A 57,671-nucleotide genomic window follows, 5' to 3' on the forward strand; every position below is an offset into this window, starting at 1 on the left:
CCCGACGCCCATTCCGTCGATGACGTCCAGGTCCTGATGCATGAACACCACCCCGCCCAGCGGGGCGCGGAAGAACTCCCAGTTACGCAGCACCGCTTCCTGACGGCCCGCGGCGTCGTCGCGGGCGATGCCCATCGAGCCGTAGACCTGCGCGCCCAGCTCCCGCCGCAGATGGGCGAAGGCCGGTGGCAGTTGCGGAACCCGCGGTGGTTCGGAACGGGCCTTGGCCAGCAAGGCCGCTACCAGCCTGTCCGTGGCGGCCCCGCTGGTGAAGATGACCTGCCACGGTTGCACATTCGAGTTGGACGGGGCATGCATGGCCAGCTCCAGCGACTCCTCGACCAACTGCCGCGGCACGGGCTCGGGCAAGAACATGCGGCTGGATCGGCGTTGGCGAATCGTCTCCTCGAGGTCGTACACGTTTTCATCCTGACAGGTACGGTCAGTCGCGCACGACCAGGACGGTCTTTCCGGCTCGCCGGCCTGGGCGCGAGCCGCTTTCGAATGCTGCCCGGCCCTGTGCAAGCGGGAAGGTTCGGGCGATCTCGACGCGCAATGCACCGTCATCCACCAAAGTGGCGAGTTCGGTGAGCTGGTCCCGGTTGGCGGTCACGATGAAGAACGTTGCGGTGACGCCGAATTCGTCGGCCTTGCCGGGCGGGGGCGGCGCACTGAGGGTGATCAGGCGGCCGCCGGGGCGCAGCACACCGTAGGAGCGGTCCAGGGTCCGCCCGCCGACGGTGTCGATCACGACGTCATAAGCCGCGTCCGTGTCATCGAAAGACGCTGTGCGGGTGTCGATCACGTGCCGGGCACCGAAACCGCGCACCAGTTCCGCGGTGTCGCTGCGTACTGTCGCGGTGACCTCGGCACCCAAGTGCGCCGCGAGCTGCACCGTCAGGGCACCCACTCCCCCGGCACCGCCGTGCACCAGCACCGCCTCGCCCGGGCGCACCTCCGCATGGTCGACCAGGGCCTGCAGGGCGGTCAGCCCGGCCAGCGGCAATGCCGCGGCCTCCGGGTGGGACAGGCCCGTCGGTTTGGCGGCCAGGTCGGTCGAGGGCATCGCGACGAATTCAGCTGCGGCGCCGTCTCGGTCGAACGCCACCAGTCCGTACACCTCGTCGCCGGGCTGGACGTCGCAAACGTTCGGCGCCGCTTGATCCACCACTCCGGATACCTCGTGCGACACGATCGTCGGTGTCCGGTCCACGCCGTCGCGCGTCCAGGTCTCTTCCCAGGTCAATTCGTCGAAGGTGATAGCCGCCGCATGCACGGCGACCAGCACTTCGCCGTGCCCTGGGACGGGTACCGGAGCCGATTCGACGGTCAGCACTTCCGGCCCGCCGCGCCGCTGCGCCCGCAACGCCGTCATCTCACTCACCTGCGGCGATGGGGTCATGACGACGTCAGGCATAGCCAGATCCTCCTCGGCCGGAAGGCGCCTCGGTAACCGCCGTTACACCGGCGGCCACGTACCCCACCATGAGCGAGGCGCACAATTCGTGAGTTTTTGGGGTCTTCCCGATTGCTAGGGTTTGAATCAAAAGTCGGCTTTGGTCGGGAGGACGAATGCGCAACAGCAAGGAACTGTCACTGTTGACACCGTGAAACCGTCACGCCCCTGCACTTCGCAGATGCCCAACAGGTCGATCAATGTGATGCTGCCGACTTGGTCCGGTTGTACGGTCGTCGTCACGGCAGCCGCCAATCGATCGGGTCGGCCCCCAACCCGGTGAGCAGTTCATTGGCACGACTGAACGGCCGCGACCCGAAGAACCCGCGCGACGCCGACAACGGCGACGGATGTGGCGATTCGATCGCGACACAGTTACCTTCGGCCAGCATCGGCTTGAGAGTCGACGCGTCGCGCCCCCACAGGATCGCGACCAGCGGCTGATCGCGACCAACCAAAGCGCGAATTGCGCACTCCGTCACCGCTTCCCAACCCTTCCCGCGGTGCGATGCAGGGGTGGAAGGCCGCACGGTGAGCACCCGGTTCAGCAGCATCACCCCGCGCTGGCACCATAGCGTCAGGTCGCCGTTGGACGGCTGCGGGAAACCGAGGTCGGCGCTGTACTCGTCGAAAATGTTGGACAGGCTGCGGGGCAGCGGACGCACGTCCGGGGCCACCGAGAAGCTCAGGCCCACCGCATGGCCCGGTGTGGGGTAAGGATCTTGCCCGACGATCAACACCCGGACACCGTCGAAGGGAAAGCTGAAGGCGCGCAACACGTTCGGACCCGCGGGCAAGTACCGCCGGCCGGCCGCGATCTCCTCGCGCAGGAACTGACCCATCTTGCCCACCTGATCGGCCACCGGCGCCAGCGCCGTCGCCCAGCCTGGTTCGACGAGTTCACTCAGCGGGCGCGCGGTCATGACAGTCCCTTCACCAAGAGCACCACGGTGTCGGCGCCGGCCTGGCGGTCCTTCGAAATCTCCTGGTATTCCGGCGATTGCGCCCACGCATGGAAAGCCGCCTCGTCCGGGAACGACATGAGCACCACTTTCTCGCGGTCCCAGTCTCCTTCGACTACCCGAGGTGCCTCGTCGGCGGCAAGCACGGTGCCGGAGTAACGGCGGAAGACATCCATGAAGCCTGCCTGGTAACGGTCGTAGGCAGCCCGGTCGGTGAACTTCAGCTGGGCGATCGCGTAGACGGTCATCCGCGCCAGCCTAACTTGACTGGAACGACTCCCACCCCGCGTACCCGTCCCACACCTTGCCGTCGACCAGCACCCGCGCCGGCCCGTCGATCACCCGCCCGATCACCCGCCAGCCGGGCGGCACGGCGTCGGCGAAACACGCCGCCAGCGCGTGATCTTCACCCCCGCCCAGCACCCAGGCCCACGGGTCGGCACCAACGGCGGCCGCCGCCTGCGACACCGCGTCGCGGTCGGGTTCCAGCGCTTCGGCGGACAGGTCGATTCCCACCCCGGACGCGGTAGCGATGTGACCCAGATCGGCGATCAGACCGTCGGAGACGTCGATCATCGCCATGGCGCCACCAGCCGCCGCCATCGCGCCCTCCCCATAGGGCGGCAGCGGCACCAGATGCCGGTGCCGCAGGCCGTGGAAATCGTCGATACCGTTGCACCACAGGGCATATCCGGCCGCCGAGCGTCCCAGCTCACCGGCGATGGCGAGTACCGCACCGACCCGCGCACCGGACCGCAACACCGGTGCCCGGCCCTCGAGGTCACCGAGCACAGTCACCGAGATCACCCACTGCGGACAGCTGACCAGGTCTCCACCGGCGATGCCGGCACCCACCCTTTCCGCCTCGTCCCACATCCCGTCGGCCAGCGAGACCGCCTGGGCGGCCGGGGTTGTGCCGGGTGCTCCGAAGCCCACCACGAACGCGGTGGGTCGCGCACCCATCGCCTCGATGTCGGCGGCATTCTGGGCGATCGCCTTGCGTCCGACGTCATACGGTGTCGACCAGTCGAGCCGAAAGTGCCGGTCCTGGACCAGCATGTCGATCGATACCACGGTGCGTTCATCGCTGCCCGACACCACTGCCCCATCGTCGCCGGGTCCCAGCGTGACGGCGGCGGGCTGACGGCGATCCCGCACCAACCGCTCGATCACTGCGAACTCACCGACCTGCTGCAGTGTCGGGGACTCCCCGTCGTCGCGCACGTCACCTCATCTCTGCGTATTCCGGCCGTGTGATGCCCCTCGGACGGCCGTCCGACCTGCGGTAAGTTGGGTCCCTGCCCGTTCGGCTGGACGGCGTCAGTGTAGTAGCGACGGAGCACCGGACCGCAGAGGAGATGATCAGGTGACAGGCGGGGCCGACGCCGGCGGGCCGCCGCGCGCCGTCATGATCGCCGCATTGGTGCTGGCCGTGGCGACCATCGGGGCGATCCTGGTGCTCGCTGCCACCCGGCGCACGTCGCAAGAACCCATCGCGCTTCCCACCGTGGCCGCTCCCCAGGCCGCCAGCCCGCCCTGCCAGGCGCTACTGGCGGCACTACCCCAGCAGCTCGGCGACTTTCAGCGGGCCGAACTCGCTCAGCCGGCGCCGCAGGCAGCCGGCGCCTGGCGGACCCGGACCGCGACCGACCCGGTCGTCATGCGCTGCGGCCTCGAACGACCAGCCGACTTCGTGGTGGGGTCGCCGATCCAGGTCGTCGACAAGGTGCAGTGGTTTCAGGTGAACGAGGAAGGGTCGGCGGAGGAGGGCAGATCCACCTGGTACACGGTCGACCGGCCGGTGTACGTGGCGCTGACGTTGCCCGCTAACTCGGGACCTGTTCCGATTCAAGATATTTCGCGCATCATCGACCGCACCATCGCCGCGGTGCCGATCGACCCGGCACCGGCTCGTTAACGCAGGCCTACGCCGCGGGCAAGTGCCGTCTCCACCATGGTGGCCAACAGGGTCGGATAGTCCACCCCACTGGCCGCCCACATCCGTGGGTACATCGAGATCGTGGTGAAACCGGGCATGGTGTTGATCTCGTTGATCACCGGTCCCGCTTCGGTGAGAAAGAAGTCGACCCGGGCCAGGCCCTGGCAACCGATCGCCTCGAAGGCGCGAATCGCCAACTGGCGCAGCGCTTGTGCAACCTCGTCGTCCACCTTGGCCGGCACGTCCAATTCCGCGGCGTCGTCCAGGTATTTGGTCTCGAAGTCGTAGAAGCCGTCTTCGCGGCCGCGCACCCCGGCCACCCGGATCTCGCCCAGCGTGCTGGCTTCGATGGTGCCGTCCGGCATTTCGAGGACACCGCATTCCAGCTCGCGGCCGTTGATCGCCGCCTCGACGATGACTTTCGGGTCATGGCTGCGGGCGGCGGCGATTGCGGCCGGCAGATCGTCCCAGCTGGCCACCCGGCTGACGCCGATCGATGAGCCGCCCCGTGCCGGCTTGACGAACACTGGCAGGCCCAGCCGCTCGCGTTCCTCGGGGTGCAGCGTCTCCTGTGACGGCCGCAGGACCGTGTACGCGCCGACCGGCAGTCCCTCGGCGACGAGCAGCTTCTTGGTGAACTCCTTGTCCATGCCGGCAGCGCTGGCCAGCACACCGGCACCCACGTACGGGACACCGGCGAGTTCGAGCAGTCCCTGGATCGTGCCGTCCTCGCCGTAGGGTCCGTGCAGCACCGGAAACACGACGTCGACGGTCCCGAAAACCTCCGATCGGGGACTGGCCGGCAACGCCAGCTCGGTGCCCGAATCGGCGCTCACCCCCGGTAGCTGCCGGTTGTTGATGGCCAGCGCGGCGGGGTCGCCGTCGGTGAGCACCCACCCGCCCTGCGGTGTGATCCCGATGGCGACGACGTCGAACCGTTGCGGGTCCAGGTTGCGCAGGATGCTGCCCGCCGACACGCACGAGATGGCGTGCTCGTTGCTCCGCCCGCCGAAGACCACGGCGACGCGTACGCGCTTGCTGGCAGTCACAACCTGGAGAGGCTACCGGGTCGGGGCTGTCGGGGCCGGTTCGGCGACGTCAGGGCGTTGTTTCACTAGGCGTTGGGGCCGTCCTGGCCGTCGGCGCCGTTATTGGCGGGTGAATCGCCGGTGCCCCCTGGACCGCCGGTGCCGCCGGGGCCGCCGACGGCGGCCAGGCCGGGGCTTCCGTCAGCGCCCGAATAACCCGCATTGCCGGTACCCCCGACACCTGGCGAGCCGGCCACCGCACCGGCACCGCCGTTGCCTCCGTCGCCGGCCTTCTCCGATGCAGAGTCGCCACCGCTACCGCCGTTACCGCCGGTCCCACCCTTGCCCGCGTTGCCTCCGTTACCACCGGCCGCGCTCGCGGGCAGCGAACCACCGAGACCGCCGGCCCTGCCGGAGCCGCCCGTGCCCGCGTCTCCGCCACCACCGCCGGCACCGCCGGTACCGACGCCCAGAGCCTCACCGCCGGCACCGCCGCCACCGCCGTTGCCGCCAAAGCCGCCGGCGCCGCCGGCTCCGCCCGACCTGACAATGCCGCCTTGGAAGTCACTGGCGCCGTTGCCGCCGCCCCCGCCGTCACCGCCATTGCCGCCGCCGCCGCCGAGCCCACCGGCACCCCCGTCGCCGGATATCGACCCACCGGCGCCGCCGGCGCCGCCGGCGCCACCATTCCCGCCGTTGGCCCCGCCGTAGCCGGCATAGCCGTATGCGTCGGGGCCGGGTGTGCCGGTAGCACCGGCTGAGCCGAATCCACCGGCCCCGCCGTTTCCGCCGTTTCCGTATGATCCGCCGTCACCGCCGGCTCCGCCACCACCGCCATCGGCTCCGCCGGTGCCGCCGGCCCCGCCTGCACCGCCGTCACCGCCGGCACCGGATGGGCCTGCCGATGCCGCACCGTTGCCGCCGTCGCCGCCGGCACCGCCGTCACCCCCGATGCCGGCCTTACCTGGGGCACCCGTATTCCCGCCATCCCTGCCGCTACCGCCGTGACCGTACGTGCCGCCCAATCCGCCACCGCCACCGTTCCCGCCGCCACCGGCAGCGCCGACGGCGGAGTCCCCGCCGCGGCCGCCGCTGCCGCCGCTGCCGGCGTTGCCGGCGTTGCCGCCGACGCCGCCGTCACCGCCGAGGGAGACGGTGCCCGCGCTGAAGTTCTGGCCGCCGCTACCGCCGTTACCACCGGCGCCGCCGTTCGATGCCGAGCCGCCGGCACCGCCGGCGCCGCCGTGGGTGATGCCAAAGCCACCGGCTCCACCCGAGCCGCCGCCACCGCCGATGCCGCCATTGCCGGCATTGCCGCCGAAACCGGCAACTCGTTCCGTCGCGTTGTTGTTGCCGCCGTTGCCCCCATCGCCGCCGGCACCGCCCGCCGAACCCGAGCCACCGACACCGCCCGCACCGCCAATGACGCCGCTGCCGCCGGCACCGCCGGAGCCCCCGGCGCCGCCGCCACCGCCGTTGGCGCCGTCGCCACCTTTACTCCCGATTACGGATTGGCCGCCGGCACCGCCCAGGCCCCCCGCACCGCCGACGCCGCCGGCCGCGCCGGCGCCGCCGCTGCCGCCAGTCCCTGAGTCCGAGTTGCCGCCGGCCCCGCCGGCACCGCCGGCGCTCGCGGTGCCGCCGTGACCGCCGTTACCGCCGGCCCCGGCATCGCCTCCGGAACCACCGTCGTAGTACCCGCCGCGTCCGCCATTACCGCCGATACCACCATCGCCGCCGGCACCACCGGCACCGCCTGCGGCCCCGGAACCATCGGTGGCGCTGCCGCCGGCACCGCCGACGCCGCTGCTGCCGCCGTTACCGCCGTAGCCGCCCATCCCGCCACCGACGGCCGGCGGCCCATATCCGTCGCCGGCGGCGCCGCCCACACCGCCGTTTCCGCCGGAACCCGCGGCACCGGCGGCACCGCCGGCACCACCATTGCCTGATCCGTCGGCCGCGCCACCCGAGCCGCCGGAACCGCCGGCACCGCCGTTGGCCCCATTTCCGGCGGGTCCGCCGTGGCCGTTGTCCACGGTGAGGAACCCTGTGCCGTTGCCGCCGACACCGCCGTCACCGCCGTTGCCACCCTGCCCGGCGATGCCGCCGGCCCCGCCGGCGCCACCGTTTCCTGTCCCGTGCCCTGCACCGCCTGCGCCGCCGGTCCCGCCGTTGCCGCCCACCGCGCCGGTGGCGCCGGGACCGCCGTCGGTGCCAGAGCTGAGGAAGCCGGCCGGTTCGCCGGGGCCGCCGGCCCCGCCGTCGCCGCCGTTGCCGCCGTCGCCGCCCCTGCCGCCGTCGCCGCCGTTTCCGGAGACCAAACCGCCCTCTCCGCCCGCACCGCCGTCGCCGCCGTGACCGCCGGCAGTGCCGGCCTGGCCCGGATTGCTGTACGGGGCTCCCGCCGCGCCGTTCGCACCGGCGATGCCGGCACCGCCGTCGCCGCCCTTGCCCCCGTTGCCATACAACCCTGCGCTGCCACCGGCACCGCCGTCACCGCCGCTGGCGCCCGCGACGCCGAAGCCGTTGCCGCCCCTACCGCCGTTGCCGCCGTTACCCGACTGCGGGCCACCGATGCCACCCGCGCCGCCGGTGCCGCCGGTGCCGCCGCCGCCGCCGATGCCGCCGTCGCCGCCGTTGCCGGAGATCGCACCGGCATTGCCCCCGGCGCCACCGTCGGCACCGGCAGAACCGTTGGTGCCGTATCCACCGTCTCCGCCGTTGCCGCCGCTGCCGACGGACCCGCCGTCCCCGCCTGCCCCGCCCTTGCCGCCGCCGGTGCTTCCAAAGCCGCCGTCGCCGCCTTTGCCACCGTTACCGGACGGCCCCGCCGCCGGGTTCCCGTCGCCCCCATCGCCACCGGCGCCACCGGCACCGCCGGCACCACCCTGACCAGTCTCCCCCGGGGCTCCGCCGTCCGCGCCACCGGCGCCGCCGGCGCCGGCCAGCCCTGTCACGCCGCCGCTGCTGCCTTTGCCGCCGTCACCGGCGAGACCTGTGGCGGAGTCACCGCCCCGGCCGCCACCGCCGCCGGCTCCGGCGTCGCCCGCGGCGCCGCCGGCACCGCCGTTGCCGCCGGTGCTGCCACCGCCTTCGTTCCCGCCGGCTCCGCCGGCACCGGCGTTGCCGCCCGAGCCGCCGAAGCCGCCGTCACCGCCGAGGCCGCCCGTGCCGGATCCGTTGGCCGCGCCGCCGGCGCCACCCAAACCACCGGCACCGCCCTTACCCGCGTCGCCACCGGTACCGCCGTTGCCGCCGAATGCGCCCGCGGCGAATTCGCCCGCGACACCGCCGTCACCGCCGGATCCGCCGCCGCCACCCAGGCCCCCGGCGCCGCCCTTGCCGCCGGCACCGCCGTTGCCAGGGCCCAGCGCCTGCCCGCCTGCACCGCCTTCGCCGCCCGCTCCGGCGTCGCCTCCCGCACCGCCCGCGCCACCGGGATCACCGGAACTGAACACGCCTCCGTCGCCACCGGTACCGCCACCGCCGCCCCCACCGCCCGCTCCGCCGGCCCCGCCGACACCGCCCGCGCCGCCGTTACCCGACACCGAGCCGCCGCTGCCGCCGGCTCCGCCTTTGCCGCCAGTCGCACCGCCGGAGCCGGAGGTTCCAGCACCGCCCGTCCCGCCGCTCTGCCCGTAGTTGCCGTCGAGGCCTTTGCCGCCGTCGCCGCCCTTGCCGCCGTTGCCGACGGACCCGCCGTTGCCGCCCGCGCCGCCGTCACCGCCCTGCCCGGCCAGGCCCGCGGCGTAGCCGCCTTGACCGCCATCACCGCCGTTGCCACCGCTGGTGACCGCGGCACCCGCGATGCCGTCGACGCCTTTGCCACCCCCGGAACCGCCCTTGCCCACATCGCCGCCGGCGCCACCTGCACCTACGTTTCCGGGATTGCCGCCGTCGCCACCGCGGCCGCCGTCCGCATGACCGAACCCGCCGACCTGGCCATTACCTCCGTCACCCGGCTTTCCGGCAGCACCGCCGGTGCCGCCGGTGCCACCGGTGCCGTTGATGCCCGCGGTACCTGACCCGCCCGCGGCGACGCCGCCGGCGTTTCCGCCCGCCCCGCCCGCCCCGCCGGTTCCTCCGTTGCCGCCGCTGCCGCCGGCCTGGCCGGCTTCGCCGAGTGCGGCTCCAGAATTGCCGTCGACGCCGTCCCCGCCGCCACCACCGGTGCCGCCGTGACCGCCGAACCCGCCGGTGCCTCCGTTACCCCGGATCGACCCGCCCAGGCCGCCCGCACCACCGACTCCACCGGCGCCACCGGTCTCGCCGGCGCTCCCGGAGTCCCCCGGGTTGACGCCGTCGCCGCCGCGGACGCCGTCCGCACCCGTGCCTCCGGTACCGCCGTGTCCGCCGTTGCCAAGGTTGCCGCCGTCTCCACCGGCTCCGCCGGCACCGCCGGCCCCCGGGGGTTGGCCGGTGGGCGCCGCGGTGGCATTGCCGCCGGCACCGCCCTTCCCGCCATTGCCGGCCGTCCCGTCTGGAAGCCCGCCGGCCAGGCCCTTGGCGCCGGTGGCGCCGCCGCCGCTGTCGCCGCCCTGGCCGCCGAGACCGACCGCGCCGGTATCTCCGCCGTGCCCGCCGGCGCCGCCGTTGCCGGCCTTGGCCCCATCGCCGCCGGCGCCACCGACCCCGCCGTCGCCGCCGACGCCGGCGGTACCGCCGTTGCCACCGTCACCGCCGACGCCGTGAGTACCGTCGCTGAATCCGGCACCGTGGTGCACGCCTCCGGCCCCGCCGGCACCGCCCACGCCGCCGGTTCCACCCGCACCGCCGGTGCCACCGGCACCGCCGACACCGCCGTCACCAGCGGTGGAGGGACCCACCTGGTCCTGCCCGGGGAAGTCAGTGGAGTTCGCGTCGCCGCCGGCTCCCCCGGCGCCACCAGTAAGGCCGGCGGCCCCGGCGCCGCCGGTACCACCCTTGCCGCCGGCGCCGCCGGTGCCGCCGTTGCCGCGGATCGAACCGCCTTCACCGCCGACCCCGCCGGCTCCCCCGGCGCCGCCGGTCTGGCCGCCTACTCCGTCCCCGCCGCGGCCACCGGCGCCGCCGGTGACCCCGGTGGCCTGCCCAAGCACGAGCGAACCGCCGAACCCGCCATCGCCGCCGTTGCCCCCGGGTGCGCCGAGACCGCCGTCGCCACCCTTGCCGGCTGACGCCCCGACGCCGTCGCCGACGGTGCTCACATAGCCCCCGCCGTTGCCGCCCTTGCCGCCGGCCTGACCGGCCACCGCGCCGTTCGCGCCATCGGTGCCCGATGTCGCCGAGTTGAACGAGCCGGGGTAGCCGGTGCCGTTGTCGCCATTGGCCGCCGGGGCGACCGGTGTCGGGTTGACTCCTGCGGCGCCGGCCGCGCCGTTGCCGCCGGCGCCACCGGCGCCACCGTTGCCGTAGTTTCCGCCCGCACCGCCGGCGCCACCGGCGCCACCGTCTACGCCTGGGGTGGTGGCGTTCGCGCCTGCCCCACCGGCCCCGCCGTTGCCCATGACCCCGTCCGGTGTCGTGCCGTCCACGCCGTCAGATCCCGTGCTGGAGCCGGTGCCGCCGACACCCGCCTTGCCGCCGAGCCCGGTGTCACCACCGGCACCGCCAGCGCCACCTGCGAGATGGGTGGCGTCGCCGGCCGCCCCGGCGCCGCCGTCGCCCGGCGTTGCGCCGTTGCCGCCGCTGCCGGCGTTGCCGCCGGCACCCGTGGTGCCGGCGATCCCGTTTGCCGCGCTGCCGCCCGCTCCGCCTTTTCCGCCATCGCCGCCGGCGCCGCCATCGCCGCCCGAACCGCCGGCCTGCCCGTCGGCACCGGGCGTGGTCGCCGCTGCGCCACTGACCCCGGCACCGCCGTCGCCGCCATCGGCGCCCTGTCCGCCGGCGCCACCGGCTCCACCGTTGCCGCGAACTGAGCCGCCGGCACCACCGGCACCCCCGGCACCCCCGGCGCCACCGGCAATGCCGTCGCCGCCGGATTCACCGGCCGTCGTCCCGGCCGCGCCATTGCCACCGTCGGCGCCGTTACCGCCAGCCCCGCCGGCCCCGCCACTCCCGAAGTTTCCGCCCGCACCCCCGGCGCCGCCGGCGCCGCCATCGTCACCTGGGGTCGTGGCAGTGAAACCCGCCCCGCCCTTGCCGCCGTTGCCCAAGATCCCGGCGGGCGTGGAGCCGGCGGTGCCGTCGCTCCCCGTGGTGCGCCCGCCGCCGCCGGTGCCGCCCGCACCGCCTATGCCGGTGTTGCCACCGTGCCCGCCGGCCCCGCCGTCAGCATGGGTCGCATCGCCGGCCGCACCCGCCCCGCCGTCACCCGGGGTTGCGCCGTTACCGCCGCTGCCTGCGTTCCCCCCGGTGCCAGTCGTGCCCGAAACGCCTTGTGCCGCAGTGCCTCCGACCCCGCCGTTGCCGCCGTCGCCGCCGGCGCCGCCCTTGCCGCCGGAACCCCCGGCCTGCCCAGCATCGCCGGGTGCCGTCGCGGCCGCGCCGTTGACCCCGGCACCGCCGTTACCGCCCTGCGCGCCGTGTCCACCGGCGCCCCCGGCCCCGCCGTCTCCCCGGACCGAGCCACCCGCACCACCGGCGCCACCGGCGCCACCGGACCCGCCGTCGACGCCATCGCCACCGGACTCGCCCGCCGCGACGCCGGCCGTACCGTTGCCCCCGGCCACCCCGTTGCCGCCGGCCCCACCGGCACCCCCGTTACCGAAATTCCCACCGGCGCCGCCGGCCCCGCCGGCGCCGCCGTCGGCACCGGCTGCGATGGGATTGAAGCCTGCCCCACCGGCACCGCCGTTGCCCCCGGCGATCACGGTGCCCGCGGCCCCGTTGGGCCCGGCAACCGCTCCCGGGCCGCCGGCCGCTCCGCCGGTTCCGCCGGCCCCGACGCCACCGGTGTCGCCACCCCTGCCACCGGCACCACCACCGAGGGTCACCGCGCTGCCGGCTCCGCCGGACCCGCCATCGCCAGCAACGCCGGAATCGCCGCCGGCACCCCCGGCACCACCCGAGCCGTAGGCGCCCGCGTGACCGAACACGCTCCGGCTCGCGCCACTCGCGCCGCCGGCCCCGCCGGCACCGCCCGACCCACCGGTGCCACTGTCGCCGCCATCGCCGCCGGTAACGCCCGCGGTGGTGGCCGACCAGCCCGCACCACCGGTTCCGCCGGCACCGCCGACGCCCCCGGAACCGCCAACACCCCCGGCGCCGCCGTCACCCACGATCAGGCCGCCGCGGCCACCAGCCCCGCCGACGCCCCCCGTCCCGCCGCCGCCCCCGTCTCCGCCGGTTCCACCGGCCGCCAAGGCACTGCCCGCGCTGCCGGCGCTGCCGGCCACACCGCTGATTCCCGCTCCGCCCTGACCGCCGGCGCCGCCGGAACCGAACAGCAACGCATTGCCCCCGGCGCCGCCGGCACCGGCGCTGAGCGCATTCACCCCGACTCCGCCGGCACCCCCGGCACCGCCATTGCCCCACAGCCAACCCCCGGTGCCGCCGGTTCCGCCGCCGGCACCGGCTCCGCCGGCCCCGCCGGCGCCACCGGTTCCCAGCAACCCGGCAGCACCACCGGCCCCACCCGCGATTCCCGCCGCGCCGGATCCACCGTTACCGCCGCGGCCCCAGAGAATCCCGCCGGCCCCGCCGGCAGCCCCGGTGCCTGCCGCCCCGTCGGTACCGGGACCGATCAACGGCCTACCCAGCAGCAGATTCGTAGGCGCGTTGATCGCGCCCAGGACCTGCCCCTCCAGGGACCCCAGGACGTCGACACTGGCGGCTTCCACGGCCGCGTACGAGCCGGCGGCTCCGGCCAGCGTCCGCACAAATTGTGCGTGGAACTCCGCTGCCTGCGCACTGACAGCTTGATACTCGTGGCCGACGGTGCCGAACAAGGCCGCGATGGCCGCCGACACTTCATCGGCGGCCGCGGGCATGATCGCCGCTGTCGGCGCCGCGACCGCGGTCGCTTGCCTGACCATCTCCCCGATCTGACTTAAGTCCGCTGCTGCGGTGGCCATTGCCTGCGGTGCGGCGATCAGGAAAGAAGACATGAGGGAACTCCCAGGGTCAGGTACACAACGTCGGCGGATGCGAGCTCCCGGGGCACGCCGTCTTCGCGCGGTGCGCTAACCGTAGAGCGCTGGACAGCACCTGTTCGCCGAATGCGGCTATCGGCTCGAAGACGCTGCTTGCCGACGCTGGTCAGCAGTCCCTGTCGCGCACCTGCGCGCCGTTCAGCCCGGTGCCGACTACTGAGATGTCGGCGGCACCGCCCCGCGACGACTGCGATTCACTCCGGTTTGGTGCTGCGACCCAAAAGAAGAGCAATGGCCTCGTTGACCGACAAACCCTTGTGGCAGACCCGGTGCACCGCGTCCGTCAGCGGCATCTCGACGTCATAGCTCGACGCCAGCGCCAGCACCGACTCGCAGGAGGTGACGCCCTCGACGACGTGACCGTCCTTCCCGTGCAGTGCGGTATGCATGGTGTCGCCGCGGCCCAACCGCTCGCCCAACGAGCGGTTTCGCGAATAGGGAGAGGTGCAGGTGGCCACCAGGTCACCGACCCCCGCCAGCCCCGCCAGGGTCGCGCCCTTGGCACCCAGCGCCAGCCCGAGCCGCATGATCTCCGCCAACCCGCGGGTGATGATGGCCGCCGCGGTGTTCTCGCCCAGCCCGACGCCGACCGCCATTCCGCACGCCAGCGCGATGACGTTCTTGCACGCCCCGCCAATCTCGGTTCCCACCACATCGGAATTGGTATAAGGACGGAAGTAGCCGCTGTTCAAGAACCGCTGCAGCGCCACGGCGCGTCCGGAGTCGCTGCACGCGACGACGGTGGCCGCAGGCTGGTTCTCGGCGATCTCGCTGGCCAGGTTGGGTCCTGAGATCACCGCAACCTGCGAGGAGTCCACGCCGGTGACCGACACGATCACCTGGCTCATCCGCATCAGCGTGCCGAGCTCGATGCCTTTGGCCAGGCTCACCAGAGTCGCGCCGTCGGCCCACATACCGTTCCACTGTTCGAGGTTGGCGCGCATGGTCTGAGCCGGCACGCCGAGCAGCACCGTCGTGGCACCGGACAGCGCTTCCTCGGCGTCGTTGGTGGCGCGAATCCCGGCAGGCAGCACCGTGCCGGGAAGGTAGTCGGGGTTGTACCGGGTCTTGTTGATCTTGTTGGCGACATCGGCGCGCCGCGCCCACAACGTGACCTCACCCCCGGCGTCGGCAAGCACCTTGGCAAGCACCGTGCCCCATGCGCCCGCGCCCATCACCGCGACGGTTCCCGTGCCGGCCATCCACCACCCCTAATGTGTGCCCTGTGTGCCATCGTCACCGCGACGGCAGCCGCTAAACAGTAGTCCCAGCGACCGGCCGCCGTCACCTCCGCCGACGTAACGCTGGCAGGATGAGCACATGGGCGGCACACACGGGGATGTCGGATTGATCATCGCCGTCAAGCGTTTGGCCGCCGCCAAGACCCGGCTGGCTCCGGTGTTCTCGGCGCCGACGCGCGAGGGCGTGGTGCTGGCCATGCTCGTCGACACCTTGACCGCGGCGTCCCGGGTCGGTTCCCTGGGCTCGATCACCGTCATCACCCCCGACCAAGCGGCGGCGGCCGCGGCCACCGATCTCGGCGCCCGGGTGCTGGACGACCCGACGCCGCCCGACGACCCCGACCCGCTCAACAGCGCCATCAGCGCCGCGGCGCGCGCCGTCGATTCCCCCAATACCGTTGTGCTCCAAGGTGATCTACCGGCCCTGCAGACCCAAGAACTCGCCGAGGCGATCTCGGCGGCGCGCCACCACCAGCGCAGCTTCGTCGCCGACCGGCTCGGTACCGGCACCGCGGTGCTGTGCGCGTTCGGCACCGGGCTGGATCCGCACTTCGGATCGGATTCCGCAGCGCGCCATCGTCGTTCGGGCGCGATCGAGCTCACCGGCGCCTGGCCGGGCCTGCGCTGCGACGTCGACACACCGGCTGACCTTGCGGCCGCCCGCCAACTCGGGGTGGGCTCGGCCACCGCACGCGCTATCGCGCACCGCTCCGCGCGGTGAGGCGCACCGCCGGGTGAATGGCAACCAAACGGCGCATGGATCTCTGCTGACTGCTGGCAGCATCGCCGGGTGATAGGCAATGATCGCAGGGTGACCGAAATCGAAGCCACCCCAGAGGCAGAGGCACGTCCCGACGACCACGCTTGGCACCCTGGCGACTCGGCTCCTGCGGCTCCTCCGGCCGCGACCCCGGCGGCGATCATCGACGCGCTGCCGGAAGAGCGCTACCTGAACCGGGAACTGAGCTGGCTCGATTTCAACGCTCGTGTCCTTGCCCTGGCCGACGACAATTCCATGCCGCTACTCGAACGCGCCAAGTTCCTGGCGATCTTCGCCTCCAATCTCGACGAGTTCTACATGGTTCGGGTCGCCGGCCTCAAACGCCGCGACGAGATGGGGCTGTCGGTCCGGTCTGCGGACGGGTTGACGCCGCGCGAACAACTGCGCCGCATCGGCGAGCAGACTCAACAGATCTCCATCCGTCACTCGCGCGTATTCCTCGACTCGGTGCTGCCCGCGCTCGAGGAGGAGGGCATCTACATCGTCACGTGGGCCGATCTGGACGATGCTGAACGAGAGCACTTGTCGACGTATTTCCACGAGCAGGTCTTCCCCGTTCTCACCCCGCTGGCGGTCGACCCCGCCCACCCCTTCCCGTTCGTGAGCGGGCTGAGCCTGAATCTGGCCATCACCGTCAAGCAACCCGAAGACGGCACTCAGCATTTCGCGCGGGTGAAGGTCCCCGACAACGTCGACCGGTTCGTCGAACTTGAAGCCAAGGGTGACGAGGGGGACGATCAGGTGGTCGTCCGGTTCCTGCCGATGGAAGAGTTGATCGCCGCCTTCCTCCCGGTGCTCTTTCCCGGCATGGAAATCGTGGAGCACCATGCGTTTCGGATCACCCGCAACGCCGACTTCGAGGTGGAAGAGGACCGCGACGAGGACCTGTTGCAGGCGCTCGAGCGCGAATTGGCGCGGCGCCGATTCGGTTCCCCGGTGCGACTCGAAGCCTCTGACGACATGACCGAGGGCATGCTGGAGCTGCTGCTGCGCGAGCTCGACGTGCATCCCGGCGATGTCATCGAAGTGCCTGGGCTGCTGGATTTGTCGTCGTTGTGGCAGATCTACGGCCTCGACCGGCCCGCGCTGAAGGACCGGGCCTTCGTTCCGGCGACTCACCCCGCCTTCGCGGAGCGGGAGACACCCAAGAGCATCTTCGCGACGCTGCGCGAAGGCGACGTCTTGGTGCACCACCCGTACGACTCGTTCTCGACAAGCGTGCAGCGGTTCGTCGAACAGGCCGCGGCCGACCCCAATGTGCTCGCGATCAAGCAGACGCTGTACCGCACCTCCGGCGATTCGCCGATAGTGCGGGCGTTGATCGACGCCGCCGAGGCCGGAAAGCAAGTCGTGGCAATGGTTGAGATCAAGGCGCGCTTCGATGAGCAGGCCAACATTCGTTGGGCGCGAACCCTTGAGCAGGCGGGCGTGCATGTCGTGTACGGGTTTGTCGGCCTCAAGACACACTGCAAAACCTGCCTGGTGGTGCGTCGCGAAGGCCCGACAATCCGGCGGTACTGCCACGTGGGGACAGGAAACTACAACGGTAAGACGGCGCGGCTTTACGAGGATGTGGGGTTGCTGACGGCGGACCCCGCCATCGGTGCCGACCTGACCGACCTGTTCAACACGCTGACCGGTTACTCACGAAAGCTGACCTACCGCAACCTCTTAGTCGCCCCGCACGGCATCCGCACCGGCATCATCGAGCGCGTCGAACGTGAGGTCGAAGCGCACCGTCGGGGCAATGACGCGCGGATACGACTGAAGATGAATGCTCTGGTCGACGAGCAGGTGATCGACGCGCTCTACCGGGCATCGCAGGCCGGCGTGCGGGTGGAGGTGGTGGTGCGCGGCATCTGCGCGTTGCGCCCGGGCGCCGAGGGTCTCTCCGAGAACATCACCGTGCGCTCCATTCTCGGTCGTTTCCTGGAACATTCGCGGATTCTGCATTTCAACGCCATCGACGAATTCTGGATAGGCAGCGCCGACATGATGCACCGCAACCTGGACCGGCGCGTCGAGGTGATGGCTCAGGTCAAGGACCCGCGCTTGACCGCACAGCTTGACGATCTGTTCGAGTCCGCGCTGGACCCGGCCACCCGATGCTGGGAACTCGGTTCCGACGGCCAATGGACGGCCTCGCCGCAGGAGGGTGAAAGCGTGCGCGATCATCAGGCTTCCCTCATGGAGCGACACCGCAGCCCGTAATACCGTGGCGTCCCGAGGGACCACGTCCAGCAGCAGCACGAGCGACCTGGCCGAATTGACCTGCAGGAGTGAAGGTGTCGATCCAGAACTCGTCGGACCGTCGACGCCCCGGTAACCGGGTCGTGTACGCGGCCGGCGCGGTGTTGTGGCGACCTGTCAAGAGCAACCCGGCAAAGTCGGTCGAGATCGCCGTCATTCACCGACCGCGATACGACGACTGGTCATTGCCCAAAGGAAAAGTCGATCCGGGCGAAACCGCGGCGGTCGCCGCGGTGCGCGAGGTGCTCGAAGAGACCGGCCACCACAGTCATCTCGGCAGATGTCTGACGACCATCACCTACCCGATCGACCAGGGCGTCAAGCGGGTGCACTACTGGGCGGCACGCAGCACCGGCGGCAGGTTCGCTCCCGGACACGAGGTCGACGAGCTCATCTGGCTGCCGGTGGCCGACGCCATGAAGAAGCTCGACTACGCACCGGATCGAAAGGTCCTGCGGCGGTTCGTCAAACAGCCACCGGACACCAAGACCGTCCTAGTGGTGCGGCACGGCACCGCCGGCAGCAAGTCACGGTATCGCGGTGACGACACCAAGCGGCCGCTGGACAAGAAGGGCCGCGCCCAGGCCGAAGCGCTGGTCGGTCAGCTGATGGCGTTCGGCGCCGACCGGGTCTACGCGGCTGATCGCGTGCGGTGCCATCAGACCGTGGAGCCGCTGGCCGCCGAGTTGGGCGTCGAGATCCACAACGAGCCACACCTGACCGAGGAGGCGTACGCCAGGAACGCCAAACGCGGTCGGCAGCGGGTTCTGCAGATCGCCCAACGCGCCGGAACACCCGTGATCTGTACGCAGGGCAAGGTGATTCCGGACCTGATCGCATGGTGGTGCGAACGCGACGGAGTGCGCCCCGACAAGTCACGCAACCTCAAAGGCAGTACCTGGGTGCTCTCGTTGTCGGACGGCCGGCTCATCGCCGCCGACCACATCGGCGGCGCGCTGGCCGCGAACGTGCGCGCCTGACAAGCGAATACCCTCCGAAGGCATCGCTGCCCGCCGGAGGGTATTCGTGTGAGCTGACTACTTGCGGCCGCGCCGTGTGCTCGTGGCCTTCTTGGCCGGAGCCTTCTTGGCCGGAGCCTTGGTGGCAGCCTTCTTGGCCGGAGCCTTGGTCACAGCCTTCTTAGCCGGAGCCTTGGTCACAGCCTTCTTAGCCGGAGCCTTGGTCACAGCCTTCTTAGCCGGAGCCTTGGTCGCGGCCTTCTTGGCGGCGGGAGCCTTGGTGGCGGCCTTCTTGGCGGCGGGAGCCTTCGTGGCGGCCTTCTTGGCCGGAGCCTTGGTGGCGGCCTTCTTGGCCGGAGCCTTGGTGGCAGCCTTCTTGGCCGGAGCCTTCTTGGCAGCCGTCTTCTTGGCCGCGCTGGCGACCACGCCACGCTTCACTGCGGGGCCCTCGGCCGGGAGCTTTTGTGCGCCAGCCACAACCGCTTTGAATTGAGCTCCTGGACGGAACGCCGGAACAGACGTCGGCTTGACCTTCACCGTCTCACCGGTGCGCGGGTTGCGGGCGACGCGTGCCGCGCGGCGACGCTGTTCGAAGACACCGAAACCGGTAATCGTGACGCTGTCGCCCTTGTGGACGGCGCGCACAATCGTGTCGACGACATTCTCGACAGCGGCGGTCGCCTGCCGACGGTCTGAGCCCAATTTCTGTGTGAGCACATCTATGAGCTCTGCTTTATTCATCCAACCCTCCGAGGCCAGTGGTCCTCTTTTGGAACCGACTAGTGCACTACGGTAATCCCTCAACTGGCAAATTGCCAAGAGCCACGCGCAATTTCAGCCCGCTATTGCGGTCGGGAACCGACCATTTCGGCAATCCGATTGCCGCCCTTGGCCGCTGGCGCCACTGAGAAATGCCCCCGGATTAGCGCCCGAATTCGGCGCTGTCCGGCCCTTCAGGAGGCCGGCAAAGTACGCGGTTTCCACCCTGGACGGGCCGCCTCGAAGGCTTCGATTTCGTCGAGTTTCTGCAGCGTAAGGGCTATATCGTCCAGTCCGTGGAGCAATCTGAAGGCGGTGTGATCGTCAATCCTGAACGGCAGCACCGCTGTTCCCGCGGTGACATTTCGATCTTGAAGATTGACAGTGATTTCCAGCCCCGGGCTCTGCTCGATCAGCTTCCAGAGAAGTTCGACGCCATCTTGGTCCACTTCGGCCGCCAACAGCCCCGCCTTGCCGGCGTTGCCGCGAAAGATGTCACCGAACCGGGACGAGATAACGACCCGGAATCCGTAGTCCATGAGCGCCCAGACGGCGTGCTCGCGAGAAGACCCCGTGCCGAAATCCGGCCCGGCGACCAAGACCGAGCCACGGTCAAAGGGGCTGAGGTTGAGCACGAATGACGGATCCGACCGCCAGCTCGCGAACAAGCCGTCCTCGAAACCGGTTCGGGTGACGCGCTTCAGGTAGACCGCGGGAATGATCTGATCGGTGTCGACATTGGACCGGCGCAGCGGCACACCGATGCCGGTGTGGGTGTCAAAGGCTTCCATGCTCTTCCCCTAAATCTCAATGTGAATTCAAGTCGGCTAGTTCAAATCCGCCGGCGCAGAAAGCTTGCCGCGGACGGCGGTGGCTGCGGCGACGGCCGGCGAAACCAGGTGCGTGCGACCGCCCTTGCCCTGCCGCCCTTCGAAATTGCGGTTGGAGGTCGCGGCGCAGCGCTCCCCCGGCGCAAGCTGATCCGGGTTCATGCCCAGGCACATCGAGCAGCCCGCCTGCCGCCATTCGGCGCCCGCGGCGGTGAAGATCTCGCCGAGACCCTCGGCTTCCGCCTGCGCGCGAACCCGCATCGAGCCTGGAACCACGAGCATCCGAACACCCTCAGCGACCTTGTGACCACGCAAGATATCGGCCACAACCCGCAGGTCCTCGATCCGGCCGTTGGTGCATGACCCGACGAACACGGTGTCGACCGCGATATCGCGCATCGCCGTCCCCGGCTGAAGGTCCATGTACGCCAACGCTTTCTCAGCGGCCTGACGCTGGGCGTCATCGGTCATCAGCTCGGGATCGGGCACGCTGCCACCCAACGGCACCCCCTGGCCGGGGTTGGTTCCCCAGGTGACGAACGGGGTGAGCGAAGCGGCGTCGAGGTACACCTCGGTGTCGAAAACCGCTCCCGGATCGGTACGCAGCTGCTGCCAGTAGGCCAGCGCCGCATCCCAGTCGGCACCGGTGGGCGCATGCGGACGGCCCCGCAAAAATTCAAAAGTGGTGTCGTCCGGGGCCACCATCCCGGCCCGGGCACCGGCTTCGATACTCATGTTGCAGATCGTCATCCGGCCTTCCATCGACAGCGATTCGATGGCGCTGCCGCGGTATTCGATGACGTGCCCCTGACCGCCACCGGTCCCGATCTTGGCGATCAGCGCGAGGATGACGTCCTTGGCCGTGACCCCTGGGGGCAGCTGACCGTCGACATTGACCGCCATTGTCTTGAACGGTCGCAGCGCCAGCGTCTGGGTGGCGAGCACATGTTCGACTTCGGAAGTGCCGATACCCATTGCGATTGCACCGAATGCACCGTGGGTGGATGTGTGACTATCGCCACAGACAATTGTCATCCCGGGTTGGGTGAGACCCAATTGCGGTCCGACGACGTGCACGATGCCCTGTTCGATATCGCCCATCGGGTGCAGCCGCACACCGAATTCGGCGCAATTGCGCCGCAATGTCTCGACCTGTGTGCGGGACACCGGGTCGGCAATCGGCTTGTCGATATCGATGGTCGGCACATTGTGGTCTTCGGTGGCGATCGTCAGGTCGGTCCGTCGCACCGGCCGGCCGGCCAGCCGCAGGCCGTCGAATGCCTGCGGACTCGTGACCTCGTGCACCAGATGAAGGTCGATGTAGATCAGGTCCGGCGCATCGTCGCCGCCGGACACCACAACGTGGTCTTCCCATACCTTCTCGGCCAACGTGCGGGGCCGGCCGGCGTCAGGTGGGTTGTGCGTCTGCGCTGCCTGCGGTGCCATCTTCAACTCGATTCGTCCATTCGCGGCTCGCGGATCCCTCCGGGCTGGTGATCTCACTATGCGAGACGCTAGTATCTTCTTGTGAGACAGCATAGCGGCATCGGCGTCCTCGACAAAGCCGTCGGCATCCTGCATGCGATCGCGGAATCGCCCTGCGGGCTAGCCGAACTGTGCGAGCGCACCGGCCTGCCCAGGGCCACCGCTTACCGGCTGGCCGCAGCGCTGGAAGTGCATCGGCTGGTGGGTCGCGACGAGGAGGGCCGGTGGCGGCTCGGTCCTGCGGTCACCGAACTCTCGGCGTATGTCAGCGACCCGTTGTTGGCCGCGAGCGCCGCGGTACTTCCCCAATTGCGGGAGACCACCGGTGAAAGCGTCCAGTTGTACCGTCGCGAAGGCACCTCCCGTGTCTGCATCGCCGCTCTGGAACCGCCTGCGGGCCTTCGCGATACGGTGCCGGTCGGCGCCCGGCTGCCGATGACGGCAGGATCCGGGGCGAAGGTGCTGCTGGCCCACAGCGACCCTGCGACCCAGAAAGCGGTACTGCCCAAGGCGATGTTCACCGACCGGGTACTCGCCGAAGTCCGCAAACGTGGCTGGGCGCAAAGTGTCGCCGAGCGCGAACCGGGCGTGGCGAGCGTATCGGCGCCGGTGCGCGACGGGCGGGGCGTGGTGGTCGCCGCGATCTCGGTTTCGGGACCGGTCGACCGCATGGGCCGGCGTCCCGGCGCGCGTTGGGCCGCCGACCTTCTGGCCGCCGCCGAGGCGTTGACGCGGCGGTTGTAGTACCGCGGCCGGGTGCACCGAGATTGCATCCGGGGGTCACTTGAGAGGCTTGAGCCGACGTTGAGCGCAAGCTCGGCACCACCAGTGCAGAGGCGACGCACGGGCGCCTGACACACTGACGCCATGGGAACGAATCAACGCGCGAGCATCGTCATGTCCGAGGCCGAGATCACCGACTTCATCAACAACAGTCGGACCGGCACGCTGGCCACCATCGGACCCGACGGGCAGCCGCATCTGGTGGCGATGTGGTACGCGGTGGTCGACGGCGAGATCTGGCTGGAGACCAAAGCCAAGTCGCAGAAGGCGGTCAACCTCCGGCGCGACCCTCGGGTCAGCTTCCTTCTCGAGGACGGCGACACCTACGACACCCTGCGCGGTGTGTCATTCGAAGGCGTCGCCGAGATCGTCGACGATCCCGACGCGCTGCACCGGGTCGGAGTCAGCGTGTGGGAGCGCTACACGGGCCCCTACAGCGACGACATGAAGCCGTTCGTGGACCAGATGATGAACAAGCGGGTCGGCGTGCGCATCGTAAGCCGGCGGACTCGTTCGTGGGATCACCGCAAGCTGGGTCTGCCCAGCATGCCGGTGGGTGGTACGACCGCGGCGGCCGCCAGAGGCGGCGGCGATCAATAACCGCAGAAATCGTTTTTGTAGCCCCGATGGGATTCGAACCCACGCTACCGCCGTGAGAGGGCGGCGTCCTAGGCCGCTAGACGACGGGGCCAGAAACGATCCGAGCAGTCAGCATAGCTCAACCCGGATACCCCACCTAATCGCTCGGCGTCTGCCGTGCGCCGGTGGAGCTTTGCTGGGGTACCAGGACTCGAACCTAGAATGGCTGAACCAGAATCAGCTGTGTTGCCAATTACACCATACCCCATTTGCGACCTGAAACCGCTGGTCAGTGCACATTCTGCGGGTTAACACCCGCGTCCTGGCGCTACTGGATCCGAGCCGTTCCAAGCCTTTGAAGCCGCAGTGCACACTACCAAAGACTTCAGGCGTCGTACGCACGCCCTGGAACGCCTAGGCCGACCCGCCCCGCTCTCGCGCAGAGCGCAGCCTCCCCAGGCTGCGATCACGGCCCAGAAGTTCCAGTGACTCGAACAACGGCGGGCTGATCGTGGTGCCCGTGGCGGCCACCCGGATCGGCCCGAATGCCTTGCGAGGTTTGAGTTCCATTCCGTCGATGAGGGAGCTCTTGAGGGCGGTTTCGATCTGTTCTGTGGTCCAGTCCGTGATGCCCTCGAGCGCACCGGTCGCCGCGTCCAGCACCGGGCCCGCATCCGGACCCAATTCCTTGGCGGCGGCCTTGGGGTCGAGCGCGTACTCGTCGTCGTTGAAGAACTTCAGCAGATCCCAGGCGTCGCCGAGCACGACGATGCGCGTCTGCACCAGCTCGGCGACCGTCTTGAAAGCTCCCTCGTCCAACCCGAGTCGGTGTCCGTGGGTTTCCAGGTAGTCGCGCAGCCGGGTGGTGAAGTCGTCGACGGTGAGCATGCGGATGTGCTCTGCGTTGATGGCGTCGGCCTTCTTCTGGTCGAAGCGAGCCGGGTTGGAGGTGACGTTGACGACGTCGAAGGCGGCGACCATCTCGTCGAGGCTGAACAGGTCGTGGTCGTCGGCGATCGACCAGCCAAGCAGCGCAAGGTAATTGAGCAGCCCTTCGGGGATGAAGCCACGGTCGCGGTGCAGGAACAGGTTGGACTGGGGGTCACGCTTGGACAGCTTCTTGGTCCCCTCCCCCAATACCGGTGGGAAGTGACCGAATTCCGGGATGCGCTCGGCCACGCCGATCCGGATCAACGCCTGGTACAGGGCGATCTGCCGCGGGGTGGACGGCAACAGGTCCTCGCCGCGCAGCACGTGGGTGATCCTCATCAACGCGTCGTCGCACGGATTGACCAACGTGTACAACGGATCCCCGTTGGCACGCGTCAACGCGAAGTCGGGCACCGAACCGGCCGCGAAGCTGGTGGTTCCGCGCACCAGGTCATCCCAGGCGAGGTCGGCGTCCGGCATCCGCAACCGCACCACGGGCTGGCGCCCCTCGGCCAGAAATGCCGCCCGCTGCGCGTCGGTGAGCTGACGGTCGAAGTTGTCGTAGCCGAGTTTGGGGTTCCGTCCGGCCGCCAGGTGCCGGGCCTCGACCTCCTCCGGCGTCGAGAACGCGTAGTACGCCTCGCCCGCCTCGAGTAGGCGCGCGACGACATCGCGGTACAGGTCTTTGCGCTGCGATTGCCGGTACGGCGCGTACGGGCCGCCCACCTCGGGTCCTTCGTCCCAGTCCAGCCCGAGCCAGCGCAGGGCGTCGAGCAGCGCCAGATAGCTTTCCTCGCTGTCGCGTTCGGCGTCGGTGTCCTCGATGCGGAAGACGAAGGTACCGCCGGTATGCCGGGCGTAGGCCCAGTTGAACAGCGCGGTGCGGATCATCCCGACGTGGGGTATGCCGGTGGGCGACGGGCAGAACCTAACCCGGACGTGCTCTGCGTTGGTCACGACTTTCCTTTGCGGACAACGGGATTGGTAAGGGTGCCGATACCCTCGACGGTGACCGACACGGTGTCGCCGTCCTCGATCGGGCCGACGCCGGCGGGGGTTCCGGTAAGAATGAGATCGCCTGGCAGCAGGGTCATTACCGCCGAGATCCACTCGATGATGGCGCCGACGTCATGGATCATCAGCGAGGTGCGCGCGTCCTGCTTGACGTCACCGTTGACTTCGGTGCGCAGGGCGAGATCACCGGGGTCGATGTCGGTGACGATCCAGGGGCCGACGGGGCAGAACGTGTCGTGCCCCTTGGCCCTGGTCCACTGGCCGTCGGACTTCTGCTGATCACGGGCCGAGACGTCGTTGCCGATGGTGTAGCCGAGGATGTTGTCGGCGGCCTGCTCCGCGCTGACGTCTTTGCACGCCCGGCCGATGACCACCGCCAGCTCGCCCTCGAAATGCACCGGTGATGCGTTGGCGGGCAATCTGATCGGCACGTTGGGCCCGATGATGGCGGTGTTGGGCTTGAGGAAGATCACCGGGTCGGCCGGGGCCTGGCCGCCCATCTCGGCGATGTGGTCGGCGTAGTTCTTGCCGATGCAGACGACCTTGCTGGCAAGTATCGGGGCCAGCAACCGGACGTCGGCCAGTGGCCAGGACCGGCCGGTAAAGGTCGGCGTGCCGAACGGGTGCTCGGCAATTTCGCGGACCGTCATCGCGGCGGGGTCGTTGAGATCTCCTTCGATGCTGACAAAAGCGACACCGTCCGGGCTGGCGATTCGTCCAAGGCGCATTCGGATGAGCCTATCTGGGGCCACGCGCCCGGCGTAGCCGGGCGCTACGGGCCTGGAGGGTCCGCGTCACCCAGGCTGCGAATTTGCAGCGAAAGTACGAGTAGAGCCCGCCAAATTCGCAGTCTCGACGGCGGGCAGGCGACGGAACCGACGGTGAGTAGGCGCCGGTTAGGCAACGTACTCGACGACCGCGGCGGCCAAAACGACGTTGCTGCTGTGCAAGCATGAGTAAATGCCTCGGGAACCGGCCAGTGCGGTCGCGCGGTGGTCGATCGTCGCCGTCTCGCTGGTCGCCACGACGAGTTCCTTCCTCTTCATCAACGGCATCGCCTTCCTCATCCCCCGCCTGGAAGCGGCACGCGGAACGCCCCTCGCCCAGGCGGGTCTGCTGGCGTCGATGCCGAGCTGGGGCATGGTCGTCACTCTGGTCGCCTGGGGCTACGCATTGGACCGCGTCGGCGAACGCATCGTGTTGACCGTCGGCTCGGCTCTGACGGCAGCCGCCGCCTATGCCGCCGCCTCCGTTCACTCGCTGCTACTGATGGGCGTCTTCCTCTTCCTCGGCGGCATGGCAGCCGCCAGCGCCAACACCGCGGGCGGCCGGCTGGTATCCGGGTGGTTTCCGCCGCAGCAGCGGGGACTGGCGATGGGTTTCCGCCAGACCGCCCAACCACTCGGAATCGCGTTGGGCGCCTTGGTGATTCCCGAGCTCGCCGAGAACAGCGCGCACGCGGCGCTGATGTTCCCGGCGGTGATGTGCGGGATAGCAACGCTCGTCTGCCTCATCGGCGTCGTCGACCCGCCACGCAAATCCCGGCGGACGGCCTCGCACCAGGAACTGGCCAGCCCCTACCGCGGTTCGAACGTGTTGTGGCGAATCCACGCGGCGTCGGCTCTGTTGATGATGCCCCAGACGGTGACGGTCACCTTCATGCTCGTCTGGCTGATCAACGAGCATCACTGGTCAGTGGCGGCGGCCGGCGGCTTGGTGACCATCTCACAGCTGATCGGGGCGGGCGGCCGAATCCTGGTCGGCCGCTGGTCGGATCGCGTCGGCTCGCGGATGCGTCCGGTCCGCATCATCGCCCTCGCGGCCGCGCTGGCTCTGGTCCTGCTGTCGCTGAGCGACCGGGTCGGTTCGCGCTTCGACGTGATGTTGATGATCACCGTCTCGGTACTGGCGGTGCTCGACAACGGACTGGAGGCCACCGCCATCACCGAATTCGCCGGTCCCTACTGGAGTGGACGTGCGCTGGGCACCCAGAACACCACGCAGCGACTGATGGCCGCCGCCGGGCCACCCATGTTCGGCGCGTTGATCACCGCCGCCGCCTATCCGCTGGCGTGGGCGTTGTGCGCGTTGTTCCCGTTGGCCGCGGCGCCACTGGTGCCGACCCGGGTGTTGCCGCCCGGGCTCGAAACTAGAGCCCGGCTGCAATCCGTTCGCCGACAACGCTGGTGGCAGGCCGTTCGTCCCCGCGAGTCGCCAGGTAGGCCGCGACCGCACGATCCACCCGGGCAGCCGCCTCGTCCTCGCCAAGATGGGCCAGCAGCAGCGCCACCGACATGATCGCTGCGGTCGGATCGGCGATGCCCTGCCCGGCGATGTCCGGAGCGCTGCCGTGCACCGGCTCGAACATCGACGGGTTGGTCCGGGTCGCGTCGATGTTGCCGCTGGCGGCCAGGCCGATACCCCCACACACGGCCGCGGCCAGGTCGGTGATGATGTCGCCGAACAGGTTGTCGGTGACGATCACGTCGAACCGCCCGGGGTCGGTGGCCAGGAAGATCGTCGCCGCGTCGACGTGCTGGTAGGCGACCTCGACGTCGGGGTACTGCTCGCCGATCTCCTGCACGGTCCGAAGCCAGAGTCCCCCGGCGAAGGTCAGCACGTTGGTCTTGTGCACCAGCGTCAAGTGCTTGCGCCGTCTCATCGCGCGCTCGAACGCGTCGGTCACCACCCGGCGCACCCCGTACGCGGTGTTAACGCTGACCTCGGTGGCCACCTCGTGGGGGGTGCCGACGCGGATTGCGCCGCCGTTGCCGGTGTAGGGCCCCTCGGTGCCCTCACGCACCACGACGAAGTCGATGTCGGGGTTTCCGGCCAGCGGGCTCGTCACACCCGGGTACAGCCGGGCCGGACGCAGATTGACGTGATGGTCGAGCTCGAAGCGCATGCGCAGCAACAGCCCCCGCTCCAACACACCGCTGGGGACCGACGGGTCACCGATCGCGCCGAGCAGGATGGCGTCATGCTGGCGCAGTTCGGGCACCACCGATTCCGGCAGCACTTCACCGGTGGCGTGGAAGCGGCGGGCACCCAGGTCGTACTCGGTCTTCTCAACACCGGGCAAGACGACGTCGAGGACCTTGATGGCCTCGGCAATGACCTCCGGACCGATCCCGTCGCCGGCGATGACGGCGAGCTTCGTCACGAGAAATCAACCACTTCGAGCTTGTTCGCGCCCACCGACTCGGTGATGGCCGAGCGCACGTCGGCCGGCACGTCCTGGTCCAGCCTTAGAACAACGGTGGCGCTCGGGCCCTCGGTGTCCTCGGACAACTGCGCGGCCTGGATGTTCACCCCGGCCGCCCCGAGCAGCGTCCCGATCTTGCCCAGCGCGCCGGGCTGGTCGGCGTAGTTGATCACCAGGTTGATGCCCTCGGCGCGCAGGTCGTAGCTGCGGCCATTGATCTGCACGATCTTCTCCACCAGCTGCGGCCCGGTCAGCGTTCCCGCGACGTTGACGACCGAGCCGTCCGAGCCGACGGCCCGAACGTCCACCACGCTGCGGTGGTTGGGGCTTTCGGTGGCCTTGCTGATCTCGGCCGTGACGCCGCGTTCGGCGGCCAGCGCGGGGGCGTTGACGAAGGTGACGGCGTCTTCGATGACGGCGGAGAACAGGCCGCGCAGCGCCGACAGCTTCAGCACCTCGACATCCTCGGCGGCCAACTCACCGCGCACCTGCACCGACAGGGATGCGGGCAGCTCGTCGGACAGCGCGGCCGCCAGCACGCCGAGCTTGCGCACCAGGTCGAGCCACGGCGCCACCTCTTCGTTGACCACGCCGCCACCGATGTTGACGGCGTCCGGGACGAATTCGCCGGCCAGCGCCAGTCGCACGCTCTCGGCGACGTCGGTGCCGGCCCGGTCCTGCGCCTCGGCCGTCGAGGCGCCCAGGTGCGGCGTGACGACCACCTGCGGCAGCTCGAACAACGGGCTGTCGGTGCAGGGCTCGGTGGCGAACACGTCGAGACCCGCCCCGCGGACGTGGCCGCTGGTGATGGCTTCGGCGAGGGCAGCCTCGTCGATCAGACCGCCGCGGGCGGCATTGACGATGATGACGCCGGGCTTGGTCTTGGCCAGCGCCTCCTTGCCGATCAGACCGGCGGTCTCCGGGGTTTTGGGCAGGTGCACCGAGATGAAGTCGGCGCGTTCCAGCAGCTCGTCGAGCGGCAGCAGTTCGATGCCCAGCTGGGCGGCGCGGGCGTGCGACACGTACGGGTCGTAGGCGACCAGATGAGCTCCGAAGGCGGCGATCCGCTGGGCGACCAGCTGGCCGATGCGGCCCAGACCCACCACACCGACGGTCTTGCCGAAGATCTCGGTGCCGGAGAATTTGGACCGCTTCCAGGTGTGCTCGCGCAACGTGGCGTCGGCGGCCGGGATCTGGCGGGATGCGGCCAGCAGCAGGGCGATCGCGTGCTCAGCGGCGCTGTGGATGTTGGACGTGGGCGCGTTGACTACCAGCACGCCGCGCGCGGTGGCGGCGTCGACGTCGACGTTGTCCAGGCCGACGCCGGCACGAGCGACGATCTTCAGTTTGGGGGCGGCGGCGAGTACCTCGGCGTCGACGGTGGTGGCCGACCGCACCAGCAGAGCGTCCGCCTCGGGCACCGCGGCCAGCAGCTTCTCGCGGTCGGGACCGTCTACCCAGCGCACCTCGACCTGGTCTCCCAGGGCAGCGACGGTTGATTGAGCGAGTTTGTCGGCGATCAAAACAACAGGCAAGTTCACGCGGACAGCGTAGTCGGGGATCGCGAGCCCGACGGAGTCGGGCGCTGCGGGTCCCCGCCATCACACCCCGCGGGGATCGCGAGCGCGGCGGAGCCGGGCGAAGCGGGTCCCCGCCATCAGGGCCCGCGGGGATCGCGAGCCCGACGGAGTCGGGCGCTGCGGGTCCCCGCCATCCGGGCCCGCGGGGATCGCGAGCCCGACGGAGTCGGGCGCTGCGGGTCCCCGCCATCAGAACCAGCGGTGCGACGATGCGGGCCGTCCGGGCCCGCTGAGGAGCGCCCGCGCCGCTGAGTACTATCCGGCCGTGTCCTCCCTCGTACGCCCGGCGATCTGCGTCAACATGATCGTCCGCAACGAGGCGGCGATCGTCAAGGAAACCCTGGACGACATCGCGCGGTACATCAGTGCATGGGTGATCGTGGACACCGGCTCCGACGACGGGACCCAGTCCGTCATCCGCGATCACATGGCCCGCCTTGGCATTCCCGGGGAGCTCCATGAGCGCCCGTGGCGCGATTTCGGGCACAACCGGTCCGAGGCGTTGACCCTTGCCCAGGGCCACGGCGACTACATCTGGGTCCTCGACGCCGACGACAAGGTGATGGGCGACCTCGATTTCGGCCAGTTGGGCAAAGATCTCTACCAGCTCCGCTATCGCCAAACCTCGAATGTCTTCTGGCGGCCCAACCTCTTCCGCGACGGGTTGCCGGTCCGCTACGCAGGCGTGGTCCATGAAGACGTCATCGTCGACTCCGATTTCAGTCACGACCGACTCGACGGTGACTACTACATCGATTCTCGCCGCCTCGGAGCACGCAACCGCAATCCGCAGCAGAAATACGAGAGCGACCGCGACCTGCTGCTGGCCGAGATCGAGCGCAATCCTGATGATGCGCGGTCGGTGTTCTATCTGGCGCAAAGTTATTTTGACTTAGGCGATTTCGACAACGCGCGCAAGTGGTATCAGCGCCGGGTCGATATGGGCGGATGGGTCGAGGAGACCTACCAATCGATGTACCGAGTCGCGGAGTCGATGTGGTCGATGGGTGCGCCCTGGCCGGAGGTAGAGAGCGCCTACCTGAGGGCCTGGGAATTCCGGCCGACCCGCGCGGAACCGTTGTACGCCATCGCTTATCGCTACCGTCTCGACGAGCGCTACCGGCTCGGCTATCTGTTCGCCAAGCACGCCGCCGAGATCCCGTTTCCCACTGAGGACACATTTCTTGTCGGTGCGGATACCTACACCTGGGGTGCGCTGGACGAGGCTGCCGTCTGCGCATCGTGGATCGGCGAGCACGCCGAGGCGGTCGCGCTCTGGCGGCGAGCCCTGGCCCGGCCCGGCCTTCCCGCAGAGGATCGGCAACGGATCTCCGCCAACTGCGACAACAGCGCGCCAAGGATTTTCGAAGCCGCCGCCTCTTACCCCGGTGAGCTGGCGCTGCACCTGGCAGGCCACCGTCGCGACGCCGAGGTGGTGCTCAGCCTGATCGCGGGGCCGGATCGCGACCGCACCGAGGCGACGCTGAACTCATTTCTGAACTGCTGCAACGACTTATCGCGGATCGGCCGCTATCTGGTGGTCGATGCGCGCCTGCCTGCGGCCGATCGAGCGGAATTGCTCGAACGGTATCCGTTTCTGGAGTTCTGTCCGATCACCGACAGAGAGTCTGCGGGAACCCTTTTGTCTCAGATCCGCGACCAGATCTACGGACGGTTCTGGCTGCACCTGGGGCACGGCGGGCAGTTCTATGCCCAGGAGCGCTTGATCACCCGCCTGACGAGCGTGTTCGAGGCTGAGGAGAACGTTTACCAGGTGGCGGTCAACTTCGCCGACGCGGACGGGCTGATCGGTACGAGCGCGACCGATGACGTGGTGTCGCGCGCGCCCGGCGCTGGACGCTATGTAGTTAGCGGGCAAGTGGCGCACGGTCCGGCAATGTTCGACACCGCCCGACTCGATCGCATCGGGGGTGTCCGTGCCGACGCCCCCGATCCGCTCGCCGAACTGGGCCGACGGGCCGCCGCGGCCGGGCTCGCGACCGCCACCCTCGACGAGGTGTTGTGCGTCATGTCCGGCCTGAACTAGGTGCGGAATTCCCTTCGACGACGTCGTCGGCTGTAATTCACAGATGGACGTCACCGTCGTCGGCAGCGGACCAAACGGGCTCGCCGCGGCCGTCATCTGTGCCCGCGCGGGATTGAAAGTGCAGGTCCTCGAGGCCCAGCCGACCTTCGGCGGGGGCGCACGCAGCGCGGCCGATCTCGAATTTCCCGGAGTTCTGCACGACATCTGCTCGGCGGTGCACCCGCTGGCACTGGCGTCGCCGTTCTTCGCCGAGTTCAATCTCACCGCACGCGGGGTCCAGCTGGCCGTGCCCGAGATCTCATACGCCAACCCGTTGCCGGGACGGCCGGCGGCCGTCGCGTACAGGGATTTAGAGCGAACCTGCGCCGAACTGGACGCCGGTGAGCCATGGCGGCGCTTTCTCGGGCCGCTCGTGTCCCACGCGGACGCGGTCGTGGCCTTCCTGCTCGGCGACAAACGATCGTTGCCCAGAGATTTGCCGACGGTTGTCCGCCTCGGGTTGCGGATGCTGACGCAGGGCACCCCGGCGTGGGGCGCACTGGCCGGCGAGGATGCCCGCGCCTTGTTCACCGGCGTTGCAGCGCATGCGATTACACCGCTGCCGTCGCTGGCCTCGGCAGGCGCGGGACTGATGCTCGCGACGCTCGCTCACGCGGTGGGCTGGCCGATCCCGGTGGGCGGCACTCAGGTTATCTCCGACACGCTGATCGCCGACCTGCGCGCGCACGGAGGCGAGATCGCGGCCGGCGTTGAGGTCACCGAGGCGCTCGACGGAGTCGCGGTTTACGACACCGCGCCGACCACCCTGCTGGACGTTTACCGTCACTCGATTCCACACCGATACGCTAATGCATTGCGCCGCTATCGATTTGGCTCCGGAGCGGCCAAGGTGGATTTCGTGCTGAGCGAGGACATCCCGTGGTCGGATCCGCGGCTCAACCAAGCGCCAACCCTCCATCTCGGCGGCACGCGCGAGCAGATGGTGCAGGCCGAGGCGGACATCGCGGCCGGCCATCACGCCGCCGCACCAATGATCCTCGGCGCGCTGCCACACATCACCGACCCCAGTCGGATAGACGACCAAGGGCGACGGCCGTTCTGGACCTACGCGCATGTGCCCGCCGGATCTACCGAGGACGCAACCGAAGCGGTAACCCGAGTAGTGGAAGGATTCGCGCCGGGCTTCCGCGACATCGTGGTGGCGGCCCGCAGCGTGCCGGCCGCACGCATGAGCGATCACAACGCTAATTACGTCGGCGGTGATATCAGCGTGGGCGGCAACTCGGCTTTGCGTGCACTCGCCGGCCCCACTCCGCGGGTAAACCCTTGGAGCACACCGATTCCCAAGGTGTATCTGTGTTCGGCGGCCACCCCGCCGGGTGCGGGCGTGCATGGGATGGCCGGCTACTACGCGGCGCGGACGCTGTTGCGGCGTGAGTTTGGGATCCGGGAGATGCCGAGTCTGGCTCCGTGATTCGCCCAGACCGGATGGCACCGAAGTGATGCATGCACCGCATCCAAGATGTGACTCGAGCGGACGCTTGCCCCGGTCATAAATGGTCGACGTCGCGGGGTGCCCATCGTTGTGCGCCCGCTCCTTTTGAATCGAGCGGTTCAGCCGATCCCACTGGTGAAGTGCGAGCGTCGAAGAGGGTGGCTAAGCTGCCGCCGTGCAGCCGCATTTCCGCGTCGATCCCGGTGCTCTCCGGACTCTGAGCACCCGATGGGGCGCGTTGGTGGACGACCTTAACGAGACGACGGCGCCGACGCGGCTGGGTTTGTCGTGTCAGGCCAGCGCTGCAGCAGTCAGCGGCGCCTACGGCGATGTCACAGCTCTTTCAGCGGCGCTGGCCGCTCGTGTGAACCTGCGGGCCAGTTACGTCGCCGAGGCTGAGACTGGCTACCTCGCCAACGAGGCCGCTTCAGCGAACATGCTGGCCGCTGTGGCGCCGCCGACGATCCGCGTCTAGCAATGTCCGGGGTCACCGTGTTTCCCGCCCTTGCGCAGCTAACGGCCTGGCCCACCGAACATCTGACCGAGGCCGCCGACCACTGGGAGGCTGTCGCCCGGCGCTGCTACGGGGTCGCCAACCAGGTCTGGCGAGACGCGCTATCAGTGAATTGGCAAGGCGCAGCAGCCGATTTGCTGCGCAACGAGACGCATTCCGACATGCTCACCACCAGCGCAGCGGCCGATCAGTTGCATGAGGCGGCCAAGGTGGCCCGCAGTGGAGCCTCAGACTTGTATGCGTCGCGCTCGCGGGTGCGTTACGCGGTCGAGGATGCCCGCACCGCCGGATTCGATGTCGGCGAAGACCTGTCGGTCACCGACCGCTCCAGGAGCGGGTCGACCGCGCAGCGCCTTGCCCGCCAAGCCCAAGCGCAAGCCTTCGCCGGCGAAATCCGCCAGCGTGCCGCTCAACTGGTCAGACTCGATCAGCACGTGGCCGATCACATCACCGCTTCTGTAGTTGGCATCCGCCACACCTTCCCATCGATGCCTGCCCGCGCTGTGCCGCCAAATCAAAGCCGCGTCCAAGCCGTCGACCACCACTGGAAACAGGACCCAACACCGGCACCCACGCCTGAGTCAGGACCGCCAAACGGCCCAACTGCCGACGATATCCGCCGAGTGCTGGACAAACTCCCACAAGGTGAAAATCCACGGGTCAGGGAAGTCCGTTCACCGGCGGATCTCGAGAACCTGTGGCAGTGGGCCCAACAAAACGGGGTGGAAATCCCGAACGGCTACGGCGATCCCAGCAAAGGCACTAGATATCGGCTTCCTGATGGTACAACGATTGGGCAACGCTGGGCTGCCGAGTCGACCGGACAGCCCGTCATTGATGTCCGCTACCCGAGCAAGGGTGACTACACAAAGGTGCACCTAAACCCCAGGGGCGGCGTGCCGGACATTCCCGCACCCCCCAGGGTAGCGCCACCCGCCCGCACACCGGTCGAACCCCCAACCGCCACGCCGGCGCCCAGCCGCGCACCGCCAATAATCGGTATCGGCCCGGTACCGCCAGAATCCGTCCCCCACCCTGTTCACCCACCCTACAGCCACCACGGACCCCCGGTGTTGGGCAAAGACGAGCTAGGTGACCTAGACGAATTCACCCCGGGATGACGCCAATGCTGGTGACTCCCCTCGTCCTGCAACCACGACAGCCCAACCACAGTGCCCAAGCATGGAGAATCATGACGCAACCCGATCAGAACAGGCACGCAGAGAGCCAGCCTGCGTCGACCGTACAAGACAGGCTGCGCGCCGAGCTGCTCACCAGTGCGCTCTACGATCTGGTGCCGCTGGCGGAGGTGGAATCGGTGATCATCCACGACAACCTCGCTGCAACCCTTTCGGCCCGACAAGAGTTGGCTTTGCGAACCATCCGATCGCTGTTGGAAGACGAGCTCATGCAACTCGGGGATTTGCCCTACCCGGGCGAAAAGTTCGCAGGATGGGATCTCTCGACGGACGCCGCCATGGACCGCGTCCACGATCTCTTCGTCGGCAAGTACGAACAACCTGATCTTTGGGAATTTGCGGTCTGGCTGGGACTGACTCCCGCTGGAGAACAACAAGCCCACAGGCTCAGGGGTGAAGCAACCGATTAGCTAACAGTCGGCATAGGCGTCAACGGCATGAGCGGGACAACTCGATGCTGAAATCGGCCAACGTTCCGTGACCAGCCGGCACCAGGTGGTCCGGGCGGCGGGCCTGCACGGCGCCGCGCCGAGCTAGATGTGGCGGTGAAGCAGCCGAGTGTGCACAGTGCCTATCCGCACCAGCGAGCTTCCGCAATGCCGTTGACTTTCCCTGGTGCCGAAACCGCCACAGCCCAAACACATTTCCCAGGTACGGAGAATCATGACTCAACCCGATCAGGACGGGCACACAGAGAGCCAGCCTGCGTCAACCGCACAAGACAGGCTGCGCGCCGAGCTGCTCACCAGTGCGCTCTACGATCTGGTGCCGCTGACGGAGGTGGAATCGGTGATCATCCACGACAACCTCGCTGCAACCCTTTCGGCCCGACAAGAGTTGGCTTTGCGAACCATCCGATCGCTCTTGGAAGGCGAGCTCATGCAACTCGGGGACCTTCCCTACCCGGGCGAAAAGTTCACAGGATGGGATCTCTCGATCGACGCCACCATGGACCGCGTCTACGATCTCTTCGTTCGGCACTACGACGAGCGCGCGTTGTGGGACCTTACGATCTGGCTGGGACTTACTCCCGCCGGAGAACGCCAAGCCCACCGGCTCAGAGGTGAAGCAGCCGATTAACTGCCAGGCGGCATGCACGTCAACGGCATGAGCCATCGGCTGGCCGGAATTCGCTCACCGTCCATCGCAATCAACGACCGCGGTGCCCGCGCACATGCCCGGCTCCCTGCAGTCGCTCATGGCGCATCGAGTGAATCCACAACCGCTCAGAAGATTCCGGTGATGACGCGCACCAGGTCCGGTAGGGAAACATTTCGCTGGATTCGCCAGGACCATCCGCTTTACGTCTCTTGCCTACTCACGCGAACCAACACCTCACACATAGCCACACCTAGGCTGGCATCATGACCAAACTCGCGATCATCTACTACTCCGCGACCGGGCACGGCACCTCCATGGCGCAGCGCGTCGCTGCGGCAGCCGAAGCCGCGGGCGCCGAAGTCCGGATCCGGCATGTCGCTGAAACCCGCGACCCGGCGTCGTTCGCTCACAATCCGGCCTGGACGGCGAATTACGAAGCAACAAAGGATCTTCCGGCTGCCACCGGTGAGGACATCGAGTGGGCCGACGCGGTGATCTTCGGCTCCCCCACCCGGTTCGGCTCGGTCGCCTCGCAGCTCCGTGACTTCCTGGACGGGCTCGGCGGGCTATGGGCCGCAGGCAAACTCGCCGACAAGGTATACGCCGGGTTCACCTCGTCGAACACCCTGCACGGGGGCCAAGAGACCACGCTGCTGACGCTCTACGTCACGCTCATGCACTTCGGCGGCATCATCGTGCCACCCGGGTACACCGACCCGTTGAAGTTCGTCGACGGCAATCCCTATGGGGCGAGCCTGGTTTCGACGCACGACAACATCAGCGAGTTCGACTCAGCCACGGGCGACGCGCTGGATCATCTGGCGCGGCGGGTGGTTCAGACCGCCGGTCGCCTCGCCTGATCCCAGCGCGACACTGAACCTACGCACACGACACGCCGCGGAACGTGTGCGTAGGTGCAATCTGGGCGAACGCCGGTGGCCAGCTCGCCGAAGCCCCGCGCGAAGAGACGCAAAATCCCCTTGGAACGCGCGTTCCAAGGGGATTTTGCGTCTGCTCGGCCTAGAAACTAGGCCGTCTCTGTGATGGGGCGGTCGACCCAGCTCATCAGGTCACGCAGCTTCTTACCGGTGACCTCGATCGGGTGCTCGGCGTTCTCCTTACGCAACTGCTCGAGCTGCTTGTTGCCACCCTCGACGTTGGCCACCAGCTTCTTGACGAAGTCGCCATTCTGGATGTCGCGCAGGATCTCCCGCATCCGTTCCTTGGTGCCGGCGTCGATGACGCGCGGGCCGGACAGGTAGCCACCGAACTCCGCGGTGTCGGACACCGAGTAGTTCATCCGGGCGATGCCACCCTCGTACATCAGGTCGACGATCAGCTTGAGCTCGTGCAGCACCTCGAAGTACGCCATCTCCGGCGGGTAGCCCGCCTCGACCATCACGTCGAAGCCGGTCTTCACCAATTCCTCAGTGCCACCGCACAACACGGCCTGCTCACCGAACAGGTCGGTCTCGGTCTCGTCCTTGAAGGTGGTCTTGATGACGCCCGCGCGGGTGCCGCCGATCGCCTTGGCGTAGGACAGCGCCAGTGCCTGGCCGTTGCCGGTCGGGTCCTGCTCGACGGCGATCAGCGCGGGCACCCCCTTGCCGTCGACGAACTGACGGCGCACCAGGTGACCGGGGCCCTTGGGGGCGACCATCGCGATGGTGACGTCGGCGGGCGGCTTGATCAGGCCGAAGTGAATGTTGAGGCCGTGGCCGAAGAACAGCGCGTCGCCGGCCTTCAGGTTGGGCTCGATGTCGTTGGTGAAGATCTCGGCCTGCGCGGTGTCCGGCGCCAGCAGCATGATCACGTCGGCCCACTTGGCCACCTCGGCCGGGGTGTCGACGGTCAGGCCTTGCTCCTCGACCTTGGCCCGGGACTTCGAACCCTCCTTCAGTCCCACACGAACCTCGACGCCGGAGTCACGCAGGCTCAGCGAGTGGGCGTGGCCCTGGCTGCCGTAACCGATCACGCCGACCTTGCGGCCCTGGATGATCGACAGATCTGCGTCGTCGTCGTAGAACATCTCTAATGCCTGCGGCACGGGTATTACTCCTTCTTTTTTAGCAGCGAAAAACTATTTGGCGGTGCCGATGCCACGCGGCCCGCGGGCCATCGACACCACACCCGATTGCACAATCTCGCGGATACCGAACGGCTCCAAGACCCGCAGCAGGGCCTCCAGCTTGCCGCGGTTGCCGGTGGCCTCCACCGTCAGCGACTCTGGCGAGACGTCGATCACGTTGGCGCGGAACAGGTTCACGGCCTCGATGACCTGGCTACGGGTGCCGGCGTCGGCGCGTACCTTGATCAGCGCCAACTCCCGGTCCACCGAATTGTCGACGTCCTGCTCGACGATCTTGATCACGTTGATCAGCTTGTTGAGCTGCTTGGTGATCTGCTCGAGCGGCGTCGCCTCGGCGGAGACCACGATGGTCATCCGAGACATATCCTTCTGTTCGGTGGCACCGACCGCCAGGGATTCGATGTTGAACCCGCGCCGGGAGAACAGTGCCGCTACGCGGGCGAGCACACCCGGCTTGTCCTCGACCAGAACCGAAAGTGTGTGCGTCTTAGGCGAACCGCTTGTCATCAGGCGTGCCCTTCGGTGATGTCGTCGAACAGGGGGCGGATGCCGCGCGCGGCCTGGATCTCGTCGTTGCTGGTGCCCGCGGCGACCATCGGCCAGACCTGCGCGTCGGCGCCGACGATGAAGTCGATCACCACCGGGCGGTCGTTGATCTCGCGCGCCCGGTTGATCATCTCTTCGACGTCTTCCTCACGCTCGCAACGCATTCCGACACACCCCAGCGCCTCGGCCAGCTTCACGAAATCGGGAATCCGGTGCGAGTGGGTGGCCAGGTCGGTCTGCGAGTAACGCTCTTCGTAGAACAGCGTCTGCCATTGGCGCACCATGCCCAGGTTGCCGTTGTTGATCAGCGCGACCTTGATCGGGATGCCCTCGATGGCGCAGGTAGCCAGCTCTTGATTGGTCATCTGGAAGCAGCCGTCGCCGTCGATCGCCCAGACCTCGGTGTCGGGCAGCGCGATCTTGGCACCCATGGCCGCCGGAATCGCGAAGCCCATGGTGCCCAGACCACCGGAATTCAGCCAGGTGCGCGGCTTTTCGTACTTGATGAACTGCGCGGCCCACATCTGGTGCTGACCGACGCCCGCCACGTAGATGGCGTCCGGGCCGGCGATCTGGCCCAGCTTTTCGATCACGAATTCCGGTCCCAGACTGCCGTCGCTCTGCGGGTCGTAGCTCAGCGGGTAGGTCTTGCGGACACCCTCCAGGTAATCCCACCACTCGGTCATGTCGAGGTTGCCGGGTGTGTCGTAATGCCGCAGCATCTCGATCAGGTCGGTGATGACGTTCTTGACGTCACCCACGATCGGCACGTCGGCGTGCCGATTCTTGCCGATCTCGGCGGGGTCGATGTCGGCATGAATGACTTTGGCCTCGGGCGCGAAGGATTCGAGCTTGCCGGTCACCCTGTCGTCGAAGCGGGTACCCAGCGCGATCAGCAGGTCGCTGCGTTGCAGCGCCGCCACCGCGCCCACCGTGCCGTGCATGCCGGGCATACCCATATTCAACCGGTGGCTGTCCGGGAAGGCACCCCGCGCCATCAGCGTCGTCACCACCGGGATGCCGGTCAGCTCGGCCAGTTGCAGGAGTTCCTGGGTCGCCTCGCCGCGGATGATGCCGCCACCGACGTACAGCACCGGCTTCTTCGCGGCCGCGATCAGCTTGGCGGCCTCCCGGATCTGCCGATTGTGCGGCTTGGTGTTCGGCTTGTAGCCGGGCAGCTCCATGCGCGGTGGCCAGCTGAAGGTGCACTGGCCCTGCAGGACGTCCTTGGGGATGTCGACGAGAACCGCGCCGGGGCGCCCGGATGCCGCGATGTGGAAGGCCTCGGCAATCACCTGGGGGATCTCGTCGCCCGTGCGGACCAGGAAGTTGTGCTTGGTGATCGGCATCGTGATGCCGGAGATGTCGGCCTCCTGGAAGGCGTCGGTCCCGATCAGCTGCCGGCCGACCTGGCCGGTGATCGCGACCACCGGGATGGAGTCCATCTGCGCGTCGGCGAGCGGGGTGACCAGGTTGGTGGCGCCGGGACCCGACGTCGCCATGCACACGCCGACCCGGCCGGTCGCGTGCGCGTAGCCGCTGGCCGCGTGACCGGCGCCCTGCTCATGGCGCACCAGAACGTGACGCAGCTGCTGGGAGTCGAACAGCGGGTCATACACCGGCAGTACCGCGCCGCCCGGGATGCCGAAGATGATGTCGACGCCGAGCGCCTCCAGCGACCGGATGACCGCCTGCGCGCCGGTAAGTTGGTGCGGGGCAATGCGTTTCGGTTGGCCAGTGGCCGGCTTGGCGGCTGCCTTCCCGGCATCCGAGGCGATTTCGGCGGCCTCTTGTGAAGCGGGCGTCGCGGCCGGAGCCGGTGGCTTGGTGGGTGCGCTCACGGTTTCCTCTTCGGTATTTTTCGGCTGTGGCGTCTCGGGGCAAGAAAAAACCCCCGCCAGCTGGGCTGCTGTACGAGGGCTGCGTTGGTGCTCGATAGAGCTAGTCAGGCACCAACGCGCCGACTAATTACTACGAGCATTCCAGACTGCATAATGCTCGACGGTAGCCTTCGCACTGCTCAACCGTCAAATCCGGTCCGCTGAGAGCGTTGACTCTGCGTTGTGGGCGGCGACACGCCCAGGTTCCTCACCCTCAGCGCAGGGTCAACACGTCGGCCGCAGGAATCCGGTCGGTGCAATGATGCGAGGGTGGTTACCGAGTCACCCGTCGTCATCAAACTGTCGCCGATGGCGCATATCGCCGTCGGGTTTCTGACCCTGTGCCTGCTGGTTCCGGTGACGGCCTTCCCGCTCAGCGCACCGATCCTGGTGATTCCGGTGTTGTTGTCCGCGTTGATCATCCGGTTCCGGACGGTTGCCGACGACCGGGGAGTGACGGCGCGAACGCTGCTGGGCAGCCAGACGGTGGCCTGGGAAGACATCGACGGGTTGCGGTTCCATCGGGGTAACTGGGCCCGCGCGCACCTGAAAAACGGCTCCGAACTGCGCTTACCCGCAGTGACCTTCGCGACCCTGCCGCAACTCACCGAGGCCAGCTCGGGGCGGGTGCCCAACCCCTATCGCTGATGTGCCCAGCGGTGATCGCAAGCCCGGCGAAGCCGGGCGCCGCGGGTCACCGCCATCAAGCCCAGCGGTGATCGCAAGCCCGGCGAAGCCGGGCGCCGCGGGTCACCGCCATCAAGCCCAGCGGTGATCGCAAGCCCGGCGCGCCGGGCGCCGCGGGTCGCCACCGGCCGCCCGTCAGGCCAGCGGGTTCACTCCATTGAGCAGCACCCAGACGCAGATCCCGGCGGCGATACCGGCCAGCAACGCAACGAACGAGCCGATGAACGGCCGGTGCGCCCAGCCTCGTCCCGCGTCCAGGCCGTAACGACCGGGCCCGGCCAGGATGACAGCGACCGCCATGACGATCAGGCTGAGCTGGTATTCGTGGCCGTCCGGCAGGAAGTACGTAAAGGTGTGGGTGCGAGGCCGTGCCGAGGCCGAGGCCAGCAGACCGTTGATCAAGAAAGCCAGCGCGCCGGCTGCGGCGATCGGGGTGAACAGCCCCAGCACCAGCAGTACGCCCGCGACGATCTCACCCCCGGCACTGACGTAGGCCAGGACATCGGCGTGGTTAAAGCCGATCTCAGACAGCGAGTTCCGGAACCCGTTAACCCCGGATCCGCCCCACCAACCGAACAGTTTCTGCAGCCCGTGCGCGATCAGCACCGCACCGAGCCCGACCCGCAGTACCAGCAGCCCGAAGTTCTGGGTGCCGCGCCGCCCGGCGGCGCGCAACCGCTCGTCTTCCTCGTCGAAGTCGACGGCTGCGGGAGCGGCCGGAATCTGCCGGCTGGTCGGCTGCGGCTGCACGTACGGCAGCGGCTCCTGGGCGTCCGCCAAGTTGTAGGACGAGCCGCCCGTATGCGGTTCGTAAGGCGGGATGATCGTGGTGGTTCCGGTGTTGGCGAAGTTGCCCGAGTATCCGGCCGGAGTCAGGTCGTCTTCGGGGTCGACCAGGCTTGCCGAGGCGGGACGGCTGGAAGTTGGCACTGCGGGACTGTCCGGCCGCTGCCAATGCGATTCATTCGAACTGGTCACTCGTGTCAGGGTAAGGGCAATTGCGCCTGAAGCTGGGATTTGAGCGGCGCTTTGGCCCGTTAAATCCGCAGTTCGGCCACTGAAATGTTCCGGTAGACCCCTGAACCGACCCGATATCGGCGAAACGGCGGCATTTCGGCAGCCCCGTCGCGGCCACGCTTCGGACCGTCCACCCGGCCGCCGCGACTGCCGCGATGACCCCACGAGCCAGGCGTGACTTACCGGCTCCGGCCCTGCCCGCCACCAGCGCCACCCCCCGCACAGCCGTGTCGGCGATCGAGCGTGTGATCGCTTCGATCTCCTCGTGCACTTTGCTGCGCAGCCGACGGAATGCGCGTGCAGCTAGCCCTTCGACGAGCGCGCATCGTTGCGGTAACACGCCGCGGACTCGGCGGCAGGTGGCGGCCCTCCTCGCCGATTCCGTAGCCTGTCGGTCATGCGGATAAGGCGGTCGGTTCGGTGCGCGCTGGCTGCGCTGTGTGCGGCGGTGCTGGTGTCGAGCGGCTGCGCACGGTTCAACGACGCCCAGTCGCAGCCGTTCACGACCAACCCGGAGCTGAAGCCGCAACCCAGCTCCACGCCTCCCCCGCCGCCGCCGTTGCCGCCGACGCCCTTTCCGAAGGCGTGCCCGGCACCAGGGGTGATGCAGGGGTGCCTGGAAAGCACCAGCGGCCTGATCATGGGCGTCGACAGCAAGACCGCGCTGGTGGCCGAGCGGACCACCGGCGCCGTCAAGGAAATCTCGGTCAGCGCCGAACCCAAGGTCAAGATGGTCATCCCGGTCGACCCGTCCGGCGACGGCGGCCTGATGGACATCGTGCTGTCGCCCACGTTCTCCCAGGACCGGCTGATGTACGCCTACATCAGCACCCCCACCGACAACCGCGTCATCCGCATCGCCGAAGGCGACGTCCCCAAAGACATCCTGACCGGAATCCCCAAAGGCGCCACCGGCAATACCGGTGCGCTGATCTTCACCACCCCCACCACCCTGGTGGTGATGACCGGCGACGCCGGCAACCCCGCCATGGCGGCCGACCCGAGGTCACTGGCCGGCAAGGTGCTGCGTATCGAGCAGCCCACCACCCTGGGCCAGGCGCCGCCGACGACGGCGTTGTCGGGCGTCGGCTCGGGCGGGGGCATGTGCATCGATCCCGTCGACGGATCGCTGTACGTCGCGGACCGCACGCCGGGCGCCGACCGGTTGCAGCGCATCACGAAGAAATCTGAGGTCTCCACCGTGTGGACGTGGCCGGACAAGCCCGGCGTCGCCGGGTGCGCGGCCATGGACGGCACGGTCCTGGTCAACCTGATCAACACCAAGCTGACGGTGGCGGTGCGGCTGGCCCCGAAGACGGGAGCGGTGACCGGGGAGCCGGATGTGGTCCGCAAAGACACTCACGCGCACGCCTGGGCGCTGCGGATGTCACCGGACGGAAACGTCTGGGGCGCGACGGTGAACAAGACCGCAGGTGATGCCGAGAAGCTCGACGACGTGGTGTTCCCGCTGTTCCCGCAGGGCGGTGGATTCCCGCGCAACAACGACGACAAGATGTAGCGGCGCTTCCAAGCGAGCAGACACAAAATGTCCATGGAGCGCGCGTTCCAGGGCGAGTTCACGTCTGCTCGCCGGACGGAAGAGGCTGCCCAGGGCCTCAGAAGGGTGCGTCGAGGGTGAACCTCATGCCGTACTTCGGTTTCGCCTCGCTGCGCTCCCCGCTGTACAGCCGCTGCGGCGCCTCCTGACCCGGTTCGTAGTCGTCGTCGAGGTCGGACAGGTACAACAGCTCGTCGGCGCTTTCCGGAGCCCAGGTGGCGACGGGCTCCAATAGATAGGCCACATGGTCGGCGACGGGGCTGCGGCTCACCGTCCGGCCGACGAACCAGGCTGCGGCATCGTCGAGGATCGGCATTCCCAGGGGCCCGGCGCGCCAGGAGCAGTGCGTGAACGGGTCGTCCGGGCAGTTGCCGAACAACTCGGCCAGCACGTGCTGACCGCGCGGCAGCACGTGCACCGCCAGGTACTCCGACCGGCTGCCGACCTCATGGGTGCCACTGCTGAACGGCAGGCCGACCATGAAGCTGGGCGGCTGCACGCTGGTCTGGGTGCCGAAGGCGACCAGGCAGCCCGACGGAACACCATCGGCCGCGGTGGTCACCACGAACACCGGAGAGTCCAGCATCGACATCAGGTCGTCGAACGGTTCACCGATCACTCCACCATGATGGGTCCGCCGGAGCCGCCGCGGGCTCTTTCCGCCCGATTTCCTACCAAGTCCTAAGCAAGGCGCGTCAGGACTGCCCGCAGGCCGCCAGCACCAGCTCACGCACCCGCGCCGCGTCGGCCTGCCCGCGGGTGGCTTTCATGACCGCACCCACGATCGCGCCGGCCGCAGCCACCTTGCCGCCCCGAATCTTCTCTGCCACATCAGGATTGGCTGCCAGCGCCTCGTCAACCGCGGCCTGGGTGAGCGAATCGTCGCGCACCAGCGCCAGGCCACGCGCCGTCATCACCGCTTCCGGCTCGCCCTCTCCGGCCAGCACGCCTTCGACGACCTCACGCGCCAGCTTGTTGGACAGCTTGCCCTGGTCCACCAGGGCGATCACCTCCGCGACCTGTGCCGGGCTGATGGCCAGTTCGTCCAGGCTTATACCGGCCTCGTTCGCCTTCTGCAGCAAGAAGTTTCCCCACCACGAGCGAGCGTCTTTGCTGGCCGCTCCGTTCTTGACGGTTTCGGCGATCAATTCGACCGCACCGGCGTTGACGAGGTCGCGCATCACTTCGTCGGAGAAACCCCACTCCTGCTGAATCCTCTTGCGGCTCAGCCACGGAAGCTCGGGGATGCTTTGGCGCAGCCGCTCCACCAGCTCGCGGCTCGGCGCGACGGGCTCGAGGTCCGGCTCCGGGAAATAGCGATAGTCCTGAGCGGTTTCCTTCGCCCGGCCGGGACTGGTGTAACCGGACTCGTGGAAATGCCTGGTCTCCTGGACAATCGAGCCACCAGAAACCAAAACCGCTGCCTGGCGCTGCATTTCGTATCGGACCGCGACCTCGACGCTCTTGAGCGAGTTGACGTTCTTGGTCTCGGTTCGGGTGCCGAATTCGCCTGCGCCCTTGGGCATCAGCGACACGTTCGCGTCGCAGCGCATCGAGCCCTGGTCCATCCGCACGTCGGACACGTCCAGCGCGCGCAACAGGTCCCGCAGCGCGGTCACGTAGGCCCGCGCGATCTGCGGGGCCCGCTCGCCGGCGCCCACGATGGGCTTGGTGACGATCTCGATCAGCGGCACCCCGGCCCGGTTGTAGTCGATCAACGACGTGGTCGCGCCGTGGATTCGCCCCGTCTCACTGCCGATATGGGTGAGCTTGCCCGTGTCCTCCTCCATGTGGGCGCGCTCGATCTCCACCCGCCAGGTGGTGCCGTCCTCCAGCGGCGCCTCGAGATATCCGTTGATGGCGATCGGCTCGTCGTACTGGGAGATCTGGTAGTTCTTCGGCATGTCCGGGTAGAAGTAGTTCTTCCGCGCGAACCGGCACCACTCGACGATCTCGCAGTTCAGCGCCAGACCGATCCGGATCGCCGACTCGACCGCGACCTGGTTGAGCACCGGGAGCGAACCGGGTAGCCCCAGGCATACCGGGCACACCTGGGTGTTGGGTTCGCCGCCGAACGTATTGGTGCAGCCGCAGAACATCTTGGTGGCGGTGGACAGCTCGACATGGACTTCGAGCCCCAGCACCGGATCAAATCGTTCGATGACCTCGTCGTATTCGAGCAGGTCAGCCCCAGCTACCGTCATAGGCATCGATCCTAGTGGTGCTGGTGCGGCCCCTCTCAGGACGGCCGTTGCGGGAACGTGCGGGCCACCGCGGCCGCCATCTCCAGGTAGCAGCGCCGGCTTTCCCTGCTCAACCGGTCCAGCCCGATCTCCGTGCCCTGGTGCACGTGCCGGTCGAACGGGAGCGCCACCGTGGCTGCGACATACGCCGACAGGTCGTCGATTCCTTTGGCGGCCAAGGTGCTGGGCTTGGTCCGCTCGATGTGGTTGACGACCAGCACCGTCGACTCGAGCAACTTCCGATACCCGTTGCTGCGCAACCATTCCAGCGCGATATGCGTCTTCTGAACGGCATCGATCGACGTGCTGGTGACCACCACGAGCGCCCGGGACTCCGGCAGCACCGCCTCCATCACGCCGGACTTCAGCGTCTTGGGGCAGTCCACCAGCACCAGCGAGTAGTGGCTCCGCAGGATCGAGAACGCCTTGACGAAATCCTGACGACTGATGTCCCAGTGACTGGTGGCGTAGTCCGGGGGTCCCAGCACTTCCAGGCCCGAACTGTTCATGTACGTGTGCGCCCGCACATCGGCGTAGCGTGCCACCGACCTGTCGGTGAGCAGGTCGGCCAGGCTCAGCGGGTGGCGGCGGCCATGCCGGTCCGACAGGTCGCCGGCGTCGGTGTCGACGGCGATGACGCGGTCGGAGCGGATACTGGCGAAGGTCGAGCCGAGCGACTCGACGACCGCTGTCTTGCCGACACCGCCCTTGAGGTTCACGACGGCGATGCAGTGCGCACCGCCTACCGGGGTGCGGATCTGATCGCACAGGGCACTCTCGTAGGCCGCTTCCCGGCCCTGCCCCAGATCCAGGCCGGTGTAGCGCTGCACCGTGTCCCGCCAGTTCCGCCGCGCCGGCGCTTCGGGTTCGATCGCGTCCAGCGCAATGCCGCCCGGTACCGGCCCGCGGGGCGACGGGCGCACCACGGGCACCGCGGGATTCGACGCCGCTACCGAAGCAGAGGGCGGTGAGCTGCGGCTTTGTCGGGCCGGGGCCTGGGCTGGAGCCTGGGCTGGGGCTTGGGATGGGGCCTGGGGTGTGCCGTCTGAACGGAGCGGTTGGGGCACCGTGGTGGCTCCACTGTCATCGGGGGCCACCCGCCAGCGCTGAACCGGACTGCCCTGCGTCCGGGCCGGTGAAACGGGCCGCTCAAGGACTCCGCGATACGGACCGCGGTTGTTCATACTCGACGTATAGCCGATTCTTAAAAACGAAAAACCTGCCAAAAGGTGAAGGCTGGACGACCGCTGAGCCAACTCCTCAACCGAAGAAAGCGGCCGCGTCGTCGTAGCGGCTCTCGGGGACCAGCTTGAGCTGGCGAACGGCGTCGGCCAGCGGCACCCGCCCGATGTCCTGCCCGCGCAGCGACACCATCTGCCCGTACTCGCCCGCGTGCGCCGCGTCGGCAGCGTTGACGCCGAACCGGGTGGCCAGCACCCGGTCGTAGGCGGTCGGGGATCCGCCGCGCTGGACATGCCCCAGCACCGTCACCCGGACGTCCTTGTTGATGCGCTTTTCCACCTCGGCTCCGAGCTGAGCGGCCACACCGGTGAACTTCTCATGGCCGAACTCGTCCAGTCCGCCCTCCCGTAGCGCAATCGAGCCGGCGACGGGCTTGGCCCCTTCGGCGACCACGCAGATGAAGTGCGAGTCTCCACGCTGGAAACGGCGCTTGACGAGCCGGCACACCTCCTCGACGTCGAAGGGCTGTTCGGGGATCAGCGTCATATGTGCGCCGGAGGCCAGGCCCGCGTTGAGCGCAATCCAGCCGGCATGGCGGCCCATGACCTCGACCAGCATGACGCGCTGATGGGATTCGGCGGTGCTGTGCAGGCGGTCGATCGCGTCGGTGGCGACCGTCAGGGCGGTGTCGTGGCCGAAAGTCACGTCCGTGCAGTCGATGTCGTTGTCGATGGTCTTCGGAACTCCGACCACCGGCACGTTCTCCTCCGAGAGCCAGTGCGCCGCCGTCAGGGTGCCCTCGCCGCCGATCGGGATCAGGACGTCGATGCCGTTGTCGTCGAGGGTCTGCTTGACCTGATCGAGTCCGGCCCGCAGTTTGGCGGGGTTTACGCGTGCCGTCCCCAGCATCGTTCCGCCCTTGGCCAGCAATCGGTCATTGCGATCGTCGTTGCGCAGTTGCATCCGCCGGTTCTCCAGCAGCCCGCGCCATCCGTCCTGGAATCCGACCACCGACGAGCCGTAGCGGGCGTCGCAGGTGCGCACCACCGCCCGAATGACAGCATTCAGGCCGGGACAGTCACCACCGCCTGTGAGAACTCCGATCCGCATGTGCTCATCTTGCCCTGTGGCCCCCTACCTGGCGCGAGCAGACGCGAAATCGCATAGAAACCTAGGGTTTCATGCGACTTCGCGTCTGCTCGCGCTACTCAGATAGCGGTCGGCAAAGCGCCGCGGGCGGCCTCGAAAGCCGCACCCACGCGGTACAAACGGTCGTCGGCCAGCGCCGGCGCCATGATCTGCAGGCCTACTGGTAACCCGTCATCCGGCGACAGTCCCGCGGGCACCGACATCCCGCAGTGGCCCGCCAGGTTCAGCGGCAGCGTGCACAGGTCGAACAGGTACATGGCCAGCGGATCGTCGACCTTCTCCCCCAACCGGAATGCGGTGGTCGGGGTCGCCGGCGACACCAGCACATCGACGGACTTGTAAGCCTCGTCGAGGTCCCGCGCGATCAGCGTGCGGACCTTCTGCGCCTGGTTGTAATAGGCGTCGTAGTAACCGGCGGACAGGGCGTAGGTGCCGATCATGATGCGCCGCTTGACTTCCGGCCCGAAGCCGGCTGCCCGGGTCATCGCCATGACCTCTTCGGCGCTGTGGTTGCCGTCGTCGCCCACCCGCAGCCCGTAGCGCATGGCGTCGAACCGGGCCAGGTTGCTGGACACCTCCGACGGCAGGATCAGGTAGTACGCCGGCAGCGAGTAGTCGAAGTGCGGGCAGTCCACCTCACTGACCTGTGCGCCGAGTGACTTCAACTGCCCGACGGCGGATTCGAAGGCGGCCAGCACCCCGGGCTGGTAGCCCTCGCCGGTGTGCAGTTGGCGCACCACACCGACCCGCACGCCGCTGAGGTCACCGGCTGCACCCGCTTTAGCGGCGGCGACCACGTCGGGCACCTGCGCGTCGATCGAGGTGGAATCGCGGGGATCGTGGCCGGCGATCACCTGGTGCAGCAACGCGGTGTCCAGGACGGTGCGCGCGCACGGTCCGCCCTGATCCAGCGACGACGCGCAGGCGATCAGCCCGTAGCGCGACACCGTGCCGTAGGTGGGTTTGACCCCGACGGTGGCGGTCAGCGCCGCCGGCTGCCGGATGGAGCCTCCCGTGTCGGACCCGATGGCCAGCGGCGCCTGGAACGCCGCCAGCGCCGCGGCGCTGCCGCCTCCGGAGCCGCCGGGAACGCGCTCGACGTCCCACGGGTTGCGGGTTGGCCCGAAGGCGGAGTTCTCCGTCGACGAGCCCATCGCGAACTCGTCCATGTTGGTCTTGCCCAGAATCGGGATGCCCGCCGCCCGCAGCCGCGCGGTCAGCGTCGCGTCGTAGGGGGCCTGCCAGCCTTCCAGGATCTTGGAGCCGCAGGTGGTCGGCATATCGATCGTGGTGAACACGTCCTTGAGGGCCAGCGGTACCCCGGCCAGGGCCGAGGGCAGCTGGTCGCCGGCAGCCACCGCCGCGTCGACGTCGGCAGCGGCGGCCAGCGCCTGATCGGCCGCCACGTGCAGAAACGCGCCGTAGCGGTCGTCGGTCGCCGCAATCTGGTCCAGACAGGCCTGGGTCACTTCGGCCGACGAGAGCTCTTTAGCGGCGATCTTGGCGGCCAGGGTGGCGGCGTCGAGCCGGATGATGTCCGTCACTGGCTCTCCCCCAGGATCTGCGGGACGGCGAAGCGGCCGTCGACGGCCTCCGGCGCCGCCGCGAGCGCCTGTTGCTGGGTCAGGCACGGCTGCGGCTCGTCCGGACGGGTGACATTGACGTCCTTGAGCGGGTTGTCGGTGGCCTCGACGCCGGTCACGTCGACGGCCTGGATCTGGCTGACGTGGCTCAAGATGGCGTCCAGCTGACCGGCGAAACTGTCCAGCTCGGTCTCGGTCAATGCCAGCCGGGCCAGCCGGGCCAGGTGGGCCACCTCGTCACGGGAGATCTGGGACACGAGCGAAAAGCCTAACGTGCCGCGACCGTGAGGCTGGCTTCACGTTCGTCGCCCACCGTGAAGCTGGCTTCACGCTGGGCGCAAGTCAGCACCGCAGGGGCAGCGGCCGAAATGCCACCCGCGCGTCGCTGTGCAACAGTGTTGGCCGTGCCTTCCTATCTGTTGCGCATCGAGTTGGTCGACCAACCAGGCAGTCTGGGGTCACTGGCCGTCGCGCTCGGTTCGGTGGGAGCCGACATCCTGTCGCTGGATGTCGTCGAGCGCATGTCCGGGTACGCGATCGACGACCTGGTGATCGAGCTCCCCCCCGGAGCAATGCCGGACACCCTGATCACCGCCGCCGAATCGCTGCCCGGGGTTCGGGTGGACAGCGTTCGCCCGCACACCGGCCTGCTCGAGGCGCACCGCGAACTGGAACTGCTCGACCGCGTCTCGGCGGCCGGTGACAACGCGTCGCGGCTACAGGTGCTGGCCGACCAGGCGCCCAGAATCCTGCGGGTGAGCTGGTGCACGGTGCTGCGGCAGACGCAGGGCAAGCTGCAGCGGCTCGCCGGCAGCACGGGAGCACCGGAAACCCGGGCCGACTCGGCGCCCTGGCTGCCGATCGAGCACGCCCTGACGCTGGACGGCAGCGCCGACTGGGTCCCGCAGGCCTGGCGCGACATGGACACGACGATGGCCGCGGCGCCACTCGGCGACAAACACACCGCCGTGGTGCTCGGGAGGCCGGGCCCGGAATTCCGGCCATCGGAAGTGGCCCGCCTCGGCTACCTGGCCGGCATCGTCGCCACCCTGCTGCGCTGATTCGCAAATACCCCACGCAGCGAACTCGCCAGGATATATTTAAAACTTCACAGCCAGTACGAACGCGTTGTCGGGGTCGGCACCGGACCGCTTTCAGCAAATCATTTCGAGACTCACCACATGCAAAGCCACACTCCCGCAACCAGTTTGCCCGCCATCATCACCACGGTGGCCACCAAACTGCTGGGCGCCACCAGCAAAACCGCGGTGGCCAACAGCACCGAAGTGCTGGCTGAGCTCGTCCGCTACCTCGACGTCGACGTCAGCTTCCTGCGGCACAACGACCACACCATCGGTGCCACGGTGTTGGTGGCCGAATGGCCGCCGCGGCCGGAAGTTCCGGACCCCGACCCCCTGCACACCATTTATTTCGCCGACGCCGACCCGGTATTCGCGCTCGCCGAGAACGCCAAGGAACCGGTGATCTTGCGTCCGGCCTCCCAGGACGAGAAGTACCAGCAGACCATCTCCGAAGCGAGCGGCATTCCGGCCGTCTCGCTGGCCTCGATTCCGTTGCTGTCCGGCGACGTCACCACCGGAACGCTGGGTTTCGTCAAATACGGCGACCGCAGCTGGAGCGACGAGGAGATCAACGCGCTGACCGTGGTGGCCACCATGTTGGCCCAGGTGCAAGCCCGGATCAGCATCGAGGATCAGCTGAGCTATCAGGCCAGCCACGACGATCTGACCGCTTTGCCGAACCGGCGCGCCCTGATCCACCATCTCGATGAGCGCTTGACCACCGGCAGGCCCGGCCCGGTGACGGTGTTGATCTTCAACCTCGACCGGCTCAAGGCGATCAACGATTACCTTGGGCACGAGGCCGGCGATGCGTTCATTCGCGACTTCGCCACCGAGGCCCGCGCAGCGATGGAAGGGCGCGGTTTGATCGCCCGGATCGGTGGCGACGAGTTCGTCGTCGTGCCGGAGACGGCCACGGATCTGGCCGACGCGAAACGGCTGGCCGAACATCTCAGTTCGCGGCTGACCGATCACGTCACCATCGGCGGTGAGGTTCTCAACCGCACGGTGAGCATCGGTGTGGCGACCGGCACGCCGGGCAAAGACTCGAGCCTGGACCTGCTTCGGCACGCCGATGACGCGCTGCAGTGCACGAAAGGCACTGGGGCGCAACGCATCGGCATCATTTCCACCGACGTGATCAACCGGCGCAAGGTCCGCGCCGACATCGAGCTGCACCTACCGGGGGCGATCGAAACCGATGCGCTGACCGTCCTGTACCTGCCGGAGATCGACATGCTGACCGGCAAGATCCTGGCCGTCGAGGCGCTGGCCCGCTGGCAGCACCCGACCCGGGGACTGTTGTTGCCCGACGCGTTCATCCCGGTCGCCGAATCGCTGAATCTGGCCGGAGAATTAGGCAAGTGGGTGCTCAACGCGGCCTGCGCCGACCTGGCGCAGTGGCGCTCCGATGGCGTGGGTCTCGATATCATGTTGCGCGTCAACGTCTCTCCGGCTCAGCTGGTGGCTCAGGACCTGGTGAACACCGTCAGCAGGACCGTCGGCAAGTTCGGGCTCACGGGTAGCGCGATCGGGCTGGAGATCACCGAGAGCATGCTCATCAGAGACGTGGCGAGCACCCGGGCCACCCTGAGCGCACTGACCGACCTCGGGATCGACATCGCCATCGACGACTTCGGCACCGGGTTCAGCGGGATGGGCCTGCTGCGGACCTTGCCGGTGAGCACCCTGAAGATCGATCGCGGATTCGTCGAAGATCTCGATGTCAGCGCCGACGATCTGGCCATCGTCCGCGCCGTCATGGGACTGGCCGCGGCGCTCGATCTGAACGTTGTCGCCGAGGGCGTGGAGAGCGAAGGCGCGGCCCGGACGCTGCTGAAGGAGGGATGCGTGCGCGCCCAGGGCTTTCTGTTCTGCCGGCCGCTGTCCGCGTCGGCGACCAGGAAGCTGCTCGCCGACGGTGCCATCGACACCGGATTACATTAGCGCGCTTGGGGTTTCACCACGTCGTCGTCGTCCTCCCACAGCAGCAGCTGACGGACGGCAGACCGTGGGCCATAGGGGCGCAGCATCTGACTGGCCGGGCGCGGTCGTACCCGTTGCGGCCACCAGAACCAGCGCCCCAGCAGGGCCGCGATTGATGGCGTCATGAACGACCGCACGATCAAGGTATCGAACAGCAGGCCCAGCCCGATGGTCGTCCCGATCTGACCCAGCACTTGGAAACCACTGAACAGGAAGGCGCACATGGTGACCGCGAAAACGAGACCCGCCGAGGTGACCACGGAACCGGATCCGGCCATCGCCCGGATGATTCCCGTGTTGAGCCCGGCGCCGATCTCTTCGCGGAAGCGGGATATCAACAGCAGGTTGTAGTCCGAGCCGACGGCCAACAGCAGGATCACCGCCAGCGCGAGCACCACCCAGTAGAGCTTGATCCCGAACATGTACTGCCACACCAACACTGACAACCCGAACGACGCGCCGAGGGACAGCGCCACCGTGCCGACGATCACCAGCGCGGCGACCAGGCTGCGGGTCAGCGTCATCATGATCAACAGGATCAGGCTCAGTGCCGCGATTCCGGCGATCATCAGGTCGTACTTGGCACCGTCCTGGATGTCGGCGTAGGTGGCGGCGGTGCCGCCGAGGTAGAACTTCGCCTCGGCCATGGGCGTGCCCTTCACGGCTTCGTGCGCGGCTCTTCTGATCGGCTCGATGTGGGAGATGCCTTCCGGGGTGGCCGGATCGCCTTCGTGCGTGATGATCATCCGGGCGGCCTTGCCGTCGGGTGACAGGAACAACTTCAGCCCGCGCTTGAAGTCGGGGTTGTTGAAGACTTCCGGCGGCAGGTAGAAGGTGTCGTCGTTCTTGGCGGTGTCGAAGGCGCGGCCCAGGGCCGTCGAGTTCTCGATGGCCGCGGCGGTCTGTGCGTAGATCCCGGAAAGGGTGGCGTAATTCGCCATCGTCAGGTCGTGATTGGTTTCCTGACTGGCGATCTGCTGGGGTATGAGGGCCACCAGCTTCGGCTGCAGCGCGTCGAGCTTTTCGAGCGTGGCTGTCAGGTCTTCGAATCGTGACGTGAGTTGATCGATTCCATCCAACGCATCGAGCACCGACCTGATCGCAAAGCAGGCCGGGATATCGAAACAGTGCTTCTCCCAGTAGAAGTAGCTCCGGATGGGCCGGAAGAAGTCGTCGAAGTTGGCGATCTTGTCGCGCAGGTCGTTCATGATGGCGACGGTGTCCCGGAAGCTCTGGGCCTCGCTGTGGGTGGTCGTCGCAAGTTCCTGCTGCAGGGTGTACTGCTGGCGCAGGATGTCGATGCCCTTGGACAGCTCACCGGCCTGCCTGAGCAGGTCGTCCGCGCGGTCACGTTGATAACGCAGGTTTTCGGTCTGGTTGGCGCTCTGCGCGCTGATCTGGAACGCGAGCGAGGTGTGGTTGAGCGGAGTGCCCAGCGGCCTGGTGATCGACTGCACCTGCGCGATGCCGGGCAGATGGAACACCGCTTTGGCGACCCGGTCCAGGATCAGCATGTCGGCCGGGGTGCGCATGTCGTGGTCTGACTCGAGCATCAGGAGTTCGGGTTCCAGGCGCGCGCGGGAGAAGTGCCGCTCGGCGGCGGCGTATCCGACGTTGGCCGCCGCGCTTTCGGGCATGTAAGGACGGGTGTCGTAACTCGTCTTGTATCCGGGCAGGGTGAGCAGGCCGATGAAGGCCAGGGCGCACGCCACCGTCAGCACCGGGCCCGGCCAGCGGACGATCGCCGTGCCGATACGCCGCCAGCCGCGGGTCCGCATCGCGCGTTTGGGTTCGAAGATGCCGACCAGGGCACCCAGGGACACCACGGCCGGCGCCAGGGTGAGCGCGGCCACCAGCGCGACGAGGATGCCCAGTGCGGCCGGAATGCCAAGGCTCTGGAAGTACGGCAGCCGGGTAAAGCTCAGACAGGCCACCGCACCGGCAACGGTCAGGCCCGATCCCAGCACGATGTGGGCGGTGCCGCGAAACATGGTGTAGTACGCCGTATCTCGATCCTCGCCGGCACTGCGGGCTTCCTGGTAGCGGCCCACGACGAAGATCGCGTAGTCGGTACCGGCGGCGATCACCAGCAGAGTGAGCAAATTCGTCGCATAGGTCGACAACCCGATGATGCCCGCGTTGCCGAGGAAGGCGACGATGCCACGGGCGGCCGCCATCTCGATGAGGACGGTCACCAGAACCAGCAGCATGGTCAGGAAGGAGCGGTAGACGAAGAGCAGCATCAACGCGATCACGCCGACGGTGATGCCGGTGACCTTCGCCGTTCCCTTGCTGCCCACGTCGAACTGATCGGCGATCAGCGGAGCCGCACCGGTGACGTAGGCCTTGACGCCGGTCGGCGGCGGTGTGTGCTCGACGACTTCCCGGACCGCGCCCACGGATTCGTTGGCGAGCGCGGACCCCTGATTGCCCGCGAGGTTGAGCTGCACGTAGGCGGCCTTGCCGTCGGTGCTCTGCGATCCGGCGGCGGTCAGGGTGTCACCCCAGAAGTCCTGGACGTGCTCGACGTGCTTGCGGTCGGCTTCGAGCCGGTGGATCAAGGTGTCGTAATAGCGATGTGCGTCGGCACCGAGGGGCTGATCGCCTTCCAGAACCACCATGGCCGTGCTGTCGGTGTCGAACTCGTGAAACTTCTGACCGATGCGCTTGGTCGCCTGCAACGACGGAGCGTCGGCCATGATCAGCGCGACGTTGTGGGTCTTGCCGACCTCTTCCAACTGCGGCACCAGGGCGTTGGAGACTCCCGCCAGCAGCACCCAGAAGATCAGAATCGGCACCGAGAGCCGGCGGATGGTGTGCGGGATTCGCGGCAGTTGTTCGTTGCTCATCCGGACTTGTCCAAACAGAAGGTGTAGGCGTAGGGCGTGTTGACCGTTCGTTCGTCTTTCACGTCGCCGTTGACGGTGATCCGGCACCCGATCGTGTCACCGCTGCCCTGTGCCACAACGTTTCCCAGGACCGCGGGCTCGGTGGTGGTGATGGTGAACGACCACGGCAGCGCGGCATCGACGACCTGCTGCGGCTGCGCGTTGACGTCGAGGTAGTTGATGGTGGCCGTCGCGCCCGGCACGCCGAAGACCTCCAGGACGACATGCTTGGGGTTGAACGGGACGATCTCGTTCGAGACGCCCTGGCCCCTCGACGCATTCTTCCCGGAGTCGAACAGGCCGTGCAGGCGGTAGATGGCAAATCCCGCGGTCACTGCGACCACCAGCGCGACCAGCACCATCCACCCCCTCCTGACCAAGGAGATTCGCGAACTACCCTGCACCCGTTGACCTTTCGATGATCGGGCGATTCCACCGCGACACCGGCGCGCTCCTTGGATATGACAGTACGGTACTGGACCGTACTGCACAAGAGACGCGAGCGTGCACTTTCAAGCCCGGCCGCAACGGCGGGCGCAGTCAGCCGGAGCGGGTCAGGCCCGGCAGGAGGAAGCCGTCCACCAGCGCCCGTACCGTGCGGCTGTCCGGGGGCCGGCCCGGAATGATGGAGCGGTAGATCAGGTACCCCGGCAGCACGTCCCACAACTCGTCGGCGATCGCGTCCTCGCTGATCTCGCCCCGGTCCACGGCCTGCCGTAACACGTGCCGGATCAATGCTTTTCGCTGATCGAGAAACTGCAGTTGCATGGCTTCACCGAGGGCGGGGTGGCGCGACACCTCCACGAGCACGGCCCGGATGGTGCTGGCCTGCTCGGCGGCATGCTCGCAGATGGTCTCCCCGATCTTGACGAGATCGCCGCGCAGCGAGCCGGTATTGGGCACCACCGCGACCTGGCACACCCCCTCGATGAAGGCGGCCAGCACCAGTTCGGCCTTCGACGGCCATCGGCGGTAGACGGTGGCCTTGCTGGCCCGGGCGGTGGTGGCCACGGCGTCCACCGTCAGCCCGTCATACCCGTGTTCGGCCAGCAGATCCAGCGTCACCGCCAGCAACTCGGACTCGCGCGGCGACCATGGCGAGGTATCCGCGGGAGGTTCGGCCGTGTGGACCATAGCGCCCACGATAGGACGCAGGCATTAGTACGGTCCAGTACCGTACCGACTCGCGGCCCGGCCGTGTCACTCCGCGGCAGGTTCGGCTTCCGGCGGCCCCTCGGCAAGGAGCGTCCGGAACCCGTCCTCGTCGAGGATCGGCACACCGAGTTCGACCGCTTTGTCGTACTTCGAGCCGGGCGAATCCCCGACCACGACGAAAGACGTCTTCTTCGACACCGACCCCGCCGCCTTGCCGCCGCGGCTGACGATGGCCTCTTTGGCGTCGTCACGGGAGAAGCCGGTGAGCGAGCCGGTCACCACGATGCTCAGCCCGGCCAGGGTGCGGGGCACGCTGTCGTTGCGCTCGTCGGCCATCCGCACACCGGCGGCGCGCCACTTCTCGACGATGTCGCGGTGCCAGTCGACGGTGAACCAGTCGGTGACCGCGGCCGCGAT

At 68.2% G+C, this 57,671-nt stretch carries 46 protein-coding genes, 2 tRNA genes and 1 pseudogene (2 of these 49 only partly in view); 18 read left to right on the forward strand and 31 right to left on the reverse strand.

Annotation, left to right across the window (positions count from 1 at the left end; translation table 11 throughout):
* The 5 genes from QXK92_RS09775 to QXK92_RS09795 all read right to left on the reverse strand — a co-directional run.
* On the reverse strand, positions 1-420 hold the 5' portion of the coding sequence (locus QXK92_RS09775) for a nitroreductase (RefSeq protein WP_306241456.1). Its footprint begins 231 nt before the window's first position; the window shows 420 of its 651 coding nt (coding positions 1-420); the start codon lies at positions 418-420; its stop codon lies beyond the left edge, outside the window.
* A gap of 22 nt (positions 421-442) precedes the next feature.
* Entirely contained in the window at positions 443-1,375 is a 933-nt protein-coding gene (locus QXK92_RS09780) for an NADP-dependent oxidoreductase (RefSeq protein WP_306244310.1), read from the reverse strand.
* Positions 1,376-1,695: 320 nt separating this feature from the next.
* On the reverse strand, positions 1,696-2,379 hold the full coding sequence (locus tag QXK92_RS09785) for a uracil-DNA glycosylase (protein ID WP_306241457.1): 684 nt from the start codon (positions 2,377-2,379) through the stop codon (positions 1,696-1,698).
* Positions 2,376-2,666, reverse strand: coding sequence for a DUF1330 domain-containing protein (locus QXK92_RS09790; RefSeq protein WP_306241458.1), 291 nt, complete (start codon positions 2,664-2,666; stop codon positions 2,376-2,378). The genes QXK92_RS09785 and QXK92_RS09790 overlap by 4 nt, the downstream gene beginning before the upstream one ends.
* Before the next feature lie 10 nt (positions 2,667-2,676).
* The gene (locus tag QXK92_RS09795; protein WP_306241459.1) at positions 2,677-3,642 is read right to left on the reverse strand and encodes a thiamine-phosphate kinase; all 966 of its coding nucleotides are present in this window, start codon (positions 3,640-3,642) and stop codon (positions 2,677-2,679) included.
* A 184-nt stretch (positions 3,643-3,826) separates the two neighbouring features.
* Here QXK92_RS09795 and QXK92_RS09800 point away from each other — a divergent pair, with 184 nt between their 5' ends.
* On the forward strand, positions 3,827-4,336 hold the full coding sequence (locus QXK92_RS09800; RefSeq protein ID WP_306244312.1) for a DUF3515 domain-containing protein: 510 nt from the start codon (positions 3,827-3,829) through the stop codon (positions 4,334-4,336).
* On the opposite strand, the gene QXK92_RS09805 is transcribed toward QXK92_RS09800, so the two are convergent.
* The 3 genes from QXK92_RS09805 to QXK92_RS09815 all read right to left on the reverse strand — a co-directional run bounded on the left by QXK92_RS09805 (position 4,333) and on the right by QXK92_RS09815 (position 14,659).
* Positions 4,333-5,406 carry a D-alanine--D-alanine ligase family protein gene (locus tag QXK92_RS09805; protein ID WP_306241460.1) on the reverse strand — a complete coding sequence of 358 codons (1,074 nt, stop codon included), beginning with the start codon at positions 5,404-5,406 and terminating at the stop codon, positions 4,333-4,335. The genes QXK92_RS09800 and QXK92_RS09805 overlap by 4 nt on opposite strands.
* Before the next feature lie 65 nt (positions 5,407-5,471).
* Complete coding sequence (locus QXK92_RS09810; protein ID WP_306241461.1) at positions 5,472-13,412, reverse strand: PE family protein; 7,941 nt, start codon at positions 13,410-13,412, stop codon at positions 5,472-5,474.
* A 239-nt stretch (positions 13,413-13,651) separates the two neighbouring features.
* The gene (locus tag QXK92_RS09815; protein WP_306241462.1) at positions 13,652-14,659 is read right to left on the reverse strand and encodes an NAD(P)H-dependent glycerol-3-phosphate dehydrogenase; all 1,008 of its coding nucleotides are present in this window, start codon (positions 14,657-14,659) and stop codon (positions 13,652-13,654) included.
* 118 nt (positions 14,660-14,777) lie between these two features.
* Here QXK92_RS09815 and cofC point away from each other — a divergent pair, with 118 nt between their 5' ends.
* The 3 genes from cofC to QXK92_RS09830 all read left to right on the forward strand — a co-directional run bounded on the left by cofC (position 14,778) and on the right by QXK92_RS09830 (position 18,709).
* Positions 14,778-15,419: a 2-phospho-L-lactate guanylyltransferase gene (gene cofC / locus QXK92_RS09820; protein WP_306241463.1), complete on the forward strand. Its 642-nt coding sequence runs from the start codon at positions 14,778-14,780 to the stop codon at positions 15,417-15,419.
* A 69-nt stretch (positions 15,420-15,488) separates the two neighbouring features.
* On the forward strand, positions 15,489-17,690 hold the full coding sequence (locus tag QXK92_RS09825) for an RNA degradosome polyphosphate kinase (RefSeq protein ID WP_306241464.1): 2,202 nt from the start codon (positions 15,489-15,491) through the stop codon (positions 17,688-17,690).
* A 74-nt stretch (positions 17,691-17,764) separates the two neighbouring features.
* Complete coding sequence (locus QXK92_RS09830) at positions 17,765-18,709, forward strand: NUDIX hydrolase (RefSeq protein ID WP_306241465.1); 945 nt, start codon at positions 17,765-17,767, stop codon at positions 18,707-18,709.
* Positions 18,710-18,766: 57 nt separating this feature from the next.
* On the opposite strand, the gene QXK92_RS09835 is transcribed toward QXK92_RS09830, so the two are convergent.
* The 3 genes from QXK92_RS09835 to leuC form a co-directional block, all read right to left on the reverse strand.
* Positions 18,767-19,429: an HU family DNA-binding protein gene (locus QXK92_RS09835; RefSeq protein ID WP_306241466.1), complete on the reverse strand. Its 663-nt coding sequence runs from the start codon at positions 19,427-19,429 to the stop codon at positions 18,767-18,769.
* 212 nt (positions 19,430-19,641) lie between these two features.
* Positions 19,642-20,238: a 3-isopropylmalate dehydratase small subunit gene (gene leuD / locus QXK92_RS09840; protein WP_306241467.1), complete on the reverse strand. Its 597-nt coding sequence runs from the start codon at positions 20,236-20,238 to the stop codon at positions 19,642-19,644.
* A 36-nt stretch (positions 20,239-20,274) separates the two neighbouring features.
* A complete protein-coding gene (leuC, locus tag QXK92_RS09845; RefSeq protein ID WP_306241468.1) occupies positions 20,275-21,723 on the reverse strand; it encodes a 3-isopropylmalate dehydratase large subunit in 1,449 nt (482 codons plus the stop codon).
* An 81-nt stretch (positions 21,724-21,804) separates the two neighbouring features.
* On the opposite strand from leuC, the gene QXK92_RS09850 reads away from it, so the two are divergent.
* Both QXK92_RS09850 and QXK92_RS09855 read left to right on the forward strand, forming a co-directional pair.
* Positions 21,805-22,506 (forward strand): IclR family transcriptional regulator, encoded by a 702-nt coding sequence (locus tag QXK92_RS09850; RefSeq protein ID WP_306241469.1) that lies wholly within the window; start codon positions 21,805-21,807, stop codon positions 22,504-22,506.
* Between the two features lie 123 nt (positions 22,507-22,629).
* Positions 22,630-23,145, forward strand: coding sequence for a PPOX class F420-dependent oxidoreductase (locus tag QXK92_RS09855; protein WP_306241470.1), 516 nt, complete (start codon positions 22,630-22,632; stop codon positions 23,143-23,145).
* An 18-nt stretch (positions 23,146-23,163) separates the two neighbouring features.
* On the opposite strand, the gene QXK92_RS09860 is transcribed toward QXK92_RS09855, so the two are convergent.
* The 4 genes from QXK92_RS09860 to QXK92_RS09875 form a co-directional block, all read right to left on the reverse strand.
* A tRNA-Glu gene (locus QXK92_RS09860) sits at positions 23,164-23,236 on the reverse strand.
* A gap of 84 nt (positions 23,237-23,320) precedes the next feature.
* Positions 23,321-23,392, reverse strand: a tRNA-Gln gene (locus QXK92_RS09865).
* A gap of 146 nt (positions 23,393-23,538) precedes the next feature.
* Positions 23,539-25,011 (reverse strand): glutamate--tRNA ligase, encoded by a 1,473-nt coding sequence (gene gltX, locus QXK92_RS09870; RefSeq protein WP_306241471.1) that lies wholly within the window; start codon positions 25,009-25,011, stop codon positions 23,539-23,541.
* Positions 25,008-25,796, reverse strand: a complete 789-nt coding sequence (locus QXK92_RS09875) for a fumarylacetoacetate hydrolase family protein (RefSeq protein ID WP_306241472.1) — start codon at positions 25,794-25,796, stop codon at positions 25,008-25,010. Before QXK92_RS09875 ends, gltX begins: the two co-directional genes overlap by 4 nt.
* A 232-nt stretch (positions 25,797-26,028) precedes the next feature.
* Here QXK92_RS09875 and QXK92_RS09880 point away from each other — a divergent pair.
* A pseudogene (locus QXK92_RS09880) lies at positions 26,029-27,084 on the forward strand (MFS transporter); the annotation flags it as partial.
* 133 nt (positions 27,085-27,217) lie between these two features.
* Here QXK92_RS09880 and QXK92_RS09885 read toward each other — a convergent pair.
* Positions 27,218-28,231 (reverse strand): 3-isopropylmalate dehydrogenase, encoded by a 1,014-nt coding sequence (locus QXK92_RS09885; protein ID WP_306241473.1) that lies wholly within the window; start codon positions 28,229-28,231, stop codon positions 27,218-27,220.
* The gene (serA, locus tag QXK92_RS09890) at positions 28,228-29,814 is read right to left on the reverse strand and encodes a phosphoglycerate dehydrogenase (protein ID WP_306241474.1); all 1,587 of its coding nucleotides are present in this window, start codon (positions 29,812-29,814) and stop codon (positions 28,228-28,230) included. The genes QXK92_RS09885 and serA overlap by 4 nt, the downstream gene beginning before the upstream one ends.
* A gap of 340 nt (positions 29,815-30,154) precedes the next feature.
* On the opposite strand from serA, the gene QXK92_RS09895 reads away from it, so the two are divergent.
* From QXK92_RS09895 to wrbA, 7 genes are all read left to right on the forward strand, one after another.
* Positions 30,155-31,900, forward strand: a complete 1,746-nt coding sequence (locus QXK92_RS09895) for a glycosyltransferase (RefSeq protein WP_306244314.1) — start codon at positions 30,155-30,157, stop codon at positions 31,898-31,900.
* A 43-nt stretch (positions 31,901-31,943) separates the two neighbouring features.
* Positions 31,944-33,374: an NAD(P)/FAD-dependent oxidoreductase gene (locus tag QXK92_RS09900; RefSeq protein ID WP_306241475.1), complete on the forward strand. Its 1,431-nt coding sequence runs from the start codon at positions 31,944-31,946 to the stop codon at positions 33,372-33,374.
* A gap of 262 nt (positions 33,375-33,636) precedes the next feature.
* Positions 33,637-33,870 (forward strand): hypothetical protein, encoded by a 234-nt coding sequence (locus QXK92_RS09905; RefSeq protein ID WP_306241476.1) that lies wholly within the window; start codon positions 33,637-33,639, stop codon positions 33,868-33,870.
* Between the two features lie 2 nt (positions 33,871-33,872).
* Positions 33,873-35,030, forward strand: coding sequence for a hypothetical protein (locus QXK92_RS09910; protein WP_306241477.1), 1,158 nt, complete (start codon positions 33,873-33,875; stop codon positions 35,028-35,030).
* Between the two features lie 71 nt (positions 35,031-35,101).
* Positions 35,102-35,518 (forward strand): hypothetical protein, encoded by a 417-nt coding sequence (locus tag QXK92_RS09915; protein WP_306241478.1) that lies wholly within the window; start codon positions 35,102-35,104, stop codon positions 35,516-35,518.
* Between the two features lie 253 nt (positions 35,519-35,771).
* Positions 35,772-36,188, forward strand: coding sequence for a hypothetical protein (locus tag QXK92_RS09920; protein ID WP_306241479.1), 417 nt, complete (start codon positions 35,772-35,774; stop codon positions 36,186-36,188).
* A gap of 284 nt (positions 36,189-36,472) precedes the next feature.
* Positions 36,473-37,069, forward strand: coding sequence for an NAD(P)H:quinone oxidoreductase (gene wrbA / locus QXK92_RS09925; RefSeq protein ID WP_306241480.1), 597 nt, complete (start codon positions 36,473-36,475; stop codon positions 37,067-37,069).
* Positions 37,070-37,236: 167 nt separating this feature from the next.
* Here the strand turns inward: wrbA and ilvC are convergent, their stop codons facing one another.
* The 3 genes from ilvC to QXK92_RS09940 are packed head-to-tail and all read right to left on the reverse strand — an operon-like array spanning position 37,237 to position 40,622.
* On the reverse strand, positions 37,237-38,238 hold the full coding sequence (ilvC, locus tag QXK92_RS09930; RefSeq protein ID WP_065048084.1) for a ketol-acid reductoisomerase: 1,002 nt from the start codon (positions 38,236-38,238) through the stop codon (positions 37,237-37,239).
* A 51-nt stretch (positions 38,239-38,289) separates the two neighbouring features.
* Positions 38,290-38,805, reverse strand: a complete 516-nt coding sequence (gene ilvN / locus QXK92_RS09935) for an acetolactate synthase small subunit (protein ID WP_306241481.1) — start codon at positions 38,803-38,805, stop codon at positions 38,290-38,292.
* A complete protein-coding gene (locus QXK92_RS09940) occupies positions 38,805-40,622 on the reverse strand; it encodes an acetolactate synthase large subunit (protein WP_306244316.1) in 1,818 nt (605 codons plus the stop codon). The genes ilvN and QXK92_RS09940 overlap by 1 nt, the downstream gene beginning before the upstream one ends.
* A gap of 411 nt (positions 40,623-41,033) precedes the next feature.
* Here QXK92_RS09940 and QXK92_RS09945 point away from each other — a divergent pair, with 411 nt between their 5' ends.
* Entirely contained in the window at positions 41,034-41,372 is a 339-nt protein-coding gene (locus QXK92_RS09945) for a PH domain-containing protein (RefSeq protein WP_371934204.1), read from the forward strand.
* 174 nt (positions 41,373-41,546) lie between these two features.
* On the opposite strand, the gene QXK92_RS09950 is transcribed toward QXK92_RS09945, so the two are convergent.
* Entirely contained in the window at positions 41,547-42,389 is an 843-nt protein-coding gene (locus QXK92_RS09950) for a DoxX family protein (RefSeq protein ID WP_306241483.1), read from the reverse strand.
* Positions 42,390-42,825: 436 nt separating this feature from the next.
* Here QXK92_RS09950 and QXK92_RS09955 point away from each other — a divergent pair, with 436 nt between their 5' ends.
* Positions 42,826-43,947, forward strand: a complete 1,122-nt coding sequence (locus QXK92_RS09955) for a sorbosone dehydrogenase family protein (protein WP_306241484.1) — start codon at positions 42,826-42,828, stop codon at positions 43,945-43,947.
* A gap of 97 nt (positions 43,948-44,044) precedes the next feature.
* Here QXK92_RS09955 and QXK92_RS09960 read toward each other — a convergent pair whose 3' ends face one another.
* From QXK92_RS09960 to gatC, 6 genes are all read right to left on the reverse strand, one after another.
* On the reverse strand, positions 44,045-44,578 hold the full coding sequence (locus QXK92_RS09960; RefSeq protein ID WP_306244318.1) for a flavin reductase family protein: 534 nt from the start codon (positions 44,576-44,578) through the stop codon (positions 44,045-44,047).
* Between the two features lie 103 nt (positions 44,579-44,681).
* A complete protein-coding gene (gene gatB / locus QXK92_RS09965; protein WP_306241485.1) occupies positions 44,682-46,190 on the reverse strand; it encodes an Asp-tRNA(Asn)/Glu-tRNA(Gln) amidotransferase subunit GatB in 1,509 nt (502 codons plus the stop codon).
* Positions 46,191-46,225: 35 nt separating this feature from the next.
* Positions 46,226-47,161 carry a MinD/ParA family protein gene (locus tag QXK92_RS09970; RefSeq protein ID WP_371934151.1) on the reverse strand — a complete coding sequence of 312 codons (936 nt, stop codon included), beginning with the start codon at positions 47,159-47,161 and terminating at the stop codon, positions 46,226-46,228.
* Between the two features lie 328 nt (positions 47,162-47,489).
* Positions 47,490-48,521 (reverse strand): ATP-dependent 6-phosphofructokinase, encoded by a 1,032-nt coding sequence (locus tag QXK92_RS09975; protein WP_055576467.1) that lies wholly within the window; start codon positions 48,519-48,521, stop codon positions 47,490-47,492.
* Between the two features lie 98 nt (positions 48,522-48,619).
* The gene (gene gatA / locus QXK92_RS09980) at positions 48,620-50,104 is read right to left on the reverse strand and encodes an Asp-tRNA(Asn)/Glu-tRNA(Gln) amidotransferase subunit GatA (protein ID WP_306241486.1); all 1,485 of its coding nucleotides are present in this window, start codon (positions 50,102-50,104) and stop codon (positions 48,620-48,622) included.
* Positions 50,101-50,400, reverse strand: a complete 300-nt coding sequence (gene gatC / locus QXK92_RS09985) for an Asp-tRNA(Asn)/Glu-tRNA(Gln) amidotransferase subunit GatC (RefSeq protein ID WP_065134441.1) — start codon at positions 50,398-50,400, stop codon at positions 50,101-50,103. Before gatC ends, gatA begins: the two co-directional genes overlap by 4 nt.
* Before the next feature lie 147 nt (positions 50,401-50,547).
* On the opposite strand from gatC, the gene QXK92_RS09990 reads away from it, so the two are divergent.
* Entirely contained in the window at positions 50,548-51,204 is a 657-nt protein-coding gene (locus tag QXK92_RS09990) for an amino acid-binding protein (protein ID WP_306241487.1), read from the forward strand.
* A gap of 120 nt (positions 51,205-51,324) precedes the next feature.
* Complete coding sequence (locus QXK92_RS09995) at positions 51,325-53,172, forward strand: bifunctional diguanylate cyclase/phosphodiesterase (protein WP_306241488.1); 1,848 nt, start codon at positions 51,325-51,327, stop codon at positions 53,170-53,172.
* Here QXK92_RS09995 and QXK92_RS10000 read toward each other — a convergent pair.
* The 4 genes from QXK92_RS10000 to ligA all read right to left on the reverse strand — a co-directional run.
* Positions 53,169-56,060, reverse strand: a complete 2,892-nt coding sequence (locus tag QXK92_RS10000) for an RND family transporter (RefSeq protein WP_306241489.1) — start codon at positions 56,058-56,060, stop codon at positions 53,169-53,171. The two genes, QXK92_RS09995 and QXK92_RS10000, sit on opposite strands and share 4 nt — an antisense overlap.
* Positions 56,057-56,503: an MmpS family transport accessory protein gene (locus tag QXK92_RS10005; RefSeq protein WP_306241490.1), complete on the reverse strand. Its 447-nt coding sequence runs from the start codon at positions 56,501-56,503 to the stop codon at positions 56,057-56,059. Before QXK92_RS10005 ends, QXK92_RS10000 begins: the two co-directional genes overlap by 4 nt.
* Before the next feature lie 136 nt (positions 56,504-56,639).
* A complete protein-coding gene (locus QXK92_RS10010; protein WP_306241491.1) occupies positions 56,640-57,233 on the reverse strand; it encodes a TetR/AcrR family transcriptional regulator in 594 nt (197 codons plus the stop codon).
* A 66-nt stretch (positions 57,234-57,299) separates the two neighbouring features.
* Positions 57,300-57,671, reverse strand: partial view of an NAD-dependent DNA ligase LigA gene (ligA, locus tag QXK92_RS10015; protein ID WP_306241492.1) — the 3' portion only. 1,719 nt of this gene lie beyond the right edge of the window; the window shows 372 of its 2,091 coding nt (coding positions 1,720-2,091); its start codon lies beyond the right edge, outside the window — the gene reads right to left on this strand; it ends in the stop codon at positions 57,300-57,302.

Source organism: Mycobacterium sp. TY815 (assembly GCF_030755135.1).
In the GTDB taxonomy this organism is placed as follows: domain Bacteria; phylum Actinomycetota; class Actinomycetes; order Mycobacteriales; family Mycobacteriaceae; genus Mycobacterium.

Bases quoted from the DNA above. Each gene is read 5' to 3' on its own strand.
- QXK92_RS09955 (WP_306241484.1), top strand. From the start codon at position 42,826: ATGCGGATAAGGCGGTCGGTTCGGTGCGCGCTGGCTGCGCTGTGTGCG.
- QXK92_RS09785 (WP_306241457.1), bottom strand. From the start codon at position 2,379: ATGACCGCGCGCCCGCTGAGTGAACTCGTCGAACCAGGCTGGGCGACG.
- leuD (WP_306241467.1), bottom strand. From the start codon at position 20,238: ATGGAAGCCTTTGACACCCACACCGGCATCGGTGTGCCGCTGCGCCGG.
- QXK92_RS09810 (WP_306241461.1), bottom strand. From the start codon at position 13,412: ATGTCTTCTTTCCTGATCGCCGCACCGCAGGCAATGGCCACCGCAGCA.
- QXK92_RS09875 (WP_306241472.1), bottom strand. From the start codon at position 25,796: ATGCGCCTTGGACGAATCGCCAGCCCGGACGGTGTCGCTTTTGTCAGC.
- QXK92_RS09910 (WP_306241477.1), top strand. From the start codon at position 33,873: ATGTCCGGGGTCACCGTGTTTCCCGCCCTTGCGCAGCTAACGGCCTGG.
- leuC (WP_306241468.1), bottom strand. From the start codon at position 21,723: ATGGCACCGCAGGCAGCGCAGACGCACAACCCACCTGACGCCGGCCGG.
- QXK92_RS09920 (WP_306241479.1), top strand. From the start codon at position 35,772: ATGACTCAACCCGATCAGGACGGGCACACAGAGAGCCAGCCTGCGTCA.
- QXK92_RS09975 (WP_055576467.1), bottom strand. From the start codon at position 48,521: ATGCGGATCGGAGTTCTCACAGGCGGTGGTGACTGTCCCGGCCTGAAT.
- QXK92_RS09915 (WP_306241478.1), top strand. From the start codon at position 35,102: ATGACGCAACCCGATCAGAACAGGCACGCAGAGAGCCAGCCTGCGTCG.
- gatB (WP_306241485.1), bottom strand. From the start codon at position 46,190: ATGACGGTAGCTGGGGCTGACCTGCTCGAATACGACGAGGTCATCGAA.
- QXK92_RS09895 (WP_306244314.1), top strand. From the start codon at position 30,155: ATGATCGTCCGCAACGAGGCGGCGATCGTCAAGGAAACCCTGGACGAC.
- cofC (WP_306241463.1), top strand. From the start codon at position 14,778: ATGGGCGGCACACACGGGGATGTCGGATTGATCATCGCCGTCAAGCGT.
- QXK92_RS09780 (WP_306244310.1), bottom strand. From the start codon at position 1,375: ATGACGGCGTTGCGGGCGCAGCGGCGCGGCGGGCCGGAAGTGCTGACC.
- ilvN (WP_306241481.1), bottom strand. From the start codon at position 38,805: ATGACAAGCGGTTCGCCTAAGACGCACACACTTTCGGTTCTGGTCGAG.
- ilvC (WP_065048084.1), bottom strand. From the start codon at position 38,238: ATGTTCTACGACGACGACGCAGATCTGTCGATCATCCAGGGCCGCAAG.
- QXK92_RS09815 (WP_306241462.1), bottom strand. From the start codon at position 14,659: ATGGCCGGCACGGGAACCGTCGCGGTGATGGGCGCGGGCGCATGGGGC.
- QXK92_RS09945 (WP_371934204.1), top strand. From the start codon at position 41,034: ATGGCGCATATCGCCGTCGGGTTTCTGACCCTGTGCCTGCTGGTTCCG.
- QXK92_RS09855 (WP_306241470.1), top strand. From the start codon at position 22,630: ATGGGAACGAATCAACGCGCGAGCATCGTCATGTCCGAGGCCGAGATC.
- QXK92_RS09800 (WP_306244312.1), top strand. From the start codon at position 3,827: ATGATCGCCGCATTGGTGCTGGCCGTGGCGACCATCGGGGCGATCCTG.
- QXK92_RS09995 (WP_306241488.1), top strand. From the start codon at position 51,325: ATGCAAAGCCACACTCCCGCAACCAGTTTGCCCGCCATCATCACCACG.
- QXK92_RS10010 (WP_306241491.1), bottom strand. From the start codon at position 57,233: ATGGTCCACACGGCCGAACCTCCCGCGGATACCTCGCCATGGTCGCCG.
- QXK92_RS09790 (WP_306241458.1), bottom strand. From the start codon at position 2,666: ATGACCGTCTACGCGATCGCCCAGCTGAAGTTCACCGACCGGGCTGCC.
- wrbA (WP_306241480.1), top strand. From the start codon at position 36,473: ATGACCAAACTCGCGATCATCTACTACTCCGCGACCGGGCACGGCACC.
- QXK92_RS09960 (WP_306244318.1), bottom strand. From the start codon at position 44,578: ATGTCGATGCTGGACTCTCCGGTGTTCGTGGTGACCACCGCGGCCGAT.
- QXK92_RS10000 (WP_306241489.1), bottom strand. From the start codon at position 56,060: ATGAGCAACGAACAACTGCCGCGAATCCCGCACACCATCCGCCGGCTC.
- QXK92_RS09835 (WP_306241466.1), bottom strand. From the start codon at position 19,429: ATGAATAAAGCAGAGCTCATAGATGTGCTCACACAGAAATTGGGCTCA.
- QXK92_RS09900 (WP_306241475.1), top strand. From the start codon at position 31,944: ATGGACGTCACCGTCGTCGGCAGCGGACCAAACGGGCTCGCCGCGGCC.